This is a genomic window from Methylotuvimicrobium buryatense 5G (assembly GCF_000341735.1).
Taxonomy (GTDB): domain Bacteria; phylum Pseudomonadota; class Gammaproteobacteria; order Methylococcales; family Methylomonadaceae; genus Methylotuvimicrobium; species Methylotuvimicrobium buryatense.
Window position 1 is genome coordinate 738,102 of record NZ_KB455575.1, and the last position, 57,671, is coordinate 795,772.

47 protein-coding genes (1 of these 47 only partly in view) are annotated in these 57,671 nt (G+C 49.5%); 36 read left to right on the top strand and 11 right to left on the bottom strand.

Annotation, left to right across the window (positions count from 1 at the left end; all coding sequences use genetic code 11):
* Window positions 1-218: 218 nt before the first annotated feature.
* Window positions 219-725: an RNA polymerase sigma factor gene (locus METBU_RS0103420; protein ID WP_017839290.1), complete on the bottom strand. Its 507-nt coding sequence runs from the start codon at window positions 723-725 to the stop codon at window positions 219-221.
* A 1,024-nt stretch (window positions 726-1,749) separates the two neighbouring features.
* On the opposite strand from METBU_RS0103420, the gene METBU_RS23190 reads away from it, so the two are divergent.
* The 12 genes from METBU_RS23190 to METBU_RS0103480 all read left to right on the top strand — a co-directional run bounded on the left by METBU_RS23190 (window position 1,750) and on the right by METBU_RS0103480 (window position 18,599).
* Window positions 1,750-3,438 carry a cyclic peptide export ABC transporter gene (locus tag METBU_RS23190; RefSeq protein WP_017839291.1) on the top strand — a complete coding sequence of 563 codons (1,689 nt, stop codon included), beginning with the start codon at window positions 1,750-1,752 and terminating at the stop codon, window positions 3,436-3,438.
* Window positions 3,439-3,450: 12 nt separating this feature from the next.
* On the top strand, window positions 3,451-5,841 hold the full coding sequence (locus tag METBU_RS0103430; protein ID WP_017839292.1) for a penicillin acylase family protein: 2,391 nt from the start codon (window positions 3,451-3,453) through the stop codon (window positions 5,839-5,841).
* Between the two features lie 263 nt (window positions 5,842-6,104).
* Complete coding sequence (locus METBU_RS0103435; protein ID WP_017839293.1) at window positions 6,105-7,058, top strand: FecR family protein; 954 nt, start codon at window positions 6,105-6,107, stop codon at window positions 7,056-7,058.
* Window positions 7,059-7,339: 281 nt separating this feature from the next.
* Entirely contained in the window at window positions 7,340-8,533 is a 1,194-nt protein-coding gene (locus METBU_RS0103440) for a PepSY-associated TM helix domain-containing protein (protein ID WP_017839295.1), read from the top strand.
* Between the two features lie 77 nt (window positions 8,534-8,610).
* On the top strand, window positions 8,611-9,993 hold the full coding sequence (locus tag METBU_RS0103445; RefSeq protein ID WP_017839296.1) for an efflux transporter outer membrane subunit: 1,383 nt from the start codon (window positions 8,611-8,613) through the stop codon (window positions 9,991-9,993).
* A 17-nt stretch (window positions 9,994-10,010) separates the two neighbouring features.
* The gene (locus METBU_RS0103450) at window positions 10,011-11,165 is read left to right on the top strand and encodes an efflux RND transporter periplasmic adaptor subunit (protein ID WP_138767163.1); all 1,155 of its coding nucleotides are present in this window, start codon (window positions 10,011-10,013) and stop codon (window positions 11,163-11,165) included.
* A gap of 8 nt (window positions 11,166-11,173) precedes the next feature.
* Window positions 11,174-14,332 carry an efflux RND transporter permease subunit gene (locus METBU_RS0103455; protein ID WP_412768460.1) on the top strand — a complete coding sequence of 1,053 codons (3,159 nt, stop codon included), beginning with the start codon at window positions 11,174-11,176 and terminating at the stop codon, window positions 14,330-14,332.
* Window positions 14,333-14,362: 30 nt separating this feature from the next.
* Window positions 14,363-14,659, top strand: coding sequence for a hypothetical protein (locus METBU_RS0103460; RefSeq protein ID WP_017839299.1), 297 nt, complete (start codon window positions 14,363-14,365; stop codon window positions 14,657-14,659).
* Complete coding sequence (locus tag METBU_RS23195) at window positions 14,656-15,447, top strand: energy transducer TonB (RefSeq protein ID WP_017839300.1); 792 nt, start codon at window positions 14,656-14,658, stop codon at window positions 15,445-15,447. Before METBU_RS0103460 ends, METBU_RS23195 begins: the two co-directional genes overlap by 4 nt.
* A 222-nt stretch (window positions 15,448-15,669) precedes the next feature.
* Entirely contained in the window at window positions 15,670-16,362 is a 693-nt protein-coding gene (locus tag METBU_RS0103470; protein WP_017839301.1) for a MotA/TolQ/ExbB proton channel family protein, read from the top strand.
* Between the two features lie 3 nt (window positions 16,363-16,365).
* Window positions 16,366-16,776 carry an ExbD/TolR family protein gene (locus METBU_RS0103475; RefSeq protein WP_017839302.1) on the top strand — a complete coding sequence of 137 codons (411 nt, stop codon included), beginning with the start codon at window positions 16,366-16,368 and terminating at the stop codon, window positions 16,774-16,776.
* 623 nt (window positions 16,777-17,399) lie between these two features.
* Window positions 17,400-18,599 (top strand): MFS transporter, encoded by a 1,200-nt coding sequence (locus tag METBU_RS0103480; protein WP_051056235.1) that lies wholly within the window; start codon window positions 17,400-17,402, stop codon window positions 18,597-18,599.
* A 9-nt stretch (window positions 18,600-18,608) separates the two neighbouring features.
* Here METBU_RS0103480 and METBU_RS0103485 read toward each other — a convergent pair whose 3' ends face one another.
* Window positions 18,609-19,490, bottom strand: coding sequence for an HDOD domain-containing protein (locus METBU_RS0103485; RefSeq protein WP_017839304.1), 882 nt, complete (start codon window positions 19,488-19,490; stop codon window positions 18,609-18,611).
* Window positions 19,491-19,567: 77 nt separating this feature from the next.
* Here METBU_RS0103485 and prmB point away from each other — a divergent pair, with 77 nt between their 5' ends.
* The 20 genes from prmB (at window position 19,568) to ylqF (ending at window position 43,728) form a co-directional block, all read left to right on the top strand.
* Complete coding sequence (gene prmB, locus METBU_RS0103490) at window positions 19,568-20,500, top strand: 50S ribosomal protein L3 N(5)-glutamine methyltransferase (protein WP_017839305.1); 933 nt, start codon at window positions 19,568-19,570, stop codon at window positions 20,498-20,500.
* 1 nt (window position 20,501) lies between these two features.
* Window positions 20,502-21,590: a chorismate synthase gene (gene aroC / locus METBU_RS0103495; RefSeq protein ID WP_017839306.1), complete on the top strand. Its 1,089-nt coding sequence runs from the start codon at window positions 20,502-20,504 to the stop codon at window positions 21,588-21,590.
* Between the two features lie 8 nt (window positions 21,591-21,598).
* The gene (locus METBU_RS0103500; RefSeq protein ID WP_040575275.1) at window positions 21,599-22,759 is read left to right on the top strand and encodes an MFS transporter; all 1,161 of its coding nucleotides are present in this window, start codon (window positions 21,599-21,601) and stop codon (window positions 22,757-22,759) included.
* Between the two features lie 237 nt (window positions 22,760-22,996).
* Window positions 22,997-23,611: a MotA/TolQ/ExbB proton channel family protein gene (locus METBU_RS0103505; protein WP_017839308.1), complete on the top strand. Its 615-nt coding sequence runs from the start codon at window positions 22,997-22,999 to the stop codon at window positions 23,609-23,611.
* Window positions 23,611-24,045 (top strand): ExbD/TolR family protein, encoded by a 435-nt coding sequence (locus METBU_RS0103510; RefSeq protein ID WP_014148037.1) that lies wholly within the window; start codon window positions 23,611-23,613, stop codon window positions 24,043-24,045. Before METBU_RS0103505 ends, METBU_RS0103510 begins: the two co-directional genes overlap by 1 nt.
* 340 nt (window positions 24,046-24,385) lie before the next feature.
* Window positions 24,386-25,390, top strand: a complete 1,005-nt coding sequence (gene lpxK, locus METBU_RS0103515; RefSeq protein WP_040575454.1) for a tetraacyldisaccharide 4'-kinase — start codon at window positions 24,386-24,388, stop codon at window positions 25,388-25,390.
* A complete protein-coding gene (locus tag METBU_RS0103520) occupies window positions 25,371-25,562 on the top strand; it encodes a Trm112 family protein (protein WP_017839310.1) in 192 nt (63 codons plus the stop codon). Before lpxK ends, METBU_RS0103520 begins: the two co-directional genes overlap by 20 nt.
* Window positions 25,559-26,341: a 3-deoxy-manno-octulosonate cytidylyltransferase gene (kdsB, locus tag METBU_RS0103525; RefSeq protein ID WP_017839311.1), complete on the top strand. Its 783-nt coding sequence runs from the start codon at window positions 25,559-25,561 to the stop codon at window positions 26,339-26,341. The genes METBU_RS0103520 and kdsB overlap by 4 nt, the downstream gene beginning before the upstream one ends.
* Window positions 26,342-26,806: 465 nt before the next feature.
* On the top strand, window positions 26,807-27,991 hold the full coding sequence (gene alaC, locus METBU_RS0103530; RefSeq protein WP_017839312.1) for an alanine transaminase: 1,185 nt from the start codon (window positions 26,807-26,809) through the stop codon (window positions 27,989-27,991).
* 43 nt (window positions 27,992-28,034) lie between these two features.
* Window positions 28,035-29,345: a homoserine dehydrogenase gene (locus METBU_RS0103535; protein WP_017839313.1), complete on the top strand. Its 1,311-nt coding sequence runs from the start codon at window positions 28,035-28,037 to the stop codon at window positions 29,343-29,345.
* Between the two features lie 6 nt (window positions 29,346-29,351).
* The gene (gene thrC / locus METBU_RS0103540) at window positions 29,352-30,446 is read left to right on the top strand and encodes a threonine synthase (RefSeq protein ID WP_017839314.1); all 1,095 of its coding nucleotides are present in this window, start codon (window positions 29,352-29,354) and stop codon (window positions 30,444-30,446) included.
* Between the two features lie 587 nt (window positions 30,447-31,033).
* Window positions 31,034-32,779, top strand: a complete 1,746-nt coding sequence (gene recJ, locus METBU_RS0103545; RefSeq protein ID WP_083877613.1) for a single-stranded-DNA-specific exonuclease RecJ — start codon at window positions 31,034-31,036, stop codon at window positions 32,777-32,779.
* A gap of 170 nt (window positions 32,780-32,949) precedes the next feature.
* Window positions 32,950-34,110, top strand: a complete 1,161-nt coding sequence (locus METBU_RS0103550) for an HD-GYP domain-containing protein (RefSeq protein ID WP_017839316.1) — start codon at window positions 32,950-32,952, stop codon at window positions 34,108-34,110.
* 34 nt (window positions 34,111-34,144) lie between these two features.
* A complete protein-coding gene (locus METBU_RS0103555; RefSeq protein WP_017839317.1) occupies window positions 34,145-35,614 on the top strand; it encodes a bifunctional ADP-dependent NAD(P)H-hydrate dehydratase/NAD(P)H-hydrate epimerase in 1,470 nt (489 codons plus the stop codon).
* A complete protein-coding gene (tsaE, locus tag METBU_RS23200) occupies window positions 35,614-36,087 on the top strand; it encodes a tRNA (adenosine(37)-N6)-threonylcarbamoyltransferase complex ATPase subunit type 1 TsaE (RefSeq protein ID WP_017839318.1) in 474 nt (157 codons plus the stop codon). The genes METBU_RS0103555 and tsaE overlap by 1 nt, the downstream gene beginning before the upstream one ends.
* A 512-nt stretch (window positions 36,088-36,599) precedes the next feature.
* Window positions 36,600-38,012, top strand: coding sequence for an N-acetylmuramoyl-L-alanine amidase (locus METBU_RS0103565; RefSeq protein ID WP_017839319.1), 1,413 nt, complete (start codon window positions 36,600-36,602; stop codon window positions 38,010-38,012).
* Window positions 38,013-38,658: 646 nt separating this feature from the next.
* Window positions 38,659-40,476 carry a DNA mismatch repair endonuclease MutL gene (gene mutL / locus METBU_RS0103570; protein ID WP_017839320.1) on the top strand — a complete coding sequence of 606 codons (1,818 nt, stop codon included), beginning with the start codon at window positions 38,659-38,661 and terminating at the stop codon, window positions 40,474-40,476.
* A gap of 7 nt (window positions 40,477-40,483) precedes the next feature.
* Entirely contained in the window at window positions 40,484-41,422 is a 939-nt protein-coding gene (gene miaA / locus METBU_RS0103575) for a tRNA (adenosine(37)-N6)-dimethylallyltransferase MiaA (RefSeq protein ID WP_017839321.1), read from the top strand.
* A gap of 46 nt (window positions 41,423-41,468) precedes the next feature.
* Window positions 41,469-42,272 carry a DUF2272 domain-containing protein gene (locus METBU_RS0103580; protein WP_017839322.1) on the top strand — a complete coding sequence of 268 codons (804 nt, stop codon included), beginning with the start codon at window positions 41,469-41,471 and terminating at the stop codon, window positions 42,270-42,272.
* 535 nt (window positions 42,273-42,807) lie between these two features.
* Entirely contained in the window at window positions 42,808-43,728 is a 921-nt protein-coding gene (ylqF, locus tag METBU_RS0103585) for a ribosome biogenesis GTPase YlqF (RefSeq protein WP_026130012.1), read from the top strand.
* Window positions 43,729-43,858: 130 nt separating this feature from the next.
* Here the strand turns inward: ylqF and METBU_RS23205 are convergent, their stop codons facing one another.
* Window positions 43,859-44,530 carry a DUF6655 family protein gene (locus tag METBU_RS23205; RefSeq protein WP_017839324.1) on the bottom strand — a complete coding sequence of 224 codons (672 nt, stop codon included), beginning with the start codon at window positions 44,528-44,530 and terminating at the stop codon, window positions 43,859-43,861.
* Window positions 44,531-44,928: 398 nt separating this feature from the next.
* On the opposite strand from METBU_RS23205, the gene METBU_RS0103595 reads away from it, so the two are divergent.
* The 3 genes from METBU_RS0103595 (at window position 44,929) to METBU_RS0103605 (ending at window position 46,261) form a co-directional block, all read left to right on the top strand.
* Window positions 44,929-45,489: an IMPACT family protein gene (locus METBU_RS0103595; protein ID WP_017839325.1), complete on the top strand. Its 561-nt coding sequence runs from the start codon at window positions 44,929-44,931 to the stop codon at window positions 45,487-45,489.
* Window positions 45,490-45,735: 246 nt separating this feature from the next.
* Complete coding sequence (locus METBU_RS0103600) at window positions 45,736-46,008, top strand: type II toxin-antitoxin system Phd/YefM family antitoxin (RefSeq protein WP_026130013.1); 273 nt, start codon at window positions 45,736-45,738, stop codon at window positions 46,006-46,008.
* A gap of 28 nt (window positions 46,009-46,036) precedes the next feature.
* Window positions 46,037-46,261, top strand: coding sequence for a Txe/YoeB family addiction module toxin (locus tag METBU_RS0103605; RefSeq protein ID WP_235726448.1), 225 nt, complete (start codon window positions 46,037-46,039; stop codon window positions 46,259-46,261).
* Window positions 46,262-46,312: 51 nt separating this feature from the next.
* On the opposite strand, the gene METBU_RS0103610 is transcribed toward METBU_RS0103605, so the two are convergent.
* From METBU_RS0103610 to METBU_RS0103650, 8 genes are all read right to left on the bottom strand, one after another.
* Complete coding sequence (locus tag METBU_RS0103610; protein WP_017839328.1) at window positions 46,313-47,065, bottom strand: hypothetical protein; 753 nt, start codon at window positions 47,063-47,065, stop codon at window positions 46,313-46,315.
* Window positions 47,065-47,406 carry a hypothetical protein gene (locus METBU_RS0103615; protein WP_017839329.1) on the bottom strand — a complete coding sequence of 114 codons (342 nt, stop codon included), beginning with the start codon at window positions 47,404-47,406 and terminating at the stop codon, window positions 47,065-47,067. The genes METBU_RS0103610 and METBU_RS0103615 overlap by 1 nt, the downstream gene beginning before the upstream one ends.
* A gap of 92 nt (window positions 47,407-47,498) precedes the next feature.
* Complete coding sequence (locus tag METBU_RS0103620) at window positions 47,499-48,461, bottom strand: phospholipase D family protein (protein WP_017839330.1); 963 nt, start codon at window positions 48,459-48,461, stop codon at window positions 47,499-47,501.
* A 429-nt stretch (window positions 48,462-48,890) separates the two neighbouring features.
* Window positions 48,891-50,255, bottom strand: coding sequence for an NAD-dependent succinate-semialdehyde dehydrogenase (locus METBU_RS0103625; RefSeq protein ID WP_017839331.1), 1,365 nt, complete (start codon window positions 50,253-50,255; stop codon window positions 48,891-48,893).
* A 194-nt stretch (window positions 50,256-50,449) separates the two neighbouring features.
* Window positions 50,450-50,839, bottom strand: a complete 390-nt coding sequence (locus tag METBU_RS0103630) for a hypothetical protein (RefSeq protein WP_017839332.1) — start codon at window positions 50,837-50,839, stop codon at window positions 50,450-50,452.
* Between the two features lie 682 nt (window positions 50,840-51,521).
* Window positions 51,522-52,958: a dihydrolipoyl dehydrogenase gene (gene lpdA, locus METBU_RS0103640; protein ID WP_017839334.1), complete on the bottom strand. Its 1,437-nt coding sequence runs from the start codon at window positions 52,956-52,958 to the stop codon at window positions 51,522-51,524.
* Window positions 52,959-52,971: 13 nt separating this feature from the next.
* On the bottom strand, window positions 52,972-54,219 hold the full coding sequence (gene odhB / locus METBU_RS0103645; protein WP_017839335.1) for a 2-oxoglutarate dehydrogenase complex dihydrolipoyllysine-residue succinyltransferase: 1,248 nt from the start codon (window positions 54,217-54,219) through the stop codon (window positions 52,972-52,974).
* A gap of 1 nt (window position 54,220) precedes the next feature.
* Window positions 54,221-57,046 (bottom strand): 2-oxoglutarate dehydrogenase E1 component, encoded by a 2,826-nt coding sequence (locus METBU_RS0103650; RefSeq protein ID WP_017839336.1) that lies wholly within the window; start codon window positions 57,044-57,046, stop codon window positions 54,221-54,223.
* A 152-nt stretch (window positions 57,047-57,198) separates the two neighbouring features.
* Between METBU_RS0103650 and METBU_RS0103655 the strand changes: the two genes are divergently transcribed.
* Window positions 57,199-57,671, top strand: the 5' portion of a protein-coding gene (locus METBU_RS0103655) for a DUF2914 domain-containing protein (RefSeq protein WP_017839337.1). It continues 232 nt past the right edge of the window; 473 of the gene's 705 nt are visible here — the first part of the coding sequence; the start codon lies at window positions 57,199-57,201; the stop codon falls past the right edge of the window.

The following is a 57,671-nucleotide window of genomic DNA, read 5'->3' on the forward strand; positions in this document are numbered from 1 at the left end:
TACGATGATGTGGCGTAGTGGCACGGACGCAGGGCGAATCGGGGCCGCCGAAGGCAATAATCGCCAAGTCATTTTTCGCTGCTGAAATCGGACGGACCCCATTTCAGCTTTCGCGAAAAATCTTGGCGCGCTTGGATTAGATTGTTAATATGTAAGGCTGTGCGCTTTGCCGGTCATAGCCCTTCCAATGAATAAGACGATTTACTTTCATTTTCACCTCAGTCGTTACTAAGATCGGACTGACGGATTTTGAATTGTTGACGGTAATGCAATAATGCTCTCGATATCAGCTTTTCCACAGCGCTTCCGGAAATATTGAGTTCTACGGCTATTTCCGCGTAGGTCATGCCGTAAACGCGGTTTAAAATAAAGGCCTCTCTGACGCGCTCCGGCAATTCGTCAACAATAGCGGAAAAGATGGAAAGTTTTTCTTCGACCAAGGCCTGATGTTCGGCTGAAGGCGCTTCTTCGCTAGGTAGCAGCGAGGTGTTGTTGATATGTTTTTCGGTTACTTTTCGGTGCTTGATGTGGTCGTAGGCAAGGTTTTTGGCGGTACGAAATAGAAATCCCCTTGGATGATCTATCTTTTGCCTCCGGATTTCTTTGGAAAAAATGATAAAGACTTCCTGTACCAATTCGGCAGCGATCTCCGGACAATCGACGATGCGAGCCAAGTGCAGTTGTAATTCTGATTGATGTTCAATGTAAACGGATTCAAGATTCATGTTCTATTTCCGGTTTTTGACGGCGGGACTATTTTGCGGCGGTTAAAATTGTGTGCACTTGGATAGCGGTAACTGCCAAGCTATTCTTTGCAATAGTTAACTTAATATTAAGCAATTTTCGAGCCATGGATTATATGGCTTAAAAATCAAATATATATAGCTGCGCAAAGTAAGTTCATTTGGGTATGAATTATGTGATATGCCGCAATTTAGCTATGGTAAATGACGCAGTTTACTATTCCTGCAATAAGCACGTAGCCCGTATGAAGCGTAGCGGAATACGGGAATGGCGTGGCTTCGAACTTCCCGGATTGCGCTGCGCCCCATCCGGGTTACGCTGTTATAAAGACTCATTTGCAAAGTCATGAAAGCAATTATCGAGCCATATATTGTTGGCCTTAAATATCAACAGCTTAGAATCATACAGTAAGTCCATATGAGCATGATGTGTGTGATATGCCTTAATTTAGCTATGGCAAATAACACAGTTTAATATTTCTTCCTCCCTTGGCTGTTTACAGACAATGTGCGTTGTTTTGTATCGCAACGATTGTCGGTCAATTTTCGTTAACTTTTCCTTTTATACCTGCCTTACAACTGTGGTTATTTCACCTTCAAAGCGTCTTCCTTTATAAAGAGGGATAGACAGTTCTTATTTCTATGATTTATCTGAGTAATAAAATCTATATATATCATATGGATGCGGTTTTTTTTTGCCTGATCTATTAGATGATGAATTCATAATTCGGCTCGGAATCGACATGCCGGCCATCCTTTTTTACGGGTTCATTATTTCGTGTCGATAGGCATGAAATCGGCTAACTTCCCGATTGTACTGTAGGCGACATTTCAATTTAACGTTGCAAGTCTTATTCACGTTTTTTCTAGCCATGTAGCCCGTATGCAGCGTAGCTGAATACGGGACTGCGCGGCTTCGAACTTCCCGGATTGCGCTGCGCTCCATCCGGGCTACGCGAAATGGATAATCGGGCGATACTGTCAATTCGTAACCTTTGGAGTCGATATGTTGTTCTTTTTATGGCGATCATCGTGGATCATCATTACCGGAGTATTTCTATCGGGCGCTGTAAGCGGCCTAAGTAATGCCGCGTTGATTGCCTACATCAATACCAGTTTGGCCGGTAAGCTTGATATGGTTGCCGCCCCTTGGTGGTTTGCAGGACTTGCGGTTATCGTATTAGTCAGCCGATTTATCTCGCACTATTTGTTGAATCGATTCAGTACCAAAATGGTTCGGGATCTGCGGTTGCACATTAGTCGGTTGATCTTGAACGCGCCTTACCCTAATTTACAGAAAATCGGGAAACCGGTATTGCTGAGCCATTTGACCGAGGATGTCGCCGCGATTGCTAATGCAAGCGAACTTTTTCCGTTGCTGTGTATAAATTTTGCCATCGTAATCGGGTGCATGACCTATTTGAGCTGGCTGTCCTGGCAATTGGCGTCCGTATTGGCAGGCGTGATCCTGTTCGGCATAACAACGTTTAATCTGTGCAAAGACATACCGATGCGATCCGTGCGCAACGCGCGGGACGAATACGATGTGCTCAGCAGAGGATTTGCCGCATTGACCGAAGTTGTGCGGGAGCTGAAGCTGCATCGCCGGCGAAGCGATCAGTTTATTTCCGAATCTCTTGCCGGCAGCGCGGATGCCTATCGCGGCCATTCTTTCCGCGCTACTGTGGCTTATTTATGGGTAAATCAGTGGATACAATTTCTTTATTATCTAACCATCGGCTTGATTTTGTATGTATTCCCTGTATGGCAAACCCTTAATCAAGAAATTGTGAGCGGTTATGTCATCGTGTTTTTATTCATGATGTCGCCGCTCACTATCTTAACCAACAGCCTACCGGCATTCAGCAAGGCTAAAGTATCGTTGAATAGGATTCTTCAATTAGACGATAGACTGGCTGAATGCCATTCGGCTGATCGATTGGCCGAATTGACCATGCCGGAAAAGTTTAACGCATTAACTTTGTCGGGTCTGACCCATAATTTTCATCGGGAAAAGGAAAACCGCAATTTCATTCTCGGCCCCATCGATTTGGAATTCCGGCCGGGCGAGTTAGTGTTCCTGATCGGCGGCAACGGCAGCGGCAGCGGCAAGACGACTTTGGCAATGCTGTTGCTAGGTCTTTATCATCCCGAACAAGGCGTTATCCGCTGGAATGGCCGCGCTATCGAGGCCGGTAACCGCGACGCCTATATGCAGAATTTTTCGGCGATTTTTTCCGATTTTTATTTATTCGATCAATTGTACGGTGTGGATATCGAGCGGAATCGATCGTTGATGGACGATTATTTGCAACGCCTTCATCTCAATCATAAAGTGGAAATCGTAAACGGCCGGTTTTCTTCGCTGAATTTGTCTCAAGGTCAACGCAAACGCTTGGCGCTACTGGTGGCTTATTTAGAGGACAGGCCGTTTTATGTATTCGACGAATGGGCGGCCGATCAAGATCCGGAATTCAAACATTTGTTTTATACCGACTTGTTGCCGGCATTGAAAGCGCAAGGAAAAACGGTGCTGGCCATCACGCATGACGACAAATATTTTAATCTGGCCGACCGTTGCATCAAGCTCGATGAAGGCCGTATTACAGCCGTTGAGTATCCTCAGGCCCATAGACAGCGATCGCCCGATCAAGACGGTTTGCAGCCTGCCGATGCGGAAACGATGCCTCTTTGACAACCGTTTTCGATGATGACTAATAAGACTAAAAAAATTGGGTTAACGATTGGTTTGGGAGCTGTTGGTTTGTTAGCTGCGACAGCAGGCCTCGGCTATTGGTGGTTGTTCCAACCGCTGCCGGTTTTGGATGGCGAGTTTCAGTTGGCCCGATTGTCCGCTCCGGCCGGCATTGACACGGACAGCCACGGTATTCCGCTGATTCGCGCCGATAACCGGATCGATGCCGCACGGGTATTGGGTTACGTTACTGCCCGCGACCGCTTGTTTCAAATGGATTTGATGCGTCGTAAAACCGCCGGTCGTTTATCGGAGGTTTTCGGAGCAATGGCCGTCAATAGCGACACGCAAGCGCGAATCTATGGTTTCAACGTCAAAGCTAAGCAACTATTGCCAAAGTTGCCCGTGCACCACCGTCAATATTTGCAGGCCTATGCCGAGGGAGTAAACAGCTATCTTCAGCAAAATACTGCATTACCGTTCGAGTTTAAAGTGCTCGGTTATCGCCCTGGGCTTTGGCAAGCCGCAGACAGTTTGCTGATTGTGTTTGGTATGTTCGACAATCTGACCGCTTGGGCCGAACGCGGCGAGCGAATGCTTAGCGTTATGGAGCGCACCTTGCCCGCCGATGTCGTGGCGTTTTTTACTCCGGATAGCGACCGCTTTACCGATGCATTGATGCAACATGCCGCGTCGTTAAGGCCGCCGCAACCAATCCCTGTTCAATCCATGCAGACCTTGTTGGCCAACCGCTCTACCAGCTTCGGAACATTAGCCACCGCTTCGCCCGGCGAAGAGCTGGCCGGTTCGAATGCCTGGGCGGTAAGCGGCAGCAAAACGGGCGATGGCCGAGCGATATTGGCTAACGACATGCATCTAGGCATTAGTGTGCCTAACATTTGGTACCGGGTCGAACTTCACTATCCCAAAGTTAAAGCGGCTGGTCTCAATTTACCGGGTACGCCTTTTCTAATTGCCGGCAGTAACCAACATGTTGCATGGGGTATGACGAATTTAGCCGGCGACTTTCTGGATTTGGTCAAGCTGGAAATCAATCCGGATAACTCCGGGCAATATCGGCATGGCGATGCTTGGTGCGATTTCGGCGAACGCCGGGAAGTGATTGAGATTAAGGGCGAAGAGTCCAAGTTATTAACGGTTAGAGAAACGCTTTGGGGGCCGGTTGCTCAACAACCTATACTGGACGAGCCGGTCGCGATTCATTGGGTTGCCTTGGATGTCGATGCGGTTAATATCGATATTTTGGAACTGGAACAGAGTGAAACGTTGGAGCAGTCGTTGGCGGTTGCCAATCGGGCCGGCGGACCGCAATTGAATGTCGTGCTCGCCGATGAACACGGGCATATCGCCTGGACTCTGACCGGTAAAATTCCTCGCCGGTTTGGCGGAGACGGCTTGATTAGCCGTTCTTGGGCGGACGGCAAAACCGGCTGGAATCACTATGTTCAGCCCAGCGACATGCCTCGGATTGTCGATCCGCCGGCAGGCATTATAGTTTCGGCCAACGAGCGGCGTTTTGCCGCCGATTTCCCTTACACGATCGGTCATCAGTTTGCCAACGGCTATCGTGCCTATCGGATCGATCAGCGCCTCAAGCAAACGAAACAGCATAGCGAATGGTCCCTGTTTAACCTGCAACAAGATACCGAAACCGAATTCTACAGCTATTATCAGCAACTGGCTTTACAAGTGCTGACGCCGGAAGTGGTCAACCAGCAGCCGGCATTGGCGGAATTGCGCGGCTATTTGATGCGTTGGAACGGCCGCGCCGATATCGAAAGCTTGGGGCTGCCGGTCTTGATCGAATTTCGCAAACAATTGATCGATGCGGTGCTCTCGCCGTTTTTGAGCGCATGCAAACAAGCCGACAAGGACTTTGTTTATGCCTGGAATTACGTCGATACTCCCTTGCAGACTTTGTTGAATGAAAAACCCGCGCCATTATTGCCGGACCCAAGGTATAACAACTGGGATCGGTTTATCCTGGCGCAATTGGTCGTCAGTACCGAAAAAGCCATGTCCCGCCATTCGGGCATTACCTTGGCCGACCTAAATTGGGGTAAACAAAATGTCGTCGGTCACGCCCATCCTTTCTCCAAGGCCTTTTCGCTGCTGTCGCCGGTGCTGGATATGCCGCGTCGGCCGGTGGCCGGTTGCGGCGGTTATTGCGTGCGGGTGACAGGTCCCGACTATGGTGCCAGCGAGCGCTTGGTGGTGTCGCCGAATCATCTGCAAGACGGCATTTTGCATATGCCGGGCGGGCAATCCGGCCATCCGCTGTCTGCATTTTACCGGGACCAGCAACCGTTTTGGCTGGACGGTTTACCTCTCTCTCTGATCGCGGACCATCCGGAGCACACGCTTCGTTTGATTCCTGAATAAATAATTAAATGCTGACGGCGCTTTTCGATAAAATACACAAATATTGTGGCTATTCAAGGAAGGTTGAAAATGCCTCGGATTGTTACGGTTTATTCTCCCTTGAATAACGATAATTCGGTCGGCGGCATTCGCTGAGTGTAATTATTCACATCCCCTATCGTTCCCACGCGGAGCGTGGGAACGATAATTGTTGGGGGACTGATTAGTTACCGCTGAGTAGTTATTAAAATATCAATACTATATTAAAGATCGGGTGAACTATTGTGGGACCCAATAATAACGACAGCATAGATGAACAAGCCGTAACATGGTTTGTTCGATTGCGTGCCGATAACGTCAGCCGGCAAGAAAGAGCGTCATTTATTCAGTGGTTGGAGCAAGCCGCCGAACACCGCACAGCGTTCTATGAAATCTGCGTCATGTGGGGCGATGAAGCCTTTTTACAAAGCCTTACCGACAGCGCGAACAAACACGGCATTGCCCCGAAGCCCAAAAAAAAACGCCGCATTAAAACCGCAATCCCTTTGGCTTTAGCCGCCTGTTTCGTCCTTGCCGTTTCGCTTTCGGGGCAGCTTCATGTCCTGTTGAATGCGGATTACTCGGCAAGGCAGGGCGAGCTTAAAACAGTTCAACTGGAAGACGGTACGACCGTGATGCTCAACACTGACAGTGCGGTGGCAGTAAAAATGGAAGCCGGGCAACGCTTGGTAGAATTGCTGAAAGGCGAAGTCTATTTCGATGTAAAACCCGACCGCAGCCGCCCCTTTCTTGTAAAAGCGGACCGCTCGACGACTCGTGTGTTGGGCACGCGTTTCTTCGTCCATCGTAAAAGCGATAGCGATGAAATCAAGGTGCTTTCCGGGCGAGTTGAAGTTTCTGAAAGCAGGTATGGGAAAAAACCACTGGTACTAAACAATCAGGAGTCCGTGACCGTTTACGAGACAACCATGGGCCAATTGAAAAAACTGGATTCCAAGTTGACTACGTCTTGGATTAACGGCGTCTTGGTATATGAAAATGAGACGTTGGAAACCGTTATCGATCAGATCAATCGATACCGGTTCGGAGTGGTCTATTTCAGAGACGAAAGGTTACGCAATTTAAGAATCAATGGCCGCCTTAGAATCAAGGATTCCCGCGATATGTTAGATGTTTTGCAAAAAACGATGGATATTAAGATAACTTATCTGACCGATTGGGTGGTTATAGTCGGCTAGTTTGCATGCAAGTTTAATCGTCGCATGCGCCGCCGCCAGTGGGAGCGACGCCTTCGTCGCGAAAAATAAAGTCGCGCCGTTCCCGTATTCCGCTGCGCTGCATACGGGCTACGTGTGCAGCGTGTTACGTCAATTAACGGTATGTTTTGGCGACTGCCAATTGCTTAGCCAATTGTCGGCAGTTTTTCAAATTCTTCGCGGTAGTCGGGTATTTTTAAGACTTAATCGTCTTCTTATAAATATGTCTAAACCTTATTGACTGAGAAGACTTTGGAGTTTTTATGAAAATCCGCCCTTTTGGGGTACTCGTTCATCGATATTCAGGTTTGGCGATGACCGTTTTTTTGGTTATAGTCGGTTTAACCGGGAGTTTTTTGGCTTTTTACAAGGAGCTAGATAGCACTATCAATCCGCAATTGTATGTTGAAGCGAACGGTCGTAGCCCGCTCGAGCCTTTAGTACTGATCGAGCATGCTGCCTTGCACGCAGCCCCAAAAGCCGATGTGCAATCATTGTGGATGAGTCCTGAAGCCGCACAAATATCGGTGTCGCCTCGACTTAACGCACAAACCGGAAAATTATTCGAACTGGATTTCGATCAATTGATAGTCGATCCATATACAGGCGAAGAGTTGGGCAGACGTCAGTGGGGCAGTATTACCGAGGGGATGATTAATCTAATGCCTTTTATCTACAAGCTACATTTCAATCTGGCGTTGGGTGAATGGGGTAAGTGGATTTTAGGTATTACTGCCTTGATTTGGACGGTCGATTGTTTTGTCGGCTTTTATTTGACTCTGCCTGCCAAGCTGTTTGTCGCACAAAACAATACATCGACCAGCGCGTCGTTTTGTCAGCGTTGGCGGCGATCCTGGACGATCAAGTGGCGGGGGTCTTCTTTTCGAATCAATTACGATTTACATCGCGCCGGCGGACTGTGGGTATGGCTGGCGTTATTGGTGTTTGCCTGGTCGAGTGTGTACATGAATTTGAGCGATACTGTCTATCAAAAGGTCATGCAATCGGTCAGCGATTATCACCAACCCTGGACCGACATCGGAGATTTACCGGAACCTTTAACACATCCTACAATCGATTTACGTCAAGCATATCTATTAAGTCATCAAGCCATGAGCCGAGCCGCTACCGAACATGGGTTCGAAATCGAGGCGCCGGTTGCGATATGGTTCAATTCGGCCAAAGGATTTTATGTGTATTGCGTGCGCAGTAGCACCGATATTCAAGATCATGCCGGCCAAACCCGAGTCGTGATTGACGCCTCCACCGGGGAACAAAAAATGCTGTTGTTGGCTAGCGGACAATATAATGGTAACACGGTGACATCCTGGTTGATGGCTCTGCATATGGCCAATATTTTCGGTTTGCCATACCGGATATTTGTTTGTGCGTTGGGGTTGATTATTGTCATGCTATCGGTTACCGGTGTCGTGATTTGGTTGAAGAAGCGTCGTTAATGTCGGTGCCATATTTATTCATGTACTCGCCGAGAAAAGCGAACGTTAGTTGTTCCGCAAGGTCCTGCCGCAAAACAATGAAAGTGTCTTCGCGGCTGCTTGCCCAGTTATCGCTAACCATCTGTGTAGCGTTGGCGGGTTGCACTACAGCTCAAGAACGCGATGCTCAGGCATTGGATTTTCCGGTTGCCGAACAATGGCGTGAAGCCGACGCCATTGTCGAGCCGTTAGTCGCTTCCTGGGTGGAGACGTTTAACGACCCGCTATTGACTGCCATGGTACACGAAGGCCTTGTTAACAACTTTGATCTGAAAGCCGCCGTAGCTCGTATCGATGCAGCTCGTGAACAAGCCGTCATTGCCGGCTCGGAGCGTTTGCCTGAATTATTTTTTTCGCCCGGTTACCAAAGAAGCAAGAACGATAGCAACATCGGCGCTTCGGTATTCGGAGCGTTTAGCGCTCTATTCAATTTCAACTGGGAATTGGACGTTTGGGGCCGAATCAAAGCAGGGCAACAGGCGGCCGAGGAAGAGGCCTTGGCCGCCGCCGACGATTTTCGGGCGGCACAGTTATCGTTAGCGGCACGAATCGCTCAGGTTTATTTCGAATGGCTCGAAGCGCAATTACAAACGCAGGTTGCGGAACAGTCGGTCAAGGATAGAAGCATCATCGCCGGCCTGATACGCGGCCGCTTCAATAAAGGCTTAAGCCGCGGCCTCGATCTAAGGCTGGTATTGACCGATGTAGCCAATGCCGAAGCGCAACTGGCGCAAGCCCGTAACGATGTGCAGCGTCTTGGGCGCCAGTTGCAAGCGCTGCTGGCCCGCTATCCGGATGACAGTATACTCATGCGGCATCGAGCCTTGCCGCAACCGCCGATGGCTTTAACGGCGGGCCTTCCCTCCGAACTGTTGGCGCGCCGCCCCGATGTGATGGCTGCTTTCAAACGTTTACGCGCTGCCGACTCTCGACTGGAAAGCGTCGAGAAAGCGCTGCTGCCGCGAATTACGTTAACCGCTGCCGGCGGCACCGGCAGTCCGGCGCTAACCGAATTGGTCGACCCGCGTGCGGTGGCTTGGAACGTGGCGATCGGACTGGTTCAACCGTTGTTCACTGGCGGTCGCCTACAAGGCGAGATTCGCCTGAATGAAGCCCGGGTCAGCGATGTTTTCAATCAATACCAAAGCGTGGCACTCAATGCCTTTCGCGAGGTAGAGCAAGCGCTGGCTGCCGAATCCCGGCTGCGTGCGCAAGAAAAGGCCTTACGGGAAGCGGTCGACCAAACCGAAGCCAGCCGGAAACTGGCCGTGTATTCCTATCAGCAGGGGCTGATTGAAATTCTGACCTTGCTCGATAGCTATCGTAGTACGCTCAATGCGCAAAGCGCGCATCTACAAGTGCAAAGACAATTACTCAACAACCGAATCACTCTGTACTTGGCATTAGGCGGTGCCGTTTGAACGAACAAAAATACTTGATGAAAGCACTATTACCGATAGCGGTGTTACTGGGTGCCGTGGGTGCGGCCTGGGCAATGATCGAATTACGTCCCGGCATGTTGCCGCAGGCCGATAAATCCACGCGGCCCATGGTGGAAATCGTCCGGGTTAAACCGCAAACCGTTAGGCTCAATGTGATGTCGCAAGGCGTTGTAACGCCGCGCGAGGAAATCGATTTAATCGCCGAAGTGAGCGGTAAAATAGTAGAGTTGCATCCTGCGTTGGTATCCGGCGGTTATTTCGAAGCGGGCGATTTATTAGTGATGATCGATCCGCGCGATTACGATTTCGCCATCGTGGCCGCCCAAGCTAACATCGCCGAGGCGAAACGGGTACTGATCAACGAAAAGGCATTAGCCGAGCAGGCCCAAAGCGAATGGCTGGCACTCGGGCAAGGCGAGGCGAGCGATCTTGCGTTGCGCAAACCTCAATTGGCCGAAGCCGAAGCAAAATTATCGGCTGCCGAAGCCGATCTGGCCAAGGCCAAGCTGAACCGGAGCCGCTGTGAGCTCAGGGCGCCTTTTTCCGGACGCGTGTTGAGCAAACAAGCCGGCCGCGGACAGTATCTGTCGGCCGGTAGTGCGGTTGCCCGTATTTATGCCAATGATGTTGCCGAAATTCGCTTGCCTATCGGGATCGATCAACTGGCGTTTTTGGATTTGCCGCGGAATAATCGCAGCAAGCACCGTTGGCCTAACGTGACGCTACGCGCCGAAGTGGGCGGTCGACTGCAGCACTGGCAAGGCCGCATTGTTCGAAGCGAAGCGGCACTGGACGGCAGCAGCGGTCAATTGTTTTTGGTGGCGCAAGTCGACCGGCCGGAATGGGAGGGTCCGGGGCGTGCGCCTTTGTTGAGCGGCTTGTTCGTACAGGCCGAAATCGAAGGCGTCACACGGGAAAAAGTGTTTACGCTGCCGCCTGCGGCACTCAATTCTTTGCAGCAGGTGAAAGTGGTCAATGGAGAACGGCGCCTGGAATTTCGCAAGATTGAAGTATTGCGTCATGAAACCGATAGGGTGATCGTCAGGGCCGGTCTCCACGCGGGCGAAAGTGTGGTGATTTCCGAAATGCCGATGCCGGTCGCGGGGATGCAAGTTGTGATTACGAATACGCAAGCGGTTGAAAATCCATGAGTCGGCCGATGGATCAAGTAAAACTTGACGGTTTACTCGCCTGGTTTGCCGATAACCCGGTTGCCGCCAATCTGTTGATGCTGGTGATTCTCGCCGGAGGCGCATTCGGCATGATCGATGTCGACAAAGAGGTGTTTCCTCGCTTCAGTCCGCATCAGATCGAGGTGACGGCTATTTTTCCCGGCGCGGGTCCGGCGGAAGTCGAACAGTCCGTCTGTATCCCGATTGAAGAGGCGGTGCACGATTTATCGGGCATCAAACATCTGCACGGCGAAATCCGCGGCGATACTTGTACCATAGGGGTTGAGATACTGCCGAACCGCGACCGTGAACAAATGATGGCGCTGTTGCGTAGCCGAATTCAGTCGATTCGGCGACTGCCGAAGCAACTGGAGAACATCGACGTCTTGCCGTCCGACCGCAAAGACGATGACGGCGTGATTTGGGTGGCCCTGCATGGCGAAACCGATGCGTTCAGCCTGCAACGATTCGGCGACCGGATTCAACAGCAACTGGCTACCATTCCCGGCGTCAGCCGCGTGCGCAATTACGGCGAAATCGGCTACGAAATCAGCGTTGAGGTCGCGCCGGAGCAACTGCGCAAATATCGGCTGACTTTGGATGACGTTGCCGGGGCCATTCGTCAAGCATCGGTCGAACTGCCGGGCGGCTTGGTCAAAAACCCGGACGGCGAATTGTTGTTACGCGTCGACAGTCGCGCAAAAGATGCCGACGCGGTCGGCAGTTTGATCATTAAAACTTTACCCGACGGCAACCGTTTGCGGTTGGATCAAATCGCTACGATCAAGGACGGTTTGGAAGAGCGCTTATACACTTGGCGGCATAACGGTCAAACGGCTCAAGGCTGGGAAATCCACACCGAACAGGATAGCGTCGCGGTGGCGCGGCAGGTGAAATCGACGATTGAAGCCATGCGCGCTAATTTACCGGAAGGCTTGCGTTTGATTACTTGGTGGGACGATTCGCAAGCCTATGACGAGCGGATTGGAGCGTTGTTGGAAAACGGCCTAATCGGATTTTTATTGGTTTGTTCGGTATTGACGCTGTTCTTACGATTGCGCGTAGCCTTATGGGCAGGTGCGGGTATTTTTACTTCGATACTCGGCGCCTTTTGGCTGATGCCGATGCTGGATATTTCCTTGAATATGCTATCTCTGTTCGGTTTTTTGCTGGCAATGGGCGTCCTGGTGGACGACGCCATTATCATCGGTGAAAGCGTTCATAGCCGGCAAATGGAGGGGCGTGAGACGCCCCTACAAGCTGCGGTCAATGGCGTAAAGGCCGTTGCTTTGCCCGTCACGTTATCGGTCTTGATTGTGCTGGCGGCTTTTCTGCCCGGCTTATATCTTCCGGGCTGGGCCGGACAGATGATGCGGCCTATTTGCCTGATCATGATTTTGACCTTGGTCTTTTCCCTGATCGAGGCATTATTGATATTACCCTCGCATTTGGTTGCCGCTGTCGAATCGAACGCCAATCCGACCCGTTTGCAGAAGTTACGTACCAAGCTTAATCAAGGCATGGACCGTTTCGTCGACCGGGTTTACCGGCCGTTATTGAAAATTGCCTTGAGTTGGCGCTATTTGACGGTAGCCTTATTCGCAGCCTTGTTGATCTTATGTTCCGGCCTGGTCGCAAGCGATCGCGTCCGGCAATCGATCAATCCCGATGTGACCAAGGACAGTTTCTGGGTATCGATACAATTACCGCAAAGCGCGCCCTACAGCGAAGCCCAAGCGCTGGCTACCCGCGTTGAAAATGCTTTGTTTGCATTGCGCGATGAACTGGATGGCGTTGCTGAGGCCGGCCGGGATGCAAACAACAGGGATAACGTAACGCAGATGTATGAACGGAGCGTTATCGTCGGCATTGAAACGATTATTTGGGAGCATGGCGCCGGTATCTGGCTGGAGCTCTCTTCGGAAGGCCGGCAACGAATCAAGGTTGAAAACTTTATCCGGGATTGGCGGCAACGGATCGGCGACATCGGCCGAGGTAAAGTGGACTTTATTTTTAAGGAAGGTGACGAGCCTTATGACATCGAGTTGATGCTCGGTTCCGATCAGCCGAATATCTTGGCCCCGGCTGTCGAACAACTCAAACAGCAACTCAAGGCTTTTCCGGGCGTATACGATGTCATCGACTCGGCCGAACCCGGCAAACCGGAAATTCATTTGACGCTGAAACCGGATGCGGAACGGCTGGGATTGAGTTTGGAACAATTGGCCGAACAAGTCCGCCAAGGCTATTACGGCGCAGAGGTCTATCGATTCATACGCGGACGTAAGGAAGTGAAAGTGATGGTGCGTTATCCGTTGCATGAACGGCGATCGTTGGATCAATTGAAAGCCCAGCCGATCCGCTTGCCGAACGAAACGAGTGCACCGTTGACCAATTTAGCAGAAGTCGAGTTGATTCAAGGTTACTCTCGGATCCATCGGGAAGACCGGCAGCGCGTATTGAAGGTACAAGCACGCGTCGATCCGACGCTGACCGATGCCAATGAACTCTATGTCCTGCTCGAAAAGGATGTCTTTCAAACCTTGGAAAATCAATTTCCCGGATTGAATATCCAAACCGGTCAACAGCGTCAGGAACAAAAAGCGTTGCTGGCTGCTTTTAGCAAAAACACACTGATTGCGCTGTTGGTGATTTATGCGCTGATCGCAGTGCCGTTTCGTTCCTATAGCAAACCTATCATTTTTTTGTTGGCCGCCCCTGTGGCTTGGTGCGGTGCGGTGCTGGCGCATTGGGGCGTCGGTTTGTCGTTATCGATGGAATCCTTGGTCGGCATGATCGCCGCCAGCGGGATCGTGATTAATGACAGCTTGGTATTGCTGTATTGCATACGCCAATCCGGCGACGACCGAGACCCGCCTGTGGAAGCGCTAATCATTGAAGCGTGCGCCTCACGCTTTCGCCCTATTTTATTGGCATTTTTGACCACTTTTGCCGGCTTTTTACCGACGCTGCTGGAAACCAGTGCGCAGGCGCAATTTCTGATTCCGATGACCTTGTCGCTGTCCGCGGGCTTACTGGTCGGTATGTTGGCCAGCCTGATTCTGACGCCGGTCTGTTATACCATTTTGGATCGTCGCAGATCGCCGGTCGTTCCCCGTACTCATGCCGCTCTGTCGTCTGACTGAATTTATAAACAACTATGAGGAGCCAGTTTCATGCATAGCCAATCCGAAATAGAACAATCCAAAACCGAACCTGTTCAATGCACAGACACTTCTTTTCCGTCGGTGCGCTATTTTCAAGTTCATTTTGAGTTTCTGCATGAGCAGTTTCAGCAGACTTTGGAAATGCTGGAATCTTTGCAAACGCGAATGCAGCAGCTTGAGCAGCAAATGGCGAAAGATAAAGCAAAGCAGGAGAGCTTTGCAATCTCATTGCAAAGCCTGGCCAGTCATCAGGATTCGTTATCGCGAGCGCCACGGATATCGGAAAAAAGGGTTGGACGGCGATGAGCGGAAAACTATTCAATTGGTATAGGTTAGAGCGAGGAAGCCGGCATAGCTTTTTGGCGGATTCCGCAATGAATGGCCGGGACGATTTTTCACCCAAGCTCATACAAATCCCGGCAACCTCCCGCTGCCGGCCTATCGCTGTGGCGCTGGCTACGCTAGTCGTAACGCTGCTGCACGGATTCCTGTTGTTTTGGTATGTCACTAAACCCGCGCCTGTGCCGTTTTCCGCCGCAGCGCCGTTGCCGATGATCTCGATGGAATTATCGGCGCCGCCGGCACCTGTTGCGAATCAAGACTTGGCGCAGCCCAAGCCGGACCCCCCGAAGAAAGTTATCAAGCCCAAGCCTGAGAAGCCGAAGGTTAAGCCTAAACCCAAATTACGCCCCGCTGAAACGGCAGTGAAACAAGTTGATGTCCAAAAAGAAGAACAGGAAAGTGCGCCGCCCGCCGCCGCGGCACTTCAAACCCAACAACACGACGCCATGGCCGCGCCAAGGAATGACATCTTTGTCCCTGCCGACAGTAATGCCGCTTATCTGAATAACCCCAAGCCGGTTTATCCTACGTTTGCCCGGCGCCGGGGGTGGGAAGGTACCGTCGTGCTGCGCGTTCATGTCGGTGCCGATGGCCATACGCAACGGGTGACTATTCAACGTTCCAGCGGCCATGACGTACTCGACGAATCGGCGATGGATGCCGTCAAGGAATGGCGGTTTGTACCGGCTAAACGCGGAGAAATAGCCGAGGCCAGTTGGGTCAAAATACCTATCGTATTTCATTTGAAATAGCCTCCCTGTAATGACGGGTGGCCTACCTTGCCCGGATTACACGGATGTTGGCCTTACCGGATGTAATTATTCAGAACCCCTTATCGTTCCCACGCTCCCCCGTGGGAACGATAATTGCCGGGTACTGAATAGTTACGACCGGATCATGATGATTCGGCAGGATGACAAGGAAATGCAAGAAATAATTATTTACAAAAACTAAAAACTATTCAGGAGAAAATTATGAACTTTTCCGAAACCGCCATCGTTGACGGCACGCTATACACGCTGGGCTTTTTTTCATTGCTGACTTGGAGCGTGATCTTGCTGAAAGCCGGAGAAATCGCCTGGCATCGCTACCGCAATCGACAATTGATTAAAAGCCTGACAGGCGATGTGTCGCTGAAATCGGTTTCTTCCCTGGCGAAGCAACAGAGCAAGCCGTTGGCTATTCAAGCCGGGAGGGTATTGACGGTCGGCCATCAAACCTACGTACGGGCTCAGAGCCAACCCAGCTATCAGAAAACCGACCATGCCGCCTGGCATGAGCTAATCGAACGTACTTTGAGACAGCAGTTGCAAAAGGAAAAGGCCTTGCTGGACTCAGGACTGGGCTGGCTGGCCAGCATCGGCAGCACTTCGCCGTTTATCGGTCTGTTCGGTACGGTGTGGGGCATCATGCACGCCTTAAAAGACATCGGAACTCAAGGTTCGGCCAGTCTTGAGGTCGTCGCAGGGCCGATCGGCGAAGCCTTGATCGCTACTGCTTTGGGAATAGCCGTGGCCATTCCGGCAGTGATTGGCTACAACTTTTTTCTGCGCCGGAACCGCCAACTGCTGGCCGGTTTGGAACATATCGCCACCGACTTCATGCGCAGTTGTATCGAAACCGATTTAGTTGCCACCCAATCCCAACGCCAAACTCAGGAGGTCTAAGTCATGGCCATGCAATTGCCCAGCGAAGAAGAAGGCGGAGAAATGAGTGAAATCAATGTCACGCCATTGGTGGATGTGATGCTGGTGCTGCTGGTGGTGTTCATCGTCACCGCACCGTTATTAACCCAAGTCGTCAAAGTCAAACTACCCAAAACCGAACAGACCGAACCAACGCCTGATAAACATGTCGCCATATTGGCAGTCACCGCCGGCGGCGAAGCGCAACTGGACGACAAAACCATCCCGCTACCGAATTTGGAAGGCGAACTGAAAGCCTTGCAAGAACGTGATCCGGAAATCAGCATTCAGCTGCAAGCCGATCGGGCCGCGTTGTTCGAGTCGGTTGCCAAGGTGATGGCCAGCGCGCAACGCTCCGGTATCGATAAGTTGTCGTTTGTTACGGTAGCGCAATAGATCAGGCACTATACCCAGGGTAAACGCATTAAAACTATATATAAAATCAAATGGTTATAATGCGTAGTATTTTCAGTAATTTCATAGCGGCAGCCTTTATTGCCACAAAATAAAAAACTAACAAATAAAATATTCTGCAAGCTTAGGTTGAATAGTCATAACATATTGATATGGCATTTATTTTAATGCGTTTGCCCTGGCACTATACCCTTCTTATTGAGATAATCGTTCAACCTAATAAGAGCAATTGGCATATGTTGGAGTCCGTTCGTGCTGAGCCCTTCGGCTGCGCTCAGGAGAGCCCTGTCGAAGCATGAAGGGGCTACAACACATACGCATTAAGCTAAAAACGGCCAACCCACATCCGCTTTTCCCCAAGTTGCTATTAAAACATGTAGCCCGTATGCAGCGTAGCGGAATACGGGATTGGCGTGACTCCGAACTTCCCGGATTACGTTACGCTCCATTCGGGCTACGCTGTTTAGGGCCGCCGTGAACCCGTTCATGGGGTCTTGACGGCCGATCGAACGCGGAGCATCCTGGGAACCGCTTGGATTTGGAATACTTTCGCGGCCTCAGGATCGTGGGAACCCGAAATAGTCTTCAATCCGCATAACGAGAAAATGAGCCATGCGTTCTACGGGAGGGGCGTGATGAAGGTCGATAGAATACCCATACCCAAAACAATCTGGACGCTTGGATTCGTCAGCTTGTTTATGGATTTATCGTCGGAATTGATACATAGTCTGTTACCGATTTTTTTAGTCACGACGCTCGGCGCCTCGGCATTGACGGTCGGTTTGATCGAAGGTGTGGCCGAGGCGGCGGCCTTGATGGTCAGAGTATTTTCCGGAACGATCAGCGATTTTTTCGGCAAGCGTAAATTCCTCATTTTTATCGGCTACGGCATGGCGGCCTTGTCGAAGCCTTTGTTTCCGATGGCCGGTAACGTCGAAACGGTGTTTACCGCGCGTTTTCTCGATAGGATAGGCAAGGGCATACGCGGCGCGCCGCGTGATGCCTTGATCGCCGATGTGTCTCCGCCGGAAATTCGCGGCGCGTGCTTCGGCTTGAGACAATCGATGGATACGGTCGGCGCTTTTTTAGGGCCGTTGCTGGCGGTGTTGTTATTGTTTCTTTATCAGGGCGATATCGAGCTGGTGTTGTGGGTTGCGGTCGTTCCGGCTTTGTTCGCCGTGCTGTTGATTGTTGCCGGAATCGAAGAGCCGAAGGCACGGTCAAGTCACAAACCGGCGCGCTCGCCGTTGAGTTTCAAGATATTGAAGGAATTTTCCGGGCGCTATCGCTGGGTTGTCGCATTGGGGGCCTTGTTTACGATGGCTCGGTTCAGCGAGGCTTTTTTGGTGCTGCGCGCCGCGCAAATCGGCTTGGCGGTGACCTGGATACCGTTGGCGATGGTGTTGATGAGTTTGGCTTATGCCTTGTCGGCTTATCCTGCAGGGCTTTGGTCCGACCGGGTCGAGAAAAGAGGCTTGCTGGCCTTGGGGATGGCGTTTCTGGTTCTGGCCGATTTGATTCTGGCAACAGCCGAGACCTTGCCGATGTTGTTTGCGGGTTTGGCCTTGTGGGGTTTGCACATGGGTTTCAGTCAAGGCATTTTGGCCGCGATGGTCGCCGACACCACACCGGCTCACTGGAAAGGCACGGCCTACGGTTTTTTTAATTTTGTCAGCGGTGTCTTCATGCTGTTGGCCAGCGTGTTGGCCGGTTGGCTGTGGGACCGTTACGGCGCCGAATTTACCTTCTATTGCGGAGCGCTGTTTGCTTCGTTAACGTTGTTGATGTTGATGAAGCGCTATTAATTCGGAGCATCAATGCAGCATCAGCCGGATTTGTTCGATTTCTTCCTTGGCCATGTCCAAGATTCCGATGCTGGCATCGATCGTTAGTCCTCCCGAAGCCAGTTTTCTAAAAGCGGGTAGTTGATCTATTTTGGGCATTTTTTTGATGTCGATCTTGCCGATGAAACTATGAAGTTGCGAGATCATCACTATGTCGGCGTAATCCGGTGGGCCGTCATTGTCGCGATACCAGTTCTCGGCGTTGATAATGACATCTTCGAAGTCTTGCGGAAAATCCCATTTACGCAGAATTTGCAGGCCGATATCGACGCGCAGTTTTCGTACCGTTTCGACCAGGTCTTTCGGATTGTCGATAATTTCCGGGCGTTTGTCGGCATGCGTCAATATCGGGACGACGCCGATGTCGTGGATGAGGCCGGCCAGCATCGCCTTGTCAGGGTCGAAACCGGGGATTTTGTGGGCTAATACCGCGCTGATAGCGGCAACATAGCTGCTGTGCGCCCAGAGATCGGTCATTTTTTTGCGAATCACCGGCGTTTTGGCTTGAAAGACTGCTTTCATCGCGAATGAGGTGATAATGTCCTGAGCCGCTTTTAATCCGATGCGGGTCAGAGCTTCCGGGCAGCTTTCAATTTTTCTTCTGCCTCGATAAAGCGGGCTGTTCGCAATTCTGATCAAACGGGCGGTAATCGCCGGGTCGATCTGAACGACTCTAGCGATTTTGGCATTGTTGGCCGTCTGGTCGTTGATCGCTCGTCGAATTTTGAAGGCGACATCGGGTATCGTCGGTAGTTGCAGTTTATCCTTCTGCATCGACTTATAACAGTCGAGGTACAGTTGATTTTTGGCAAGGCTCGAAGCAATGGCGGTAGTATCCGGTGATGTGCTCATGTTCTGTTTAATATTCGGGCAAGCCAAAAGAGTTTAGTTTAAAATTGCCCGTTGAGTCGAGATTTCCGTTATTTACCATGTCAGACAATTTTTCCGATATATCCGCCACATTAACGACCATTCGCGATTATATTCGTTACGGCGCCAGTCGGTTTCGTGATGCCGGCGTGTTTTTCGGGCACGGCACCGTGTCGGCGATCGATGAAGCCGCGGCTATCGTTTTGCATACCTTGCATCAGCCCTACGATCTATCGCCTGTTTATTTAGACAGTACCTTGACGATGTCGGAGCGCGAGTCGATTCTTGCGATGTTCGAGAGGCGGGTCAATGAACGTAAGCCATCGGCCTATTTGACCCATGAAGCGATTTTTGCCGGTTTATCGTTTTTTGTCGATGAGCGCGTATTGATACCGCGCTCGCCGATCGCCGAGCTGATCGAGGATCAATTCAACCCTTGGGTCGATCCCGATTCGGTCAACCGAATTCTGGATTTGTGTACCGGCAGCGGCTGCATCGCGATCGCCTGCGCCTATGCTTTTCCTGACGTTCCAGTCGATGCGGTCGACTTGTCCGAAGATGCGTTGGCCGTGGCCGCGATCAATGTCGAAAAACATGATAGGGTCGAGCAAGTCACGCTGTTTCAATCCGATTTGTTTTCGCAATTGCCTCACGAACGTTACGACATCATTGTCAGTAACCCTCCCTACGTGGCCGTCGAAGAATGGCAAAATCTGCCTCCCGAATATCATGCCGAACCGGCGATGGGCTTCAAGGGCGGCGAGTCGGGTCTCGATATCGTGCTGCAAATTTTGGCGAACGCCAAAGATTATTTGTCGAAACACGGCGTTTTGATCGTCGAAGTCGGCAGCAGCGCCGAAACGCTGCAAAACCGGTTTCCCGAAATCCCTTTTTATTGGTTGGACTTTCAGCGAGGAGGCGACGGCGTATTTTTGTTGACCGCCGAACAAGTCGATCAATTTCATCCTTTATTCATAGACGCATTAAATTAATATGTCCGGAAATACGATAGGTAAGTTGTTCACCGTGACTTCGTTCGGCGAAAGTCACGGACCCGCATTAGGTTGTATCGTCGATGGTTGCCCTCCCGGCATGGCGTTGTCGGAAGACGATATTCAAATCGATCTCGACCGACGCAAGCCGGGTACCTCGAGACACACCACGCAGCGCCGCGAAGCCGATCAGGTCAGGATTCTATCCGGGGTTTTCGAAGGCAAGACCACCGGTACGCCGATCGGTTTGCTGATCGAAAATACCGATCAGCGCTCGAAAGATTATTCGAAAATCGCCGAAAGCTTCAGGCCCGGCCATGCCGATTACAGCTATCAGCATAAATACGGTTTTCGCGATTATCGCGGCGGCGGGCGTTCATCGGCCCGCGAGACGGCGATGCGCGTGGCTGCCGGGGCAATCGCGAAAAAGTATTTAAAGGCATCGGCCGATATTGAAATTCGCGGGTTTCTGTCGCAATTAGGCCCGATTAAGATCGAAAAATTCGAATGGTCCGTCGTCGAAACGAATCCTTTTTTCTGTCCTGATGTCGATAAAGTCGCGGAGATGGAGCAATACATGGATGCTTTGCGTAAGGAAGGCGAATCGATCGGCGCCAGAATCGAAGTGATCGCGTCGAATGTGCCGCCCGGTTTAGGCGAGCCGATTTTCGACCGGCTCGATGCCGAGCTGGCTTATGCCTTGATGAGCATCAACGCGGTTAAGGGTGTCGAAATCGGTGACGGTTTCGCCTGTATCGATACTAAGGGTACCGCCTTTCGCGATGAAATCACGCCGGAAGGTTTCTTGAGCAATCATGCCGGAGGGGTTCTAGGCGGCATCAGCACCGGGCAAAACATTCGGGCCAGCATCGCGTTGAAGCCGACTTCGAGCTTGAGATTGTCCGGCAGAAGCATCAATGTCAGGGGCGAGCCGATTGATGTAGTCACACAAGGCCGTCACGACCCCTGCGTCGGCATCCGCGCGACGCCGATCGCCGAAGCGATGACCGCACTCGTGCTAATGGACCATCTCTTACGGCATCGTGCCCAAAATTTCGAGGTCGATTCCGGCTTGCCGACTCTGAGATAAGTCGCGGTATGTCCGTACCTTATTGGCGACTGTCGGGATTCTACTTTTGTTATTTTGCTACGCTAGGAGGTTTTTTACCCTACTGGAGCCTGTATTTGGAAAGCGTAGATTTCAATGCGATTGAAATCGGCGAGCTTTCGGCATTATTGGTCGGTACGAAAATCATAGCGCCGAATATTTGGGGCTGGATTGCCGATCGAAGCGGGCGAAGTTTACGGATTATCCGCATAGCATGTTTTTTTGCGGCTATTTTATTCAGCGGTTTTTTGTTCGTTGAAGGTTATTTCGCATTTGCCTTATTGACGGTGGCGTTTAGTTTTTTCTGGAATGCCGCGCTGCCGCAATTCGAAGCGGCAACTTTGTTTCATTTAAAGCAAGAACCGCAACGCTACAGCCAAATTCGGCTATGGGGGTCGATCGGTTTTATCGTTACCGTTACCGGTATCGGCGGCTTGCTCGACTGGCAAGGTTTGGCCTTCATGCCGGAAATTATTACCGGGCTTTTGGGATCGATTTGGCTTATGGCGTTATTGACGCCCGAAGCTTATGCATCCCAGCAAGGCATTGACGGTATCGCCATCGGAGGAATTTTAAAAAAGCCTGAAGTCTGGGCGTTTTTTTTCGTTTATATGCTTTTGCAAGTCGCGCATGGCCCCTATTATGTGTTTTATTCGATTTTTTTGAATCAGCACGATTATTCGGGAACGACGACCGGTATGTTGTGGTCGTTGGGAGTTTTTGCCGAAATCGTGTTGTTTGTATTGATGCGTAGGGTATTGGTAAAGTACTCGCTAAGACATATTTTATTGGTCAGTATCTTATTGAGTATCGTTCGTTGGCTGTTAATTGGTTGGTGTGCGGATAATCTTGCTTTACTGGTATTCGCGCAAGTGCTTCATGCCGCGACTTTCGGAGCAACGCATGTGACGGCGATTCATCTGGTCGATTATTATTTCGGCCATCGACACCAAGGCAAGGGGCAGGCGCTTTATAGCAGCGTCAGCTTCGGCCTAGGCGGCGTGCTTGGTAGCCTGTACAGCGGTTATTTTTGGGATTCGCAAGGCGCCCGGTTCGTGTATAGCATTGCAGCGGTTTGTTGCTGTTTGGCGTTATTGATTGCCTATGTTTGGGTGGGCCGTGATAACGCCAAGCAAGCGGGATTCGTTTAAATTAGTTAGGCTACTCACTTAACGCGGGACAGTTTAAGGTTAATCCGTTCGTGGTGAGCCTGTCGACCATAGGCGGATTAACCATCCACCCTTCGACAGGCTCAGGGCGAACGGTTAATCCTTAGTGCTTTTGTCCCGCCTTAAGTGGGAAGCCGGGTTATCGAAAGCGTCATTCCGGCTGATTTATCTGAAGCGGTATATTTTTTGTCTTAAGTTTTATAAACATAGGTAAAAATAGTGTTCGATTTGATTAAAAGCGGCGGCTGGTTAATGCTGCCGATTATTTTATGCTCCATCGGTGCGATGGCGATCATTGGCGAGCGGTTTTGGACGCTACGCAAAAATAAAATATTGCCGCCCGATCTCGTTCCTCAGATCTGGAAATTGTCCCGCGAGGGCAAGCTCGATGCTTCGGCGTTGCGCAGCCTTAAAATGAGTTCGCCGTTGGGCGCGGTTTTAGCCGCAGGGCTTGCCAATAGCCGCCACGGCCGGGACATCATGCGCACTAGCATCGAAGAGGTGGGACGGCAAATCGTTCATGATTTGGAGAAATTTCTGAATACTTTGGGTACGATTGCCTCGATCACGCCGTTGTTGGGTCTTTTGGGAACCGTGGTCGGGATGATCAAGGTATTTACGGCTATCATGATGCATGGCGTCGGCGATCCTACGATATTGGCCGGAGGTATTTCCGAGGCATTGATTACGACCGCTGCCGGCTTGAGCGTTGCGATTCCGAGCCTGATTTTTCACCGCTATTTCGAGCGCTTGGTCGATGAATATGTCTTGAATATGGAAGAGGAAGCGTTACGCTTGATCGATGTGTTGCACGGAGAGCGTGAGGAAGCCTGATGGATTTTCATCGTAAAAAAAGAGAAAAGCTCGAAATCAGCATTACGCCGATGATCGATGTCGTCTTTTTATTATTGATTTTCTTCATGGTGACGACAACCTTCAATCGGGAAACCGTATTGAACATAGATTTACCTGAAGCCGAAGGCAGCGAACCCGAAAGAAAACTGAGGCAGATCGAGTTGAGCATCGATTCGGACGGCGTCTATTATTTGACCGGCGAAGACGGTTTGCCTCGTCAATTGGTTAATCAAGAAAAAGAAACGCTCAAACAAGAGCTGCTCAAATTGGCCGGTTCGTCGCGATCGATCCCTTTCGTCATCAATGCGGACGGTAAAACGCCGCATAAATCGGTCGTAATGGCTTTGGATATTGCCGGGCAAATCGGTTTTAAACATATTACCTTTGCGGCAATAAAACCTAATGGCGGATAAATGAACGACTTATACTTAGGAATATGCACAAAATAACTTCTATAAGTAGTAGGCTTTGCGGCGGCTCGGTAACTCGCTTGACAGGACGCCGTGAATACGTCCATGTAGGCTTGACGGCAGCTATCCCTGCCGCCGACACCTGTCAATCGAGCCACCGAATCCCCTTCCAACAGTTGTCTAAGTTATTTCATGCTCGTTCCTTAGAGCAGCCACATTTTCGGTTTTCTAACGCGCTCTTTTGTCCGGTAGCTACGTTGCGAAAACAGTTACATAGCTTGCTATGCGGCTGTTTTCGCGCCTTGCTACCGAACAAAATAGCATTGCCATAAAAGCCGAAAACATGACCGCACGAAGTATATCGCTCGATACCGTTTGGTATCAAGGCCGATTTCCCGCTAAGGTTTTATTACCGCTTAGTTGGGTTTTTAGAGGAGTCGTCGAGCTCAGGCGTTTTTTTTATCGCGCAGGTTGGGTCAAAAATCGGCGTCTGCCGGTTCCGGTCATCATCGTCGGAAATATCAGCGTCGGCGGTACTGGGAAAACGCCGTTAATTATTGCGTTAGCTAGGCTTTTGAAGCGGAACGGTTATAAACCTGGCGTCATTAGCCGCGGATATGGGGGTGAGGTCCGTGACGCTCCGGTTAAAGTCGATCCTTCGGGCAATGCTGCAGTAGTGGGCGATGAGCCTTTGTTATTATCCAAGCACTCCGATTGCCCTGTCGCGGTCTGCGCAAATCGTTTTGAAGCAGGACATTTATTGTTGGAGCAAGATGGCTGCGATGTCATTTTATCGGACGACGGTTTGCAGCATTACAAATTGGCGCGCGATATCGAAATTGCTGTCGTCGACGGCGAAAGACAGTTCGGTAATGGTTATTGTCTACCGGCCGGGCCTTTGAGAGAACCGGTCGAACGACTGTTTGAAGTCGACTTTATCATCGAGAATGGAACAAAAACCGAAGACGAACGTTTTTCGATGACACTCAACGGCGATATGGCTGTCAATCTGGCGACCGGTTCGACCAAGCCATTGCAAGACTTTATCGGTTTGAGTTGTCATGCGGTGGCCGGAATCGGCAATCCCGACCGGTTTTTCAACAAGTTGACCGCCGCCGGCCTGCATTGCATCAATCATAAATTCCCGGATCATTATTCGTATCGCGCCGACGATATTGAATTCGGGGAGTGTCCGGTATTGATGACCGAAAAAGACGCGGTCAAATGCTTTGGTTTCGCGCGCGATACGCATTGGTATGTACCGGTGACGGCCCAACTGGAGCCGGCCTTTACGAATCGATTTTTAACCTTATTGAGAGAAAAATATGATGGATACAAAATTACTTGAAATTCTGGTCAGTCCGGTCAGTAAGGGGCCGCTGATTTACGACAAAGAAAAGCAGGAATTGATTTCTATTGCCGATCGCTTGGCGTTCCCGATACGGGACGGCATACCGGTCATGCTTGAAGACGAAGCCCGCGAATTGAGTCAAGAAGAAGCCGAAGCCCTGCGTAAATGAGTATTCCGTTCAAAGTCGTGATTCCGGCACGCTACGGATCGACTCGGCTGCCGGGCAAGCCGTTGCTGGCTATCGCCGGAAAACCGATGATCGCGCATGTCTGCGAACGGGCAAGGGAAGCCGATGCCGAAGAAATCGTCGTGGCAACCGACGATGCGAGGATTTTCGATAAAGTGTTGGAACTCGGTATTCAAGCCGTGATGACTCGCCACGATCATCAAAGCGGGACCGAGCGTATTGCGGAAGTCGCCGAGTTATGCGGATGGAGCGATGATACGATTATCGTCAATCTGCAAGGCGACGAACCGCTGATTCCGCCTGATTATATCCGGGATGTCGCGGAGGCTTTGGCAGGCCAACATCGTGCAGGTATCGCAACGCTTGCGGCACGCATTACCGATCCGGATGAAATCTTTAATCCCAACTCCGTCAAAACGGTGCTGAATAAGAACGATTATGCGCTTTATTTCAGTCGTGCGCCGATTCCGTGGGATCGCGATCATTTCAGTCGGCAGGGCGGAGCCTTTTCAGGAAAAATCGATTATTTGCGTCATATCGGCATGTATGCGTACCGCGTCGATTTCTTGCGGCGTTATTGCGGCTGGGAAGCTTCACCGCTTGAGGCGGTCGAGTCATTGGAGCAGCTTCGAATACTGTGGCACGGCGAGTCGATTCTCGTTAACACCGTCGCTAAAACTCCGGAAGCCGGTGTCGATACCGAGGACGATTTAAAACGCGTGGAAGAGGTTTTAGGGGGAAAGATGAAAGATGAAAGATGAAAGATGAAAGATGAAAGATGAAAGATGAAAGATGAAAGATGAAAGATGAAAGAGGATTGGGTACGCTGCGCGTACCTAACCCAGGTTAAACCCTAAGGGCTTTGGCTAATATTGGCGGGTACGGCTTTGGTACGCGCAACATACCCTTTAGTTCCGGCGATAAACCGGTAAAAAAGTATTGATAAATTCTTTAATAAGTTCAATTTTCATTTTGATGCCTCCTGCTAAGTCGTTGATTTTTGGCTCTAGGAAGCAAATAAAAGTAGGTTGACTGTCTGTTTTTCACCTCAAAAAAATAATAAACAATTGAATTATAATGATTAATATTTTATTTCGACAGCCTACATCTTTCCTCTTTCTTCTTTCATCTTTCCTCTGATGTATAATTGACAGAGCCTTTGATTAACAGTAATTTAGACGGTTTTTTAAACTTACTGACTAACAAATCTTTCTTCAGAGCCGCAAATGGAACAATTTCATCGAATCAGTCGCTTGCCTCCCTATGTTTTCAATATTGTCAACGAGCTAAAAGCGAAAGCACGAGCGGCCGGGGAAGATATCATCGACTTCGGGATGGGTAATCCCGATCAGCCGACACCCGAGCATATCGTCAAAAAGCTGGTCGAGGCGGCCCAGCGAGAAGACACGCACCGTTATTCCGTTTCCAAGGGTATTCCTCGATTACGGAGAGCGATTTGTACTTGGTATAAAACGCGCTACAACGTGGATTTAGACCCCGATACCGAGGCTATCGTTACGATAGGCTCCAAAGAAGGGCTTGCGCATCTGGCTTTGGCGACGCTGGGTCCCGGCGACGTCGTTCTCGTTCCGAATCCGGCCTATCCCATCCATCCGTACGGTGTCGTGATCGCCGGTGCCGATATTCGTCATGTGCCGTTGGTTGCCGGTGTGGATTTTTTCGAGGAACTGCATAAAGCCATCGTCGATTCATGGCCGAAGCCGAAAATGCTGATTCTCAATTTTCCGGGTAATCCGACTACCCAATGCGTCGAGCTCGATTTCTTTGAAAAAATCGTTGAAGTGGCGAAAGAACACAATATCTGGGTGGTACAAGATATTGCCTATGCCGATATCGTTTTCGACGGCTACAAGGCTCCGTCCATACTCCAAGTAAAAGGTGCGACCGATATCGCGGTCGAATTTTTCTCATTATCGAAGAGTTACAACATGCCCGGCTGGCGGGTTGGTTTCATGTGCGGAAATAAAGATTTAGTTGCGGCGTTGGCGCGTATCAAATCCTATCTCGATTACGGCACATTTACGCCGATTCAGATTGCCGCGATCACCGCGCTGGAAGGGCCGCAAGATTGCCTGGCCGAGATTGCCGAGATGTACCGGAAAAGGCGAGATGTCTTATGCGAAGGCTTGACGGCCGCAGGTTGGCCGGTGCCGAAGCCGAAAGCGACGATGTTTGTTTGGGCGCCGATTCCTGAGCCTTATAAAGAAATGGGGTCGCTCGAATTTTCGAAAAAATTGCTCGCCGATGCGAAAGTGGCAGTGTCGCCGGGCATCGGGTTCGGACAGTACGGAGACGATCACGTTCGTTTCGGTTTGATCGAAAACGAACACAGAACCCGACAAGCGATTCGCGGCATTCGACATATGCTCAAGAAAGACAAAGTTGTATAATGCTCGATTTGTTCGGGTTATGGGAAATTAGTAGGAGTCGAATTTGAAGCCGGTCAAAGTTGGGGTCTTAGGTCTAGGTACCGTCGGCGGTGGCACCGTCAATGTCTTGAAACGCAACGCCACTGAAATTGCGCGCCGCGCAGGGCGTGAAATTATCGTAACGCGCGCCAGTACTCGCGATCTCGAGCGAAGCCGTATTTGCGATACGCAAGGCATCGCGTTGACGACCGATCCTTATGAGATCGTCAACGATCCGGAGATTGAAATCGTTTTGGAATTGATCGGCGGCGATACGATTGCGAAAGATTTAGTGCTCAAAGCGATTGAAAACGGTAAGCATGTCGTGACCGCGAATAAAGCCTTGATTGCGCTGCACGGAAATGAAATTTTTGCAAAAGCCAGTGCCAAAGGTGTCATGGTTGCGTTCGAAGCTGCCGTTGCCGGCGGAATTCCTATCATTAAGGCGATTCGTGAAGGCTTGAGCGGCAATCAAATCGAGTGGGTGGCGGGAATCATCAATGGCACCGGCAATTTTATCCTGACCGAAATGCGTGACAAAGGCCGCGATTTCGCCGATGTCTTGGCCGAGGCTCAGGCATTGGGGTATGCCGAGGCCGATCCGACTTTCGACGTAGAGGGAATCGATGCGGCGCATAAATTGACTATTTTGGCTTCAATCGCGTTTGGTATTCCCTTGCAATTCGATAAGGTTTATACCGAAGGGATTACGCAAATCACGCGCGACGATGTCGATTATGCTGAAACATTGGGCTATCGCATCAAGCATCTGGGCATTGCGCGGAAAACTTCCGAAGGCATCGAACTGCGCGTGCACCCGACCTTGATACCGGCACGCAGATTAATCGCCAATGTCGATGGTGTGATGAATGCGGTATTGGTTAAAGGCGATGCGGTCGGGCCGACCTTATATTATGGCGCAGGTGCTGGCGCCGAACCGACGGCTTCTTCGGTCGTTGCCGATGTGATTGATGTCGTTCGGGCAATGACGAGCGATCCTGAAAACCGCGTGCCGCACTTGGCTTTTCAACCGAACGCGCTGGCCGATATTCCGATGCTTTCGGCCGAGCAAATTCATACGGCTTATTATTTACGGCTCAATGCCGAGGATAGGCCGGGTGTGTTAGCGGACATTACTCGCATCTTGGCTTTGCACGACATCAGTATCGAAGCGATTATTCAAAAAGAACCGCATGAAAACGAAAAATCGGTGCCGATTATCATGTTGACTCAAAATACACTGGAATCGGAAATGAATGCAGCGATTACCGTGATCGAACAATTGACGACCGTAACCGGCAAAGTGTGTCGCATTCGTCTGGAAACTCTGGGATAAAACACAATGACAATTCGTAAACGCTATACAGGTTTAATCGAAACTTATAGAGATCGTCTACCGGTCGCTGATGGCACTCGGTTGATCAGTTTGGGCGAAGGCAATACACCTTTGATACAGCTGCAAAACATTCCAAGATTGATCGGCAAGGACGTCGATATTTATGTGAAATTCGAGGGCTTGAATCCGACCGGCTCGTTTAAGGATCGCGGCATGACGATGGCTGTGACCAAAGCCGTCGAAGAAGGCAGTCAAGCTATTATCTGCGCATCGACCGGCAATACGTCGGCGTCGGCGGCGGCTTATGCGGTACGCGCCGGCATCAAAGCCTTCGTACTGATTCCGGAAGGCAAGATCGCGCTGGGTAAATTGGCGCAAACTTTGATGTACGGGGCCAAGATCATTCAGATCAACGGTAACTTCGATCAGGGCATGGCTTTGGTTAAGGAAATCGTCGATCATGCGCCGGTCTCGATTGTCAATTCGATCAATCCGTTCCGTCTCGAAGGACAGAAAACCGCTGCGTTCGAAATCATCGACGAACTGGGCACCGCGCCTGATTATCACTGTCTACCGGTCGGCAATGCCGGCAATATTTCGGCCTATTGGAAAGGTTACAAGGAATATTCGACCGATATCGGCTCCCTGAAAGCCGTGACGAATAAGCGTCCCGTGATGTGCGGTTATCAAGCGGCCGGCGCCGCGCCTTTCATCGCCAGAGAAATGATCGATCATCCCGAAACGGTCGCAACCGCGATACGCATCGGACGCCCGCAATCTTGGGATTTAGCTTGGACCGCGCAACGCGAATCGGAAGGTTGGTTTGCGGCAATGACCGACGAGCAAATTTTGGCAGCGCAAAAATTGTTGAGTTCGAACGAAGGCATTTTTTGCGAGCCTGCCTCGGCGGCATCGCTGGCCGGCGCGTTGCACGATATCGAATTGGGGAATATTCCCGAAGGCAGCACGATCGTTTGTACATTGACCGGCAACGGCATCAAAGATCCCGATATCGCGATCAAGCAATGTAAAGACGCGCATCCGGTCACGATCGAAGCCGATTTGGACGCAGTCAAGAAAGCGATACTCGATAGTCTATAAACCTAAAAAGAGCAGTTGGTAAGTGTTGTAGACCGTTCGTGCTGAGCCAAGTCGAAGCATGAAAGGTCTACAACACTTACACCGGATTGGTGAAGCCTCAAACTACCGTTCACCCTTCGACAGGGCTCTCCTGAGCGCAGCCGAAGGGGCTCAGGGTGAACGGTAGTTTGAAGCTCTCAACTGCTCTTTTTAGGATAAACTTAATTATTAAAACCCCCTTATCGTTCCCACGCTGGATCGCTCATCGTTATACATAAATTGTAGGGTACGCTGCGCGTACCAAAGCCGTGCCCTGGCGGTTCGGTTGGCACATGAACATCGCGGGGTTACCATGGTACGCACAGCGTACCCTACGCGGATCATCTGGTGTTAGGTGAGGGAGATTCGAGGGTATTAAGTGACGATAATTTGCTGGGTGTTGCATTTATGGGTTGAATTCGCCAGGGTTTGAGAGCAGTGATGGCGTGCTATCTGGTAAGACAGTCATGTAGTTGACGGTTATACTAACGAAACTGGGTTGGGTAATTTCCACTCGACCCTTGTCCCTTGTCCCTTGAACCTTGCCCCTTTCTCCTTGCACCTTACCCATGTACTCCCAAGGCGTTAAAAAAACAATTATTCCCCGTCCTCCGGGTAAGAAAAAGCTGGATTTGGGTGATATGCACCCGGTGTTGCAGCGCATATTTCTAAGCCGGGGTATTAAATCCGCGGATGAATTAGACCGTTCGTTGGCAGGATTGCCTTCGCCGTGGCTTTTGTCCGGGATGAAGGACATGGTCGCTCATTTGATCGAAGCGCTAAATCAGCAGAAGCGAATCACTATTGTGGCCGATTTCGATGCCGACGGGGCGACCAGTTGCGCCCTTGCTATCAGGGGCTTGCGCATGCTCGGTGCGGTCAATGTTGACTTCATCGTGCCGAATCGTTTCGAATACGGTTACGGGTTGACGCCGGAGATTGTCGAGTTGGCCAAACGCCAAGCGCCCGAATTGATTATCACAGTCGATAACGGCATATCGAGCATAGCCGGCGTTGACGCGGCTAAGGCACTAGGGATTAAGGTTTTGGTTACCGATCACCATTTGCCCGGCGAGATATTGCCTGAGGCCGATGCAATCGTCAATCCTAATTTACCGGACGAAGCTTTTCCTAGCCAAGCATTAGCCGGTGTCGGCGTAATGTTTTATGTACTGACCGCACTGAGAGGCCGTCTTCGTGAAATCGATTGGTTTCAACAACAAGCCATCCCCGAACCGAATCTAGCGCAACTACTGGATTTGGTTGCCTTGGGCACGGTCGCCGATGTCGTGCCGCTCGATCAGACCAATCGAATCTTGATTCATCAAGGCTTGCAGCGAATTCGTTCGGGCCGTTGTCATCCGGGAATACTGGCCTTGGTCGAGGTATCGGGTCGTAATTATCGGTATTTATCCTCATCCGACCTAGGCTTTGCACTGGGGCCAAGGCTCAACGCTGCCGGGCGCATGGACGATATGGCGCTGGGCATCCAGTGTTTGCTGACGGATGATCTTCCTTTGGCCAAGGATATCGCACAGCAGCTTGACGAGATGAACAGGGATCGCCGGGATATCGAAGGTCAGATGAAGATCGAAGCGATGGGACTGTTGAACGAAATGAAAGCCTTAGATGAAAAACATCTGCCGGCCGGCGTTTGCTTGTTCGATGAAAATTGGCATCAAGGTGTGATCGGTATTCTGGCATCAAGAATCAAGGATAGACTGCATCGCCCGGTCGTAGCTTTTGCGCCGGCCGGTAACGGCGAAATCAAAGGTTCGGCGCGTTCGATTCCCGGCGTGCATATTCGTGACGTTCTGAGCGACATAGCTGCAGCTCATCCCAATATTCTCAATAAATTCGGCGGCCATGCGATGGCTGCCGGAATGAGCATACAAATGCATGATTATCCGCCCTTTGCGTTGGCCTTCGATGAAATGGTCGGTCGGCGTATAGCGAATATGGACCTGGAACAGACGGTGTATTCCGACGGCAAACTATCGGAAAACGAGTTGACGTTGGAATTCGCCGAGTTATTGCAACGTTCTGGCACTTGGGGGCAGGAGTTTCCGGAGCCGGTTTTCGATGGCGTATTCGAAGTCATTCAGGCCCGTATCGTCGGGCAGCATCATTTAAAACTGGTGCTGCGTCAGGCCGAAAACAAGCAGTTGATCGACGCGATTGCGTTTTTTATCGAAAAGCCAGAACAATGGCTGGGAATTCGAACGATCCATGCTGCTTACAAGCTTGATATCAATGAATACCGAGGCAATCGAGCCCTACAATTTGTGATTCAGTATCTGGAAAAACTCAATTAAATAATGGAATACGAACGAGGCTGATCTTACCGACCATTACTGAACTATCTAAAGTATTGCTACGAAGTGTGAAAGATATACTGAGACGTTAGAGTTCAGCTTTTCGTAAAATTTGTAGTCTTCAGGCTATACTGAATGGTACGAAAAAATTCCGAAGCTTTAGGTGCGCTATGGAAATAGAATTAGTCAAAGTCCAGCCCAGCGATATCGAATTAAATACGCCGCTGCCTTTTTCCATTTTTACCTTTGAGCAATCGTTGTTATTGAAGAAAAATACGATTGTTAGCACTGAAAAGCAACTTAACGTGTTGCTTGAAAAGGGTGTTTATAGGAATCTTACCGAACAAGAGATCGAGCTACGAGAGGCTTTAAAGCAAGAGCCGGATCAAAAAAAACTACAAACCAATCCGTTTACCGCTATCGCTTATTGCAACCAAAAACTGTATCCACTGCTGCAAGATATAGCAGCTCAAGAAGCCGAGGGTGCACAACCGCGAATAACGAAAATTGCCGAGCTTTTACGGATTATTACGGTATTCGATCCTAATGCCGCATTAGGCGCGATTCATTTACTAGGCTGCGCTAATAATTACGCCGTCATTCATTCGATTTATACGGCTGTATTGTCCGGCTTACTTGGTCGGCGCAGGCAGTTATCCGATAAAGATAACGAATTGATCATTAGCGCGGCGCTGACGATGAATTTAGGCATGCTGAAATTACAGGATCGGCTTTATCAACAAGATTCTCCGCTGACGAGTGAGCAGCGTCAGCAAATCATAGAACACCCTAAACAAAGCGCCATGTTATTAAAAAAAGCCGGAATTAAGTCCGAAGATTGGCTGGCAATGGTTTTGCATCATCATGAAAAAAACGACGGTAGCGGTTATCCCAATAAGCTCAGTGGAGATGCTATCAGCGAAGGGGCTAAAGTCATCTCTCTGGCTGATATCTATACATCGTTGATCACCGGCCGCAAATATCGAGATCCGATTTTGGCGCATGATGCGATCAAATCGCTGTTTGCGAAACGCGGCAGTGAAATCGATGAGCAATTGGCCAATCAATTCATTCGCGAAACCGGTATCTATCCCCCCGGTACATTTGTGAGTTTGCAAAACGGCGAAATTGCTTTGATTACTAAGCGAGCCACAGTTAAGAGCAGTAAAACATCTGGGCCTTACGCGCTCGCTCTTGTAAGCCCTTGGGGTGCCTTTTATCGAGAGCCTCAAAAACGCGATTGCGGCATTGCGCTGTATAAAATTAGCAAGCCTTGTTCGGCGCCAAAGGGATTTAACGTTGATCAAGCCAATAAGTTTTGGGGCTATTAAGCCGAACTTAAAAACAATTATCTTCGATGAAGCAATGAATAGGCAAGACCTTCCAAACGAATTATATTCCGCCGATCAAGTAAGAGAACTGGACCGAACGGCAATCGATGACTTTTGCATTCCCGGTTATGAATTAATGTGCAGGGCAGGTCAATCGGTATTTGAGCGGGTCAAGGCGTTCTGTCCGGAGGCGACAAGTTGCGCGATTTTTTGTGGTGGCGGTAACAATGCCGGAGATGGCTATGTGATCGCGCGTTTAGCGATCGCAGCCGGAATGGAGGTAACGGTTTATTCTGTTGTCGAGGCTTCTAGGCTTAAGGACGATGCGCTCAAGGCATATCGAGATTGCATCGATAGCGGCTGTAAAGTTGCGGCCTATGATACGAAAGCTTTACTTGGCGAAGAAGTGATCATTGATGCGTTACTAGGTACCGGCTTGGATCGTGAAGTCGAAGGTTTATATGCCGATGCGATAGCGGCCATCAATGCCAGTAGGGCTTTCGTCATTGCGGTCGATATTCCAAGCGGATTGAATGCCGATACCGGAAAAATCATGGGCTGTGCAGTCAAAGCGGATTTGACCGTGTCTTTTATCGGGTTGAAAAAAGGCTTGTTTACCGGAGATGCGCCGGATTATTGCGGAAAAATTTATTATGCATCGCTCGATATTCCTAACGCGGTTTTTGACAAGGTCGATTGTGCGGCGCAACGCATTCGTTTTCTGCAACCACCGCGAAGAAGTCGCTGTGCGCACAAAGGTCATAATGGGCATGTCTTAGTTATCGGCGGTGATCTCGGTTATTCGGGAGCGATTCGTATGGCAGGCGAAGCCGCGTTACGGGTTGGAGCAGGGCTCGTTACTGTGTTGACCCGACCTGAGCATGCCATATTGATCAATAGCTCGCGGCCGGAACTGATGTGTCGTGGCGTCATCGAGCCGGAGTGCATCGATGCAATCATTGATAGCGCAGATGTTGTTATCTTGGGTCCCGGATTGGGACGAAGCGATTGGTCGAAAGGTTTATTCGATGCCGCGACCCGAGTCGCTAAGCCGATGGTGATCGATGCTGACGGCTTGAACTGGCTGGCGGATTCGGGGCAATACGGTGACCATTTCATATTGACGCCGCATCCGGGCGAGGCTTCGCGGTTGTTGAAATGTTCAGTATCCGAAGTCGAACAGGATCGCTTCGCCGCAGTATCGTCGATCAGGCGGCAATATGGGGGTATTTGTGTACTGAAAGGGGCGGGTACATTGATTGCTAGTCACCATCATATCGCAGTTGCCGATGTCGGTAATCCGGGCATGGCAACAGGAGGCATGGGGGATGTTCTGACCGGCGTGATTGCCGGGCTGTTGGCTCAAGGGTTCAGCAATTGGGAAAGCGCCGAACAAGGTGTTTATATTCATGGTTCGGCTGCCGATGCGGCTGCTGTCGATGGCGGTGAGCGGGGCCTTTTGGCGACCGATTTGATGCCTTATTTGAGGCACTTGGTAAACTAATGCAAATAAAACTGAGAAATACAGAGGCTACCGAAGCCTTCGGCGCCGAGTTGTCTAGGCTGTTGCCGCATAAGTGTCTGATCTTTTTAAAAGGCCAATTAGGCGCCGGAAAGACTACGTTGGTCCGGGGCTTGTTGAGAGCGTTTGGACATCAGGGCGCGGTTAAAAGTCCGACTTATACGCTCGTTGAGGAGTATATGTCGAATGGTCGGGCCGTTATTCATTTTGATTTGTATCGCCTCTCCGACCCGGAAGAGCTGGAGTGGATCGGGATTAATGATTATTTGGATCAAGATGCGGTTTGTTTAATCGAGTGGCCGGAAATGGGCGAAGGTTTTCTACCGGAGCCTGATTTAGTCTTGACCTTAAGCGTTGTAGGGCAAGAGCGAAACCTAAAAGTGGAGACCAGCAATTTAAGCGTAAAAAACTTTTTATCTAGCGTGATAAAACAAAGACATACTGCTATACTTTAAACAAATTTATAACTTGAATACTTTTAAAATTGAGAGGCGACGAAGCGATTCATCGAAGTGCTTGTATTTTCAATCATTTACTCCCTTTTGATTGAAAAACCGCCTAAGAATAAAAGGTATGGGATATGTCTATCGAGGACCGCCGTAAACCCATCCATGGGGGCTTGACGGCAGCAGGGCAGATTTTGCTTGGAGCAAAAATCTGCCCTGCTGCCGACATCCTCGCTACGCTAGCCACACCCCATACCTTCATAAAGCTAACCATTTTTTGAGTATAAAGGGAGTAGGAAAGGACAAAAAAGACCAGTCGGTTGCGAAATATATAAAATGCCCGTTCCTTAGCGTCTAGTTTCGGTGTTCAAGTTTTAAAGATATAGAAAAGTTAAAAAATCATAATGTCTGCTAATTTTAATTGAACTTGATACTTATCGAAGTTAAGTCAGGAAATTTAGCGGCAAATAGTCAATGACGGGGGATTTTCCGTCGGTAAAATAGCAAGCTTGGGTTGGATCATGCGTAGTTTTATCAATATATTATTCATTGCGGTGTTGCATTTCTGGGCAGGGTCGGCGTTTGCGCAACAAACGGCGGTTAATTCCTTGAAGCATCAAATTTCTTCCGATCACTCCCGGATGATTTTCGATCTGTCGACGCAATTTTCACACAAAGTATTTCAACTGGATAAACCACCACGTTTAGTTATCGACATCAGTGATGCTCGCTTAAACGGAAAACTTGATCAACCGTCTTCCAATCATCCGTTGTTTAAAAAAATTCGAAGCGCGGTTCGGAACGACAAAGATTTGCGAGTTGTCGTCGACTTGAAAAAGAATGGAATAGCTAAGAGTTTGACGATTCCGTCTAGTCAATCCGGCGGCTATCAACTAATGATTGATTTGTTTGCCAAACAAGATGTTGCTGCCAAACCGTCCGTTACACGGTCGGTTTCATCGCATCCATTGGTTTCAAAGCGAAACTCCTCCCCTAATGCCGCTAAAAGTCCTTCCCCGAGATCAGAAGCATTAGCTGTCGCTTATAAGCCGGTAAAAAAATCGCCGCAACGCAGCAAAGATGTTGTGATAGCTATCGATGCCGGACATGGCGGTCAGGATCCTGGAGCAAAAGGCCCACATGGCACTCATGAAAAAGATGTAACTTTTGCAATCGCAAAAAAATTGGCGGCATTGATCGATAAAAAATCAGGAATGAGAGCCGTAATGGTGCGTCAAGGCGATTATTACATCGATCTGAAAAAACGTATGAAAATCGCCAGAGAGTCAAAGGCCGATTTATTCGTATCGATCCATGCCGATGCCTACGATAATCCGAATGTAAAAGGCGCATCGGTTTTCACCTTGTCCAACAAAGGCGCGACGACCGAGATGGCTCGGTGGTTAGCCAATCATGAAAATTCCGCCGACCTGGTTGGGGGCGTTAGTCTAGTCGATAAAGACGATGTATTGGCGTCTGTGCTGCTCGATTTATCGATGACCGCTACTCAAGAAGCTAGTCAAAATGCAGCCTCTAGCGTTCTTGGCAGTCTCAGGCAAGTCGGTCATTTGCATTCCCGATCGGTGCAAAAAGCTGGATTTTTAGTGCTTAAATCACCCGATATTCCTGCTATTCTGGTTGAAACCGCCTTCATCTCGAATCCCGATGAAGAAAGCAAGCTTCGTAGTGTCGCTCACCAAGACAAAATGGCCCGAGCAATTTTCAACGGCATCGACAGTTATTTTCAACAGGCTGCACCGGCCGGAACACAGATTGCCGAACAAGGCCGGCAACATGTCATCAGTCGGGGTGAAACCCTGTCGGGCATAGCCCAGCAGTATGGTGTCAGTATGCAAAAAATTAAAGCGACCAATGCGATGAATGATAATCAGGTTAGGATCGGCCAGGTGTTGAGTATTCCGGTTGATGGGTGATTTTTAAAGGTGAAAGAGGAAAGACGAAAGGTGAAAGGTGAATCGGGGTTTGGTTTACCAGTCCTGTTATCTATACCTTTCGCACTTCAAATTTCGGGAATGCCAGAGGAGGCGCCGGGGTGTTCGACAAAGGCTTTGCCAGCATGGAGCTGGCATAGAGCCTACAGGGACGTATTCACGGCGTCCTTTGACGGCCACCCCTGCGCCGAATTTTGATATACGATGAGTATATAAACATAAATGAGCAGTTGAGGCTTCACCAGGCCGGTGAAAGTGTTGTAGATCCTTCATGCTTTGACTTGGCTCAGCACGAACGGTATACAACGCATGCTAACTGCTCTTTTCAGGATAAGAAGCACTTTATCCACGAAACACGCGAAAACACGCAGATTTTTGCTTGTTTTAATTGGCTTCCCACCTAAGGCGGCACTGCCATTAAGTTAAGGATTTTTCCGTTCGCCCTGAGCCTGTCGAAGGGTGAATGGAAAAATCCTGGGTCGATAAGTTAAGCCGTCCATGGTTCGACAGGCTCACCACGAACGGATTAACCTTAAACTGTTCCGCATTAAGTGAGTAGCCTTGTAATTCAAACTGACACGGCTTTGACCGATCGGCTAAAATAGCCGATTTGGTTTCAGACTGTTCAATGCGTATTCATTCTCTTCCGACTCAACTCGTCAATCAGATCGCCGCAGGCGAGGTCGTCGAAAGGCCTTCTTCGGTCGTTAAGGAGTTGGTCGAAAATTGCTTCGATGCCGGGGCTACGTCTGTTGCCATCGAAATCGAGCAGGGAGGCATGCGCCGGATCAAAATTCGAGACGACGGCTGCGGTATCGACAAGGATGACCTGCCGCTGGCATTGTCTCGCCATGCCACCAGCAAAATCGCAACGCTCGACGATTTGGAGCATGTTTCGACAATGGGTTTTCGCGGCGAGGCCTTGCCAAGCATTAGCTCGGTCGCCCGGCTGACGTTGATTTCCAGAACCGAGGCTGCCGATTGCGCGTGGCGAGTCGATGCGGACGGTTCCGAGCAAAATTTCGATCCGAAGCCTGACCCGCATCCTCAAGGCACGACCGTCGATGTGCGCGATTTGTTTTACAACACCCCGGCGCGCCGAAAATTTCTCAAAACCGAAAAAACCGAATTCGGTCATATCGAAACGCTGATTAAACGCATGGCGTTGAGCCGTTTCGATATCGGATTTGTCTTGACGCATAATCAACGCGGAGTGTTGAATCTGAAACCGGTCACGACCGAGGTACAGCGCGAACAGCGTATCGCCGGCATTTGCGGTTCGGAGTTTATCGACAATTCGGTCAAAATCGATTTCGAGGCTTCGGGTTTGCAATTGACCGGATGGGTCGGTTTGCCGACTTTCTCGCGAAGCCAGCAGGACATGCAGTTTTTTTATGTCAACGGCCGTTTGATCAAGGACAAGTTGGTCTCGCATGCGGTTAAACAGGCTTATCAGGATGTGCTTTATCACGGCCGCCATCCGGTATTCGTGCTGTATTTGAATCTCGATCCGGCTTTGGTCGATGTCAACGCGCATCCTGCTAAACTCGAGGTCCGTTTCAGGGAAGGTCGTCTAGTCCATGATTTTCTGTATCGGGCGCTGCATCGGTCGTTGGCCGATTTACGGCCGGGGAGTCAAGAACAACGGTCCAATCCGATCGAAGAATTCGTTCCGATGCCGCCGCAAACTCCGGAGCAGCCACCCGTCAAGCCGCAAGTCCAATTACAATCCAAGCCGAAGCAAAATACGCTGCCGCTGCATGTCGAGGAGGATATTCGCGCTTACGCCTCACTGTATCCGGCGGTCGAGCCGGAACCTGAAAGCAAAAGCCCCAAGCCCGCACCAGCCGGCGAAGAGTCGTATCATCCTTTGGGGTATGCCGTCGCGCATCTGCATAATATCTATATTCTTGCCGAAACGCCGAAAGGCATCATTCTGGTCGATACGCACGCCGCGCATGAGCGCGTCACCTATGAACGCTTGAAGCAACAATTCAATAACGGTAGCGTGCCGAGTCAGCCATTGTTGTTGCCGATCAAGATCGCGGTCAGCGCTGGTGAAGCCGATTTGGCCGAACAGCACCAGGATTTTTTCAATGCGCTCGGATTCGAATTGAACCGCTCGGGTCCTGAAACGATCGTGTTGCGTTCGGTGCCGGTATTGTTGGCCGGCGGCGATAGCGAGGCACTGATTCGGGACGTGTTGGCCGATATCATCGAGCACGGCTTGAGCACGCGGATTCAGGAAAAAGCCAATGAAGTTCTTGCGACGGTCGCTTGTCACGGCTCGGTCCGAGCGCGCCGCCGTTTGTCGATCGACGAAATGAATGCCTTGTTGCGAGACATGGAACGGACCGAACGCATCGGGCAATGTAATCATGGACGCCCGACTTGGGTCGAACTATCGACTCAGGAACTGGATAAATTTTTCCTGCGCGGACGGTAAGCGTATCGTGAACGAAAAAGCCAAACCCACGGCGGTTTTTTTGATGGGGCCGACAGCTTCCGGCAAAACCTCTTTATCGGTGCGACTGGCCGAAGCGCTCGATGCCGAGATTATCAGTGTCGATTCGGCGCTTGTCTATCGCGGTATGGATATCGGCACCGCCAAACCTACGGAGGCCGAAAGAGGCGGTATTGTGCATCATTTGATCGACATTCTCGATCCGAGCGAGGCATTTTCGACCGGACAATTTCGATCCCGAACGCTGGAATTGATCGCGGATATCAGCGCGCGCGGCAAATTGCCCTTGTTGACCGGCGGCACGATGCTGTATTTCAATGCGCTCAATCACGGATTGGCGCAACTGCCGACCGCCGACGCTGCGGTCAGGGCTGAACTGGATAAAGAGCTCGAACACATCGGCAAGGAAGCGATGCATCGGCGACTGGCGCAAGTCGATCCAGACTCCGCCGCGCGTATTCATCCGAACGATCCGCAGCGGGTGCAACGGGCGCTCGAGGTGTATCGATTGACCGGCAGAACCTTGACCGAATTGTTCAGCGAAGCAGAGACCCAGCCGCTTCCTTTTCGCGCGGTCAAATTGATCATCGCGCCGCAGGACCGAAAACTACTACACGAAATCATCGCAAAACGGTTTCATCAAATGTTGGAACAAGGCTTGGTCGAAGAGGTGGAAAAACTTTATCGGCGCGGCGATTTATCGGAAAAAATGCCGTCGATACGTGCGGTCGGTTACCGACAAGTGTGGTCGTATTTACAAGGCGAATACGAGCATGCCGAGATGACCGAGAAAGCCATCGCCGCGACCCGGCAATTGGCGAAGCGGCAGTTCACCTGGTTGCGTCGTGAAAGCGATGCTCACGCACTAATCAGCGGCGATCCGAAAGCATTGGACCTCGCTTTGCGGTATATTGTCGAGCCGGGTTGAGCCGTATTCTGGAGGAGCCGTGTCTAGACTTTCGATAGCTTGTAGGATGTGCACCGCGTACCTGTTGCAATGGATAAGACGCCCCGAATCTTTTCTACGATCGCTATTTTGGCTGCCGATACTGTTGATGTCCGCTTGCACGACACCGGTCAAGGACGGGACGTTTCGGATCATGTATCAAAGCGGTATGGATCCGGTTTTCGCGATTCCTTCGGTTCGGGAACGCATGATCTATTTGGCGCAACAGGAATGGTCTCTATTCGGACGTCCCATAGCCGACTATAACGGCGGCGAACCCGAATTGATTTTTACGGTAGACAATGAAGCGGCGCACGAAACCCAAGCACCTTATTTCTCCCGAGTCATTCTTTATTGGTACAACGCGACGCATTTGCCTTTATTAAATCACGAAGGTGAAGTTCGACCCTGGTCGGCTGCCTTTATTGTTTGGTTGGCGCGTAGCGCCGGTGTGTCGGAACAGGATTTGCCTTCGACTGTGCTGCATTGGGACTATATCCAACATTCGCTGTCGGCCGGAAAAAATGCCCGCTTTATCGCCCGCGACGCGCATTTTTTCAGTCCTAAACCCGGCGATTTGTTATGCGCGCCGCGCAGCGAAGTTTTTACGCAACAAGTCCAGTCATTCAAACAATTACGCAGAGGGCCTTATCATTGCGACTTGGTCGTGGCCAAAAACTACGATGCACTCGAAGTGATCGGCGGCAATGTGCTCGATGCGGTGTCGATGACGCGCGTGGAATTGGATGGCAAAGGTATTGTAAAGCCGACCCAAGAGCGCCCTTGGTTGATTGTTTTGGAGCAGAGGGAAGGGAATAAAGATGAAAGGTGAAAGGGGAAAGGTGAAAGGGGAAAGATGAAAGATGAAAGATGAAAGGTGAAAGGTGAAAGGTGAAAGGTGAAAGGTGAAGGGTGAAGGGTGAAAGGTGAAAGGTGAAAGGTGAAAGGTGAAAGGTGAAAGGTGAAAGGTGAAAGGTGAAAGGGGAAAGGGGAAAGGGGAAAGGGGAAAGGGGAAAGGGGAAAGGGGAAAGATTCCGCTGCCTTGCTTGGGAAAGCTATACTCGAAGCTCTAGCTTCGCGATATAGAGGCATAAAGTGGTGCTATATGTGTATCATCGCATGTACCGCGACATTCCTCGTTGCCAAACTCCAGCGTCCAGTAACGACAATAAGATAGGCAGAAGCCTGCGATACGAATGAACGGATCATTACGTGATTAAGCGGAGGTCTTGTCATCGATAAGCTTCAGATGCATTTGTGACAATTAGAATGGAAACGTTGCGAACGGTTTTATAACACCCGTTCGGAGCTTGAAAGATAAAAGGTGGGCTTGGTTTATGATTTTTATTGGAATTTGACGATTTATTATGCATATACAATGGTATCCGGGGCACATGCACAAGGCTGGGAAGGAAATCAGGGAGATTGCACCTCAGGTCGATTTGTTCATTGAAATTCTCGATGCGCGCATTCCGTTCAGCAGTGAAAATCCACTGTTGGCGCAACTTCGAAGCTCTAAGCCTTGCATCAAGGTATTGAATAAATGCGACTTGGCCGACTTTGATGCAACGCGGCAATGGCAAGGTTATTTGGAGCGCGAACAAGGCGTGAAGACGCTAGCGCTCAGTATCGAACAACCGGAAAAAATCAAGCAGTTGCCGGAATTATGCCGCAAATTGCTGGCTTTTGAAGAGTCGGATAATCGATTGATTCATGCGTTGATCATGGGCATTCCGAATGTCGGGAAATCCACATTGATCAATGCCTTGGCCGGACGAGTCATCGCTAAGACTGGCAATGAGCCGGCTGTCACTAAATCTCAGCAGCGCATCGCAATCGGAAACAATATCGTTTTGCTCGATACGCCAGGCATGCTCTGGCCGAATTTGGAAAATAAAAATACCGGCTACCGGCTCGCGGTGACCGGCGCGATCAAGGATACCGCGATCAAGCATGACGATATTGCGTATTTTGCCGCCGAATTTTTGCTTAAACTTTATCCGAATTGTCTAGTTGATCGATTCAAGCTCGATCCTCTTCCTAACAACGAGCACGACTTGATGCTTGCTATTGGGAAAAGCCGAGGTTGTTTGCGCTCCGGCGGCCGAGTCGATCTCGACAAGACCGCTAAGATATTGTTGTCCGAACTTCGTTCGGGGATGTTGGGCAGACTCACGCTGGAAACGCCGGCGATGATGGAACAAGAATTGGCTGAGTTGGCCGTGATTAGAGAGCAGAAGGCAGCGAAAAAGCAGATGCGAAAGCAAAAACACAAAGGTGCTCTTTAAGCTTAAATTCCGTAGTCAGTCCACAAAAATCACGAAATATACGAAAGTAATCATAAAGCATAACTATTTAAATATTTTCGTGGACAAAATGCCGTTTATAGGCTTAAGCAAGCCTTGGCTATCTTCAGGTCTAAAATTCGCCATTGATCAATAAACGTTCATGAAGCCTGAGACTTTCATGTTCGTCGCGGGCATTTTCCGGTACCAAATCGGAATCGGTCCAGCTGATTAATAACACCGTCCACTCAACGAATCGAGAAAAACCATAGCTTGGCTCAATAACACTTTCCAGCGTGCCTTCCTTGGCGTCATACACAGACAAGCCAATTTTGGCGATGCCTTCCAGTTTATTGTTGCCCAGTAAAACGATTTCCGGTATCGGAATGGTTCCCGTCAGCGGAATGGGGACGTTCAGGTCCGGTAGTCCCAGCCAACGGCTTTTGTGTTGATTGATCGACAAGGCGCCCAAACGAATTTCGATAATGGAATCGGCCTCCTTTCTATCCCTGACAACGGGGTATCCAAGAGTCAATAACTGGTTCTTGATCGCGCCTATGGCATATTTAGCATCGGTGCTGACGGTATCGAAATATTGAGTGTCCAGGAAGATTTTATGGTGTTTCGGTAAATCAATCGCTAATTTTTGCGCGGCGTGATCGGCAGCGGTGGAGAGTAGAAGTTGTTCGGTCGCGGTCCGCGCCGGCAAAGATTCCCTTACCGTCGAACAACCCGTTAAAGTTAGGGCGAAAATCCCGATGATGGAGCAATAATAGCGTAGGCAATAATTAAAAGGGGTAGTCATAATTGAACAAAGGTTGATCCTAAATTTGGCAGTCAGTCCACGAAAATCACGAAATAAACTAACGTAATCATCCGGTTACATATACCCATCGCACTTCAAATTTCGGCATTGACGCATGGAGATGTCGGGGTGTTCGGCAAAGGCTTTGACAGCAGGGATGCTGTCACAGAGCCTACATGGACGTATTCGCGGCGTCCTTTGACGGACCCCCCGGCGCCGAAATTTGACCAGCAAAGGGTATAAATCTCTTGAGTCACCCACGGGGTAAATAGCTTGAGTAGTATAACTAATTGAATATTTTCGTGATTTTTTGTATATCTCGTGGACAAAAATACTTTTTCTAGGTTTATAGCCAGGTGACGATTCGTTATTAAATCCTAAAGAAATCGAGAATAAAAATGCAGTACATCAAGTCGCGTCATACGATTGAAGACATCATCAAAAAATCGCGTTTTATCGGCGTCATTATACCTGTTGCCGATGAGCAGGAGGCTTTGCAATGTCTCAGGCAGTTGGCGGCCGACTATCCGGATGCCAGTCATATCGCTTTCGCTTATCGAATTCGGACGGAGCAAGTATTCATTTGTCGTTTTCATGATGCCGGCGAGCCGTCCGGCACGGCCGGCAAACCGATTTTTCAGCATTTGGAGGGCAAAGATCTCATCAACGTGTTAGTCGCGGTGATTCGTTATTTCGGTGGCGTGAAACTCGGCGCCGGTGGGTTGACGCGGGCTTACGGCAACGCCGCGAAGCATGTCATCGAGTCGGCGGAAATCGTTGATTATGTGGAACTGACAAGTGTCAGATTAACGCTTGCCTATCCTCAAATGCAGCAGTTCGAGTATCAACTCAAAAAGTTGGAAGGGCGAATTATTCAGCAGGATTTTTCCGAGCAGATCGATTTGCTGGTTGAATTACCCGCCGCCAACCAAGAGGCTTTGTTCAAGTTTTTATCGTGACTAGGTTTTGCTTCTTTCCACAGTTCCCGCTTTTGCGTGGCATAGGTTGACCTTAAGGATTCGCGCGAGAATGGGCAATAGTAACTATGGATTCGGTCATAAATAACTTCCCTATTTTTAACGCCGCCAACACGCGCAGCTTAGAAGTGAAGGCGAAGCCGCAACGAAAAAGCTGTCGCTGTGCTTGGCCTTGTTAGGGCACTTGACGTATACTTGTACGGAAACTCCGTACATCAAGGTGCCATCATGGATACAATCAGTGTAAACAAATTTAGAGACAACCTGAAGAGCGTTGTAGAACAAGTGGTTAGCAGGCATGAACCACTCAAGGTAACTCGACGAGCCGGAGAGGCATTCGTTGTAATGAGCGCCGACGACTGGGAGCGAGAGCAAGAAACGCTTCATGTTCTTCAAAGCCAGAGCCTCATGCAACAGATTGCCTACTCCCTTGAAACCCACAACCGTGGTAAAGGCTATATACCGACTGAAGAGCAAATGAATGAGATCACAGGTATTTGAAGGCAAATCCTGGGAAGCGTATGAAACTATGCGCGAGAAGGACAAACAATTGCACAAGGCTTTGTGTAAATTACTCAAGGAAATGCTGCGTTCAAACGACCCTGCTTCAGGTTTAGGGAGGCCTGAGCCACTTAAGCACAACCTCTCTGGCCTTTGGTCCAAGCGGATATCACAAAGAGATCGTTTGATATATCGGTTTGACGAAAGGTCCATTTATATCTTCGCTATTGGTGGTCACTACGATCAGCTCTAACGCCGCATTCAGCGGCTTGTCCGCTGCAATGCTTTGTTATGCGAACTATTTTTAGTCAGCAGCACGAGCTTTAATACTCTGAATCACTTTTTCTCGGAACTCTCCATGTCCGTGAGTTGCTCTCGGGTGAGCAATTCTAAAACATTCAATATTTGAAAATTCGCTATTAAATGGCCTAAACTCCCAGTATTTACCAGATATAACTTCGCCATTTTCATAGCCACTAAAGTGCTCTTCGAATAGATCCCTTATTACTTGATCAACACCAACAAAGCCAGCAGCAAAAATAATCACGTCTGGCCTCAAGCATTTTATCTGAGCTGCAAGAAGCTTTTTAGAAATTTCTGTTATTTCTTCTAGCTCATTTTTCGGGCGTGTTCTAGGGCTTTTTTTGTTGTAGTCCCAAGCAAATAAATTCCCATAAATAATTGACTTAGGGTTAATTTCAAGCTCCTTCGCCAGCCGAAAAAAGTACTGCTTAAAACGACTTCGAGTTTTTGTAATAACTTTCCCGTCCTTACTCACTGGTAGATGTATTTTGTAACGCCCAGTGGCCTCTTGCACAAGATCGGAAATTTTATTATTTTCAGAAAACTCTGCTATACGCTTGATTGTATTCTTTTGATTGTCTGTATTCCAACCAGAAGTTTCTCGGCCAACCAACATTATTTTTAGGCTAGAGTTCCAGTACTCATCAAACGGGGCAGGCAAGAATACACCAGAGTACTTATCTTCATTATGGTTAAATGAGTCAAATTTTAGCTCTCTTAAAATCCTACCATACTCATCAAGCAGCGCCTCCATTACGAGTCTCCTTTGGAAAGGTGAGTTGAGCCATCTGGCAACCATTCGATGCTCAAGTCACCACCAGCGAAGCGAACAATCCCTTCTTTTTTTGGCAACTCGTTACATTGGCCTCGGTGTGCAATAAAAACATCTAGAAGCTCAATCAGATGCAACTTGAAACCAGACTCCGTAACCTGATCGAAAATATCCTCTTCAAGTGTCCAAGACGTGCCACTCAAGCGGTCTTCATCATCTTCTGCACGGAAAACCACCTCACCTGTAACTTTCACAATGTCCGAATGTTGCTTAGCCAGCATGGCAAGGCGTGCTGCTTCAAAGTTTTTATCGAAATTCGACATAACTTTTCCCTTTTGCTCCTTTTTCTTTCAGCTTACGCTACCCGAACGACAGATTGTGTCGCAGAAGCGCATAACGCCATGGTCAGCTGGAGCTATTTGTTAGCACTCTTTATAACGTCTTGAATTTCGGCTCTTCCAAGCTCCGTAATCTCTCGTTCATACCAATCTCCAACTCTATTTTTAATCTCACTCTTGATTTCGTTGCTTAATCTAAATGGGCGCGTGTAACGTTTTTGCTTATATGAATAAATATAGTTAATCCCATCTTCATGGAGGATCCTATCGAATGAATAGAAATCTGCATATGACCCTTTGCTATTCATACAAAGTACAAGATCACCTTGGCTATATGGGAGATCTGCCTCGTCGCAGTCGTATGTAAAGAAATCCCGTAACATGGAAGCCGGTTCTTCATCTGAGTCCTCTTTCAGCAGTTTATGTGCTTCCTCAATGGTGTCTTTGGTATGTCTGGAGTCCCAAATTAAAACAGGTATTAGCTGATTTTCCTCTGCGGAAAGCCACTCATTTCCATCGCCTGCCCGTACAGATCTAGCTCTTCCGGCCTGCATACGGCGATGGTTCTCTCTGTACTTTTGGAGATAATCCTCAAAATGCGCTCCATCGCAACTAACTACATTGTTTGATGATTTAATTGCAGCCAATTCCTTTATATAGCTTTCCAATAGCGTCTTATTTTCTATTACAACGCACGTGTCTCGCATCAGACTCAAACCGGTAACAGTAAAATTGGCACTGCCAATTATTACCGTTTCCGGTTCTATCAAATAAAGCTTCCAATGAATGCTACTTTGATAGCCAAAATCGACAAACAGAGAGAAATTATCATTTGCAATGTTCTTACAATGATCAAATAAATCTGGAGATGAAAATGAGTTTATAGTTCCAATCAATAATTCCAACCTGTTTCCATGATCAAGCAGCAAGTCAATAACGCTTTCTGTACCGCTAGCGAATGCAGAGACAATGGTAACTTCTCGCTCACGAATATCCTCAAGGAAAGAGGCGAGATTTTCTTCGTTATTTAGGATTTTCATAAAGCATCACAGACTGGTTGACTTTAGGTGCTAACAAATTATTGTCCCGACCGGGCTAACATACGGCTTTTCCTGCTTTATTGTCAAGAATGCTGCTTCAACGCTAGATGCTCTAAACAGTATAACCTATTTTTCATTCATGATAAACCGATCGGGATAATTCCAAAGCCACGTTTTGAATGACCGCAATTACCAACTCAATCGACAGTCAAACATCTAAATTAAGAGACCGGTTTGGGTCGTATGCGAACCCTCGACCCATAAAGCAAGTAACCATCCACATAGGAGTTGCTGTAAGATTTAGCAAAGCGCCGACCGGCGTAAGGTTTGGGGATAGCTGCCTGTTAGTTTGAGTATAGATGCTTGATTGCCAGTCCTGGTACCCGTTTTGCGTCGTCTTTCCAAGGCTCCTCGCAATGACAGTAGTAATCATTTAATCCAGATCGTCTTGGCATTCACAAACTCGCGAATACCATGATGCGATAACTCACGCCCATAACCGGAACGTTTGATACCACCAAACGGCATCCGCGGATCGCTTTTTACCAAGCCGTTCACAAATGCCGCACCGCATTTTAGCTGCCGCGCCACGCGTTCACCGCGCGCGTTGCTTTGCGTCCAGACACTGCCGCCTAGGCCGAAGTCGTTGCGGTTGGCAATAGACACTGCATCATCTTCATTCTTGGCGCGAATCACGATTGCGACCGGGCCGAACAGTTCTTCGTGCCAGGCACGCATACCGGGTTTAACATGATCAATAATGGAGGCTTGGTAATAAGCACCACTGCCGGCTTCCGGTGCACAACCGGTGATAACCTTCGCGCCCGCCTCGATGCTTTCAATCACCTGCTTATGTAATTCATCGCGCAGGTCATGGCGCGCCATTGGTGCCAGGGTGGTATCTACACTCATTGGATCACCCGTACGCAGATCTTCTACAGCGGCTTTGAATTTTTCCAGAAATGCATCGGCAATCGCATCCACCACGATAAACCGCTTGGCCGCGATACAGCTCTGGCCACCATTCATATAACGCGAGGTCACACCCTGCTTTACTGCCAGTTCCAAATCGGCATCATCCAGCACGATAAAGGCATCCGACCCGCCCAGTTCCAGAACGGATTTTTTAATATTCGCACCGGCTGCTTCCGCCACCGATTTTCCGGCCGGCTCACTGCCGGTCAAGGTCACAGCCTTGACTCGTGGATCATCGATCACACCACGTACCTGTACTGATCCGATCATCAGTGTCGTGAAGACCCCTACGGGAAAGCCGGCCTCCTTAAACACAGATTCAATTGCCTGCGCACACTGCGGCACATTCGAGGCGTGTTTCAATAATCCGGTATTACCCGCCACCAGTGCCGGAGCCGCAAAGCGAAAGACCTGCCAGAATGGGAAGTTCCATGGCATCACCGCCAGGATGATCCCCAACGGCTGATAAGCGACCAGGCTCTTGGCGGCGTCGGTTTCGATATGTTCATCTTCGAGGAACCCCGGCCCGTGTTCGGCATAGTACTCACATACCCAGGCACACTTCTCGATCTCACCGCGCGATTCCTTGATCAGCTTACCCATTTCCTGGGTGATGATCGTGGCCAGCTCTTCTTGACGTGCCCGCAAGACCTCTGCTGCCTTATGCATCAGCGCACAACGTTTTTTGATCGGCGTGTCGGCCCACGGCCCGGCTGCCAGTTCGGCAACATCCATTGCCTTGGACAACCGGGACGCTTCCCAGTTGTCCAAGGTCAGTATAGTGCTACCGTCAACGGGGTTGATTGCATGAAAGGCCATTGGCTGCTCCCTGAGTCAATAAAAGTTTGCTATGCTGCATTATTAAATGGACTTGGATTCAATATTACGAAATAACCATGAGGAGTAACGTGACACGAAGAATTAGATCGTCGATTTTATAGCCTTTTCTTCATTGTCTTCATGATGTATTCGCCAATACTTTCAAAGTTTAAGAGTCGTGGGAAACTGAAACATTACAAGGCGAAATTCAAAAGAGTCAGTCCGACCCATACGAAACCGATCGTTGTTATCGCAAAACTGACAATCGTATAAGCTTTCCAAATGGGTTTATCCCAAAAATTGGGGTCGAAAGCCGCGATAACGAAAACGCCGGGATTAGTCATTCCGCCGATGACGACAAGCCAGCAGGCCAAAACCGGCAGCGGAATTTTTACCGCATAAAAAGCTAAACAAAACAGTGCCATCAGTACAAAATCGACATGGGCTCTGACCATCGTTTTATAGTCTTTTAGAAAGCCGCCGTCGATGCCTTCGATAGGAAACCATTTGGCAAAGGTCATGAGCCATGCCGAGGCCAATACCGCGAAAATCATTAATACGGCTCCGATAAGTAATATTTCCATGTTATTGCTCTTTAGTTTTAAGTTAAGTTAAATAGAAGTTTAAAGCGGAAACTATTCGGTCCGCTTCTGTTTCGCGGACTGGCTGCTGAATTACTGTGAAAGTTCGTAGATTTAGACCCTTTTATCTAATCTTTCGATATGCAACATAATGTCGGTTTCGAAGAGAGTGCGTTCTAGTCGCCGTCGAGCCTACACGGACGTATTTACCCAGCACCTAAATTATCTCTGTAATCAATCATGGCGAATAGGCTATGGAATTTAAGTGCTGGGTACGGCGTCCTGTCTGACGAGTGTTCGCACCCTGCACGCCTCAAGCTTTCATCGTCCGGGGTGATGAAAGCTTCTTCATGAACGTTACTGTGAAAGTTCGTAGATTTGGTCTCTTTATCTAATTTTTCGATATGCAAAAGCTCAGCAACGAAAATGCCGGTTCCGAAGAGGGTGCGGTTGCTCGACTGACAGGCGTCGGCGGCAGGGACAGCCGCCGTCGAGCCTACAAGGACGTATTCACGGCGTCCTGTCGGGCGAGTAACCGTACCCTCCCCACACGCCCGAACTTTCATTTGTTGGGGCGATGGCCGGGCCTTCATGAACGTTAGGTTAAAGGTTCGAATATATAGACTAAAGACGTACGCCCAACCTGTTTGTTCTCGGCTTTTATATTATTTGCCAAAAAACCATATCAAGGAAGATGCAAGGATCGGTTTTCTATTGCTAGTGCTGCCTCATGCAAGACTTCCGAAATGGTGGGATGGGCGTGTATGGTTCTAGCTAGGTCTTCGCCGCTGGCCGAGAATTCCATCGCTAGAACCGCTTCGGCAATTAATTCGGAAGCATTGGCTCCGATGAAGTGTATGCCTAGAATCAAGTCGGTTTCCGCATGTGTGATGATTTTGACCAGACCTTCGGTTCTGTCGATCGATTCGGCCCGGCCATTGGATTTCAATGTGAATGTGCCGGTACGATATTTTTGCCCAATGGCTTGTAGTGCTTGTTCGGTTTGTCCGACCCAGGCGATTTCAGGGTCGGTATAGATGACGCTCGGCATGATGTTATAGTTGATCGGATTGTGCCGGTTGGCGATATGCTCGGCTACGAATACGCCTTCTTCTAAGCCTTTATGCGCCAGCATCGGCCCAAGCAAGGTTAAATCGCCGATCGCATAAACGCCGGGGACCGTTGTGCAGCAGTTTTCGTCGACATGGATATACCCGTTTTCATCCAAAAGCAGTTCGGCTTCGGGGGCTGCAATATTTTCCGAATTAGGCTTTCTACCCGTAGCTACGATCAGTTTGTCGAGTCGTAGCGTATGGCTGCCTTCTGGATTTTGATAGTCCACGACGACCTTGTTATTAGTTTTTTTAGCCGAGGTGACGCGAGCTCCCAAACGTAAATCCAAACCTTGTTCGGAATAGATTTTATAGGCCTCTGCTGCGATTTGGTGATCGACGATCGGTAAAAAAGATTCTTGCGCCTCCAGCAAAATCACTTCGGAACCCAAGCGTTTCCATATTCCTGCAAGCTCCAGACCGATGACACCCGACCCGATGATTCCGAGTCTTTTGGGAATATTGGTCATGTTAAGCGCATAGGTCGTATCGACGATAAACTCGTTGTCGATCGGCGCACACGGGAGCTCGATGGAAGTGGAGCCGGTTGCCAGTATTATGTTGGGCGCATTGAGTATGATTGGTTTGGCGCCGTCGGCGGGTGATACGCTGACCTGGTCGGCGTTGAGTAGCTTGCCTTGGCCATGATAATAATTGATTTTTTTTTCGGCGAAAATATTGAGGATTTGCCGGCTTAATCGCGCTACTTTTTCATTTTTTCGGCCTATCATCTTCGACAGGTCCAGCTTTATGTTGTCGACCGATATGCCGTGATCGGCAAGCCCATGCCGCATTAAATCGTAGATCTTGGCCGACTCGAGCAGCGCCATCGAAGAAACACAGCCGGCGTTGATATAAGTCCCGCCCAGACAAGGATCGCCATCGATATTGGTCCAATGATCAACACAGGCTGTTTTCAGCCCCAATTGGGCGGCTCGGATCGCGGCGACATAGCCGGCAGGGCCGGCGCCGACTACGATAACATCATAAGTTGATTCGGGTTTTGACATGGCAGTGAACCGTTTATATGTTAAGCAATAAGTGCGCCGGAGATTCCAGGCACTCTTTAATGGTGACCAAAAATTGCACCGCTTCGCGGCCGTCGACCAAGCGATGATCGTAAGATAAGGCAAGGTACATGATCGGTCTAACGACTATTTGTCCATTTTCAACGACGGGTCGATCCTTGATTGCGTGCATACCTAAGATCGCGCATTGCGGCGGATTTAAAATCGGAGTCGATAGCATTGAACCGAAAATGCCGCCATTGGTTATCGTAAACGTACCGCCGGTCAGGTCTTCAAAACTAATGTTGCCCTCTTTGGCTTTTTTGCCGAAATCGGCGATATTTTTTTCGATGCCGGCGAAATCCAGTTGATCAGCATCGCGAAGAACCGGAACGATCAAGCCGCGCGGCGTACTGACCGCGATTCCGATGTCATAGTAGCCGTGATAAATGATGTCGTTACCGTCAATCGAGGCATTGATAGTCGGAAATTTTTTCAAGGCTTCGATCGATGCTTTGACGAAAAAAGACATGAAGCCCAATTTGATATTGTGCGTTTGCTCGAAGCGGTTTTTATATTGGTTTCGTAAATCCATCACATGATGCATGTCGACTTCGTTGAAAGTCGTTAGCATCGCGGCGTTTTGTTGCGCTTGCAGCAAGCGTTCGGCAATTTTGGCTCTAAGCCGAGTCATTGGGACCCGTTGTTCGGGCCTCAATGCAGCCGGAATCGTGGCCGGTTTCGAATCCGTTTTTACGGTTTCCGGCAGTGTTTTTGTACGGGACGATGTTTCGAGAACAGGTTCGTCCTGCAAATATTCGAGAATGTCGTTCTTGGTGATGCGGCCGTGTTTTCCCGAGCCGCTAATAGCCGACGGGTCGAGGTTTTTTTCAACGACGAGCCTTCGGACCGCGGGACTCAAAGGAATGTTGGCCGACGCGGATTCCGGTGCTTTTTCAGCGGCCTGTTGCGGTAAATTGTCGGCATCGCTTGCAGGCGTAACGGCGGTTTCTTCAGTCGCGGCGCCTTGCGGGTCGATGATGGCTAGCACTTCGCTACCGACCACAATGTCGCCGTCGTTTTTCAGGATTTTCGTTAAAACGCCTGATTCGGGCGCTGGCACTTCGAGTACGACTTTATCGGTTTCGAGATCGACGAGATTTTCGTTTTTTGTGACTCTATCCCCGGGTTTTTTTTGCCAGTTAATGAGTGTGGCATCGGAAACGGATTCAGGCAGATTAGGAACGAGGACTTCAATGCTCATGTTATTTTCCTGTGTGTTTTCCAAACAAAGCGGTGTTAACAACCTGTTGCTGTTGTTCAAGATGCTTCTTGAAATTGCCTACGGCGGGCGCTGCGGAAGCCGGGCGTCCGGCATATTGCAGATTGATTTCGGTTGCCAGCGTATCGACGAAATGGTGTCGGATCTGATACCAAGCGCCTTGATTTTTGGGCTCTTCCTGGCACCAAATCAAGTGTTCCAAATTCGGGAAACGATCGATTTCTTGTTTAAACCGATTATTTGGAAACGGATACAGTTGTTCTATCCTGACAATCGCGACATGATCGAGTTCGTGCTCTCGTCTGGCTTCCAAAAGATCATAATACACTTTGCCGGAACACAGTATCAGACGAGTTACCTTATCCGGTTTAATCGGGTCAATTTCACTGATGACCGTCTGAAATCTGCCTTTAGTGAGACATTCAAGCGATGATACGGCAAGCTTGTGTCGCAGTAAGCTTTTCGGAGTCATGACGATTAACGGTTTCCGATAAGGGCGTAGTAATTGTCGGCGGAGAAGATGAAAGATTTGTGCCGGAGTCGTCGGTACGCAAACTTGGATGTTTTGTTCGGCGCAAAGCTGCAGATAGCGCTCCAGACGCGCGGATGAATGTTCCGGGCCTTGTCCTTCGTAGCCGTGCGGCAGCAGCATCACGAGACCGCTCAAACGCCCCCATTTTGTTTCGCCCGAACTAATAAATTGGTCGATGACCACCTGGGCTCCGTTGGCGAAATCGCCGAACTGTGCTTCCCAAATTACCAGGGTTTCAGGGGCGGTAGTACTGTAGCCATATTCAAAACCCAATACGCCCGCTTCGGAAAGTAACGAGTCGTAGATGTAAGCTCGGCCTTGTTCGGAATCCAGGTGGTTGATCGGCAAGTAGGTTTTGCCGTCAATCTGGTTATGTAAAACGGCATGTCTGTGAAAAAAAGTACCTCGGCCGACATCTTGTCCGGTCAAGCGCACATTACGTTTTTCCAACAGCAAGGTGGCATAAGCCATGTTTTCGGCAAACCCCCAGTCCAGAGGTTGAGCACCGGCAGCCATTTTATTTCGGCTATCCATGATTTTGGCAACCCTGGGGTGTAATTCGAAACCGGTCGGCAGGCACTGTGACCTTTTATTACAGAACCGGAGTACATCGAGCGATACCGAAGTTTTACAAGAAGCAGTCCACTTAGCGTGATGGTATTTTTCCCAAAGCGCCGAATAGGAATAAACCTTGTTGCTGAGAACGGGGCGCGACACGACCATGCCGGCTTCCAGCATTGACACATAATCATTTTCGATATTTTGATCCTCTTCAGGCGTGATCAACGCTTCGGATATGAGTTTTTGAGCATAGATTTGCTGAGTGGTCTGATGTTTGCGGATTTTTTGATACATCAATGGTTGGGTTGTTGCCGGTTCATCGGCCTCGTTGTGGCCTAATCTCCGATAGCATATCAAGTCGATGACAACATCCCGGTTGAAAGTCATCCGAAAATCCAAGGCCAATTGCGCGACGAATGACACCGCTTCGGGGTCGTCTCCATTGACATGGAAGACCGGGATTTGCGCCATGCTGGCAATGTCGGTGCAGTAATAGGTCGAACGGGCATCTCTTGGGTTGCTGGTGGTGAATCCGACTTGGTTGTTGATGACGACATGAATGGTGCCGCCGGTTGAGTAAGCACGGGTTCCAGCCATGTTTAAGGTTTCCATGACAACGCCTTGTCCGGAAAAGGCGGCGTCGCCGTGGATTAAAATAGGCAGGATGGTGTTGAAGCTATTGGGACCGTAACGATCTTGACGGGCTTTAACCGAACCTTCGACGACCGGGTTGATGATTTCCAAATGCGATGGATTGAAGGCCAGCGTGACATGAATAGGCCCGCCGGGGGTGGCAATATCCGACGAAAATCCCATGTGATATTTCACATCGCCGGAATTCATGCCGGGCGTTGAGGTGTGCATGCCTTTGAATTCGTCGAATAGGACGCTTGGGTTTTTTCCAAGAATATTGACCAAGACATTCAAACGCCCGCGATGGGCCATGCCGATGACGATTTCCTTGATTTGCTTGTCGCCGCCGCGTTGTACGATATTATCTAAAAAAGGGATCAGAGACTCGCCGCCTTCCAGTGAAAACCTTTTTTGCCCGACAAAAGTGCGATGCAAATATTTTTCGATGCCTTCCGCCGCAGTCAATTGCTTATGGATGGATAGTTTTTCCTCGGCTGTTAAGTTTGGCTTGGCGCGGGTGCCTTCGAGCCGGTTTTTAATCCAGCGTTTGACATCGGTATCCACGATATGCATGTATTCGCTACCGATGCTACCACAATAAATTTCTTTCAGTCTGCTCAGGATTTCTCTGAGCGGAAGTCTGTCTTCACCATAGAGTGTGCCGGTATCGAAAAGTGTATCCATATCGAGCTCGGTCAGTCCGTAATACGCAGGCTCAAGATCCGGAACTGATGGAATCGATTTATTCAGTGGATTATTGTCGGCAATTTGATGACCTCTAACCCGGTAATGATTGATAAGCCGCGCGACCGCCGATTGTTTTTTTACGCTTTCTTCGGTAAAGCCTTGCAACTTAGCCAGGCGGCCTTGAGATTGTTGGGCTAGGCTGGCGAATCTGTCAACGATCGGACTATGGATGATCTCCTGTGCCATGCCGTTATGCAGATTCTTGAACGTGTGTCTCCAACTGGGGTCGACCGAGTCGGGGTTTTGCAGGTACTTTTCATATAAGTCTTCGATAAATACGGCGTTTCCGCCATAAAGTGCGGAAGATTCTTGAAATAACTTGAGGAGTTCGCTCATGGATGATTTCCGTTTAATCTGAAGCCAATGCCGATATCTTAGGGGGAAAATGCTATATTACCAAGTATTAAAGTGCCGCCTGTTATAAAAACCAGCCTACATGACTGAATGCGGCGGCGCAAGGTTGTGACTTAGTGGACCGGGAAAAGTTTATGGCAAATGCAAAAAAAATTGTAATCAAAATTAATCGATCCGGAAGAGAACAAGGCAATATGCCGAGAAACTCGGCGCCTTCCGAAATTGTTATCTGGAATGTCAGGCGAATCGTATTGGCTGTAATTATTGCTATTTTATTTATAGTAATTCCTTATTTTTATCTGAGTAATGGATTAGAAGATAAAGTTGACAGAAAAACCGATCAGGCTTCGCCCAAAGGAATAGAGAAGGGGGTTTCTCTAGCTGAAAAAAAAGTAACTGAGAAAAAAGATCAGCCGACTACCGATAAAGATCGCCGGAATATAGAGGTTATTTCTGAGTCGACAAAAAAAGCTCCAATTGACCAGCGATTTAAGACAATAAGCCATTATAAGGTTACTAGGGGCTTATTAACTAATGCCATTGTTAACAAAGAACCGGTAAAAGAGTTAGTTTCACCCTTCATTATCGGAGAAAAAAAGTCAATTCA

Bases quoted from the DNA above. Each gene is read 5' to 3' on its own strand.
- METBU_RS0103420 (WP_017839290.1), bottom strand. From the start codon at position 725: ATGAATCTTGAATCCGTTTACATTGAACATCAATCAGAATTACAACTG.
- METBU_RS23190 (WP_017839291.1), top strand. From the start codon at position 1,750: ATGTTGTTCTTTTTATGGCGATCATCGTGGATCATCATTACCGGAGTA.
- METBU_RS0103430 (WP_017839292.1), top strand. From the start codon at position 3,451: ATGATGACTAATAAGACTAAAAAAATTGGGTTAACGATTGGTTTGGGA.
- METBU_RS0103440 (WP_017839295.1), top strand. From the start codon at position 7,340: ATGAAAATCCGCCCTTTTGGGGTACTCGTTCATCGATATTCAGGTTTG.
- METBU_RS0103445 (WP_017839296.1), top strand. From the start codon at position 8,611: ATGAAAGTGTCTTCGCGGCTGCTTGCCCAGTTATCGCTAACCATCTGT.
- METBU_RS0103450 (WP_138767163.1), top strand. From the start codon at position 10,011: ATGAAAGCACTATTACCGATAGCGGTGTTACTGGGTGCCGTGGGTGCG.
- METBU_RS0103455 (WP_412768460.1), top strand. From the start codon at position 11,174: ATGGATCAAGTAAAACTTGACGGTTTACTCGCCTGGTTTGCCGATAAC.
- METBU_RS0103460 (WP_017839299.1), top strand. From the start codon at position 14,363: ATGCATAGCCAATCCGAAATAGAACAATCCAAAACCGAACCTGTTCAA.
- METBU_RS23195 (WP_017839300.1), top strand. From the start codon at position 14,656: ATGAGCGGAAAACTATTCAATTGGTATAGGTTAGAGCGAGGAAGCCGG.
- METBU_RS0103470 (WP_017839301.1), top strand. From the start codon at position 15,670: ATGAACTTTTCCGAAACCGCCATCGTTGACGGCACGCTATACACGCTG.
- METBU_RS0103475 (WP_017839302.1), top strand. From the start codon at position 16,366: ATGGCCATGCAATTGCCCAGCGAAGAAGAAGGCGGAGAAATGAGTGAA.
- METBU_RS0103480 (WP_051056235.1), top strand. From the start codon at position 17,400: ATGAGCCATGCGTTCTACGGGAGGGGCGTGATGAAGGTCGATAGAATA.
- METBU_RS0103485 (WP_017839304.1), bottom strand. From the start codon at position 19,490: ATGAGCACATCACCGGATACTACCGCCATTGCTTCGAGCCTTGCCAAA.
- prmB (WP_017839305.1), top strand. From the start codon at position 19,568: ATGTCAGACAATTTTTCCGATATATCCGCCACATTAACGACCATTCGC.
- aroC (WP_017839306.1), top strand. From the start codon at position 20,502: ATGTCCGGAAATACGATAGGTAAGTTGTTCACCGTGACTTCGTTCGGC.
- METBU_RS0103500 (WP_040575275.1), top strand. From the start codon at position 21,599: ATGTCCGTACCTTATTGGCGACTGTCGGGATTCTACTTTTGTTATTTT.
- METBU_RS0103510 (WP_014148037.1), top strand. From the start codon at position 23,611: ATGGATTTTCATCGTAAAAAAAGAGAAAAGCTCGAAATCAGCATTACG.
- lpxK (WP_040575454.1), top strand. From the start codon at position 24,386: ATGACCGCACGAAGTATATCGCTCGATACCGTTTGGTATCAAGGCCGA.
- METBU_RS0103520 (WP_017839310.1), top strand. From the start codon at position 25,371: ATGGATACAAAATTACTTGAAATTCTGGTCAGTCCGGTCAGTAAGGGG.
- kdsB (WP_017839311.1), top strand. From the start codon at position 25,559: ATGAGTATTCCGTTCAAAGTCGTGATTCCGGCACGCTACGGATCGACT.
- alaC (WP_017839312.1), top strand. From the start codon at position 26,807: ATGGAACAATTTCATCGAATCAGTCGCTTGCCTCCCTATGTTTTCAAT.
- thrC (WP_017839314.1), top strand. From the start codon at position 29,352: ATGACAATTCGTAAACGCTATACAGGTTTAATCGAAACTTATAGAGAT.
- recJ (WP_083877613.1), top strand. From the start codon at position 31,034: ATGTACTCCCAAGGCGTTAAAAAAACAATTATTCCCCGTCCTCCGGGT.
- METBU_RS0103550 (WP_017839316.1), top strand. From the start codon at position 32,950: ATGGAAATAGAATTAGTCAAAGTCCAGCCCAGCGATATCGAATTAAAT.
- METBU_RS0103555 (WP_017839317.1), top strand. From the start codon at position 34,145: ATGAATAGGCAAGACCTTCCAAACGAATTATATTCCGCCGATCAAGTA.
- tsaE (WP_017839318.1), top strand. From the start codon at position 35,614: ATGCAAATAAAACTGAGAAATACAGAGGCTACCGAAGCCTTCGGCGCC.
- METBU_RS0103565 (WP_017839319.1), top strand. From the start codon at position 36,600: ATGCGTAGTTTTATCAATATATTATTCATTGCGGTGTTGCATTTCTGG.
- mutL (WP_017839320.1), top strand. From the start codon at position 38,659: ATGCGTATTCATTCTCTTCCGACTCAACTCGTCAATCAGATCGCCGCA.
- METBU_RS0103580 (WP_017839322.1), top strand. From the start codon at position 41,469: ATGTGCACCGCGTACCTGTTGCAATGGATAAGACGCCCCGAATCTTTT.
- ylqF (WP_026130012.1), top strand. From the start codon at position 42,808: ATGCATATACAATGGTATCCGGGGCACATGCACAAGGCTGGGAAGGAA.
- METBU_RS23205 (WP_017839324.1), bottom strand. From the start codon at position 44,530: ATGACTACCCCTTTTAATTATTGCCTACGCTATTATTGCTCCATCATC.
- METBU_RS0103595 (WP_017839325.1), top strand. From the start codon at position 44,929: ATGCAGTACATCAAGTCGCGTCATACGATTGAAGACATCATCAAAAAA.
- METBU_RS0103600 (WP_026130013.1), top strand. From the start codon at position 45,736: ATGGATACAATCAGTGTAAACAAATTTAGAGACAACCTGAAGAGCGTT.
- METBU_RS0103605 (WP_235726448.1), top strand. From the start codon at position 46,037: ATGCGCGAGAAGGACAAACAATTGCACAAGGCTTTGTGTAAATTACTC.
- METBU_RS0103610 (WP_017839328.1), bottom strand. From the start codon at position 47,065: ATGGAGGCGCTGCTTGATGAGTATGGTAGGATTTTAAGAGAGCTAAAA.
- METBU_RS0103615 (WP_017839329.1), bottom strand. From the start codon at position 47,406: ATGTCGAATTTCGATAAAAACTTTGAAGCAGCACGCCTTGCCATGCTG.
- METBU_RS0103620 (WP_017839330.1), bottom strand. From the start codon at position 48,461: ATGAAAATCCTAAATAACGAAGAAAATCTCGCCTCTTTCCTTGAGGAT.
- METBU_RS0103625 (WP_017839331.1), bottom strand. From the start codon at position 50,255: ATGGCCTTTCATGCAATCAACCCCGTTGACGGTAGCACTATACTGACC.
- METBU_RS0103630 (WP_017839332.1), bottom strand. From the start codon at position 50,839: ATGGAAATATTACTTATCGGAGCCGTATTAATGATTTTCGCGGTATTG.
- lpdA (WP_017839334.1), bottom strand. From the start codon at position 52,958: ATGTCAAAACCCGAATCAACTTATGATGTTATCGTAGTCGGCGCCGGC.
- odhB (WP_017839335.1), bottom strand. From the start codon at position 54,219: ATGAGCATTGAAGTCCTCGTTCCTAATCTGCCTGAATCCGTTTCCGAT.
- METBU_RS0103650 (WP_017839336.1), bottom strand. From the start codon at position 57,046: ATGAGCGAACTCCTCAAGTTATTTCAAGAATCTTCCGCACTTTATGGC.